Source organism: Verrucomicrobium sp. GAS474 (genome assembly GCF_900105685.1).
Taxonomy (GTDB): Bacteria; Verrucomicrobiota; Verrucomicrobiia; order Methylacidiphilales; family GAS474; genus GAS474.
Genome location: NZ_LT629781.1, coordinates 1,662,048 through 1,719,718, shown reverse-complemented (window position 1 = coordinate 1,719,718; position 57,671 = coordinate 1,662,048). Strand labels below are relative to the sequence as shown.

Here is a 57,671-nt window from a genome sequence, read left to right as displayed (position 1 = left end):
GGCGAGTGGCTCGGCCAGCTGAAGAAGCTCAAGCTCTCGCCCGAGGAGATCGCCGCCACCCTCCCCGAGGTCCGCGTCGAGCCCGTCCTCACCGCCCACCCGACCGAGGCGAAGCGGACCACCGTCCTCGAGCAGCATCGCGAGCTCTACCTCCTCCTCCTCCAGCGCGAGAACCAGATGTGGACGGCGACGGAGCAGGCCGACATCGAGAAGAAGATCGAAGTCGTCCTCGAACGCCTCTGGCGGACCGGCGAGGTCTATATCACGAAGCCCGACGTGGCGACGGAACGGGCCTCGATGATGCACTATCTGAAGGAAGTCTTCCCCGACGTCCTCCCCCAGCTCGACCTCCGCCTCCGCACGGCGTGGGAACACTTCGGATTCGACCCGAAGCTGATCGAGAAGACGACCGCCCTCCCCCAGATCCGCTTCGGCAGCTGGGTCGGCGGCGACCGGGACGGCCACCCCTTCGTCACCTCCTCGGTCACGCAGGAGACCCTCCTCGACATGCGCCTCGGCGCGCTCGTCTCCCTCCGGGGCCAGCTCGAGGAGCTGAACCACTCCCTCTCCCTCTCCCGCCACCACCAGGAGACCCCGGCCGCCCTCGCGCGGCGGATCGAGAAGCTCGCCTCCGACCTCGACGACGAGACCTCCGAGGCGATCCTGAAGAAGAACGCCATCGAGCCGTGGCGGCAGTTCGTCTCCCTCGTCATCGCGAAGCTCCCCCTCGACACGACGGAAGACCACTCCCTCCGCATCAGCGAGGCGAAGGGCCGCTATACCCACGCCTCGCAGCTCCTCGCCGACCTCCGCCTGTTGCGCGAGTCGCTCGTCGAGATCGAGGCCGGGGCCCTCGCCGCCGCCGACGTCGATCCCGTCCTCCGTTCCCTCGAAGTCTTCGGCTTCCACCTCGCCTACCTCGACATCCGGCAGAACAGCCGCTTCCACGAGCTCGCCCTCAGCCAGCTCATGAACGCGGCGGGCCTCGACGGCGACGCCTTCCTGAAGCTCGACGAGGCGGGCCGCCTCGCCTTCCTGAACCAGGAACTCGCCTCCCCCCGGCCCTTCTCCCCCGTCGACGCGCCGACCGGCCCCGAAGCCGAGGCGGTGCTGGCCTGCTACACCGTCCTCACGAAGCACATCGCCCAATACGGCCCCGACGGCATCGGCGCGCTCATCGTCAGCATGACCCGCTCCGTCTCCGACCTCCTCATCGTCTATCTCCTCGCCCGCGAGGTCGGCCTCGCGCGGACCTCGGACGAGGGCCTCGTCTGCCTCCTCCCCGTCGTCCCCCTCTTCGAGACCATCGAGGACCTCAAGGGGAGCCCCCAGATCCTCGGCGACTTCCTCCAGCACCCCGTCACCCGCCGCAGCCTCCGGGCGCAGCAGGACGGCACCGCCTATGCCCTGATCCAGAAGGGGACCAAGACGGAGAAGGAAAAGGACGAAAAGCCCACGAAGGGGAAGAAGGAGAAGGAACCGCTCCTCACCCAGCAGGCGATGATCGGCTACAGCGACAGCAACAAGGACAGCGGCATCCTCTCGAGCCAGTGGAACCTCTACCGGGCGCAGGAAGCCCTCGTCGAGGTCGGCAAGAAGAACAACGCCCACATCCGCTTCTTCCACGGCCGCGGCGGCACCATCAGCCGCGGTGCCGGCCCCACCCACCGCTTCCTCACCGCCCTCCCCGAGGGGACCCTCGAGAACGACCTCCGCCTCACCGAGCAGGGGGAGACCATCGCACAGAAATACGCCAACCGGGGCACCGCGACGTACAACCTCGAGCTCCTCGTCGCGGGCACGGCGGGCGTCACCCTCAGCCAGCGCAAGATGAAGAAGAAGCCGACCCGCCCGGGCGCGCTCCTCGACTCCCTCTCCGAATGGAGCCGCCTGAACTACCAGGCCTTCCTCAAGCTCCCCGACTTCATGACCTTCTACGGGCAGGCGACGCCGATCGACGCCCTCGAGGTCAGCGGCATCGGCTCCCGCCCCTCGCGGCGGACCGGCCAGCGAAGCCTCGCCGACCTCCGCGCGATCCCGTGGGTCTTCAGCTGGACCCAGTCCCGCTTCTACCTGCCGGGCTGGTACGGCGTCGGCAGCGCGCTGGAGCGGCTGAAGAAGGAAGACCCGGCAAGCTTCGCCACCCTCGGCGACCACGCGAAGTCGTGGCCCTTCCTCGCCTACGTCTTCAACAACGTCGAGACCAACCTCGCCAGCGCCGACGAGGACCTCATGAAACGCTACTCGGCCCTGGTGACCGACAAGAAGATCCGCGACAAGTTCGTCGGGATCATCCTGAAGGAGTACACCCGGACGCGGGTCCTCTTCGAGGAGATCTTCCGCGGCTCCTTCGCCGAGCGCCGTCCCCGCATGCTGAAGACTCTTCAGGTCCGCCACGATCCCCTCCTCGTCCTCCACCGCCAGCAGCTCACCCTGCTCGAGGAATGGCGCGCGCTGCGGGCGAAGGGCGACACCGAGGCCGCCGAGGCGCTCCGCCCCTCGCTGCTGCTCTCGATCAACGCCATCGCCTCCGGCCTCCGCACCACCGGTTGAGCCGGAAACGCCGGCACGGGCCAAACAAAAAGCCGCCGCCCGAAAAGGGCGGCGGCTTTTTTGCTGACGTCGCGGAAACCTAGAAGTGGTAGCGGATACCGGCGGTCGCGATGCTCTCGCCCTCGTAGTCGCCACGGTAGTCGAAGCCGCCGAGACCCTGGAACTGAGGATTGATCAGCGCGAGGAATTTATACTCGCCGAAGATCGAGACGCTCTTCGTGATGAAGAAGTCGGTGCCGACCTCGACCTGGGCGACCGGGCAGATCGAGGTCTGGTCGGCCGGGCGGTTGTTCAGGTTGACGTAGGAGCCGGTCTGGGGATAGCTGCTGGCCACCGACGAGTTCTTCAGCTGGACCAGCGCTGCGCCGACGCCCGCGCCGACGTAGGGCCGGAAGCGCCAGACCTGCGCGCGGAGGACGGGATTCACCGTGAGGACATATTCCTCCATGCTGGCGCGGATGTCGGTCTCGTTGACCGCCCGGACGCCCGTGCCGCCGGTGCCGTAGACGGGGCCTTTGCCCTCGTAGGTGTGGCTGCTGTAGAAGAACTCGGCCTCGAAGGAGGGGAGCAGGACGAGCTTCGAGTCCTCGTCGATCTCGGCGGGGCCTTCGCTGCCGAAGCCCGCGCCCTTGCCGAGGCCGGGCCAGGTGTAACCGGCCTTCGCGCCGAAGACGGTCCCCATGTGGGTGCGGGTCGTGTTCCACCACGAGGCGCGGGCGGAGCCGCTCGTGTAGGTTTCCTTGAAATCGCCGGTCTGCATGAAATCGATGCCGCCGAAGACGGCGACTTCGGAGCCGGTCTTCATCGTCCGGGGCTCGGCGCTGGTCTTGAAGGGAGGGGGGGTGAAACCGGGGTAGCTGTTGATCCCTTCGGGGGAGGTCTTCACCGCGCCGAGGGGGTCATTCGCGGGGGGCTGCGTCGAGGTCGTCTGCGCCTGGGCCGGGGCGGCCAGCAACAGCGCGGAAAGGGTGAGCGCCGGAAGGGCGAAGGTGAAGGTGAAGTTTCCCAAAATCGTTTTCATAGCGATTGGAGAAATAACCCTCGGAAAGGGTGATTACAATTAAAAACACGATAAGCAGATAAAATCCCTTACTTGCATTAAGCGTTTATACCTATAAAAAGCCACTTTTCCTGTACCAAGCCCCCTTAAAGAGGGTAGTTCACCAGGGAAATGCGCGGTTTTTACAGCGACGCCGATAAGCCCTTCCATGGTCCCTGCGGGACCGTGAATGACCCGAAGCGAAGGGAATTCGTTCGGCGAAAAGTACGGTGATGACCTGAACGGCCCGCGCTAAAGCGCGACCCACGCGACGAGCAGGAGGACCAGGCCGAAGGCCGAGCCGCCGAGGGAGAGCGCCTTCAGCCGCAGCGGCGTCGCGGTCGCCCACGCGATCGCATCCCGGAGGCGGTAGGGGGAGAAGAAGAGGACGACCCCGACGACCACCCACACATAGGCGACGGTGACGTAGAGGAGCTTCGCCGGTTCGTTGTGAAGGAAGGCGGCGTCGAGGACGACGTCGGCCGCGAGGCACAGCAGGCAGGCGAAGCCGCGGACGGCGAGGTAATCCCGCGCCCAGAGCAGGACGCCGAGGCCGAGGGCGAGGAAGAAGATGAAGATCCCGCTGCGGTAGGAGGAGAACTCCCCGAGGTCGATCGTCGCCACGAGGAAGAGCGTCCAGACATAGGCCGCGCCGAAGAGAAGGAAGCCGAGGGGGACGCTGCGCGGCACCGTCCGCAGCCATTCCGCGGTCGCGACCGGACGGACGATGCCGGGCAGGTGGCCGAGGAGATAGGCGAGGCCGATGACGATGGCGACGGCCTGGAGGCTGAAGGAGTAAATCATGAAAAGGCGACAGTCTGGGCTGAAACCGTGTCGCTTTCAAGCAATGCCGGTTCGGCGTAGGAGGTGTACCCCGTCGTCTCGACGATGCGGACGGGGAGGAGCTGCCCCCGCCACCGCTCGTTCCGCTCGACGATGACGAGGTGGTTTCCCCTCGTCCGGCCCTGGAAGCGGGTCGGGTTGGTCTTGCTCTCCCCCTCGACGAGGATCTCGACGACAGTGCCGATGCGGGCGCGGCTCTTCGCCTTCAGCGGGCCGTCGATCGCCATGAGGAGGTCGTGGTTCCGCGCCGCCTTCACCTCCTCGGAGACCGGGTCGGGGAGCGCCGCGGCGGGGGTATTCGTCCGCGGCGAGTAGCGGAAGACATAGGCGGCGTCGAACCCGGCGGCGAGGGCGACGGCCTTCGTCGCCTCGAAGTCGGCCTCGGTCTCGCCGGGGAAGCCGACGATGATGTCGGTCGAGATCGAGACGTCGGGGATCGCCGCGCGGAGCTTCGCGACGAGGCCGAGGTATTTCTCCGCCGTGTAGCCGCGGTGCATCGCCTTCAGGATCGCGTCGCTCCCCGACTGGAGCGGCATGTGGACCGACTCGCAGATCTGCGGCACGTCGCGGATCGCCTCGATCAGATCGTCGCGGAAGCCGACGGGATGGGGCGAGGTGAAGCGGACCCGGTCGATCCCCGGCACGGCGGCGACGGCGCGGAGGAGCTGGACGAAGGGCGATTGCCCGTCCTTTTTTTCAAATTCGTGCCGCCCGTAGAGATTGACGATCTGGCCGAGGAGGGTCACCTCCCGGACGCCGCCCGCGACGAGGCCCTCGACCTCGCGGACGATCTCGGCGATCGGGCGGCTCCGCTCCGGCCCGCGCGTCGAGGGGACGATGCAGAAGGTGCAGTGCATGTTGCACCCCTGCATGATCGAGACGAAGGCGCTCCGCTGCCCCGGCTCCAGCACGTGATCGCGGATCGCGTTCTGGGAACCGGCCTCGGCCCCGGTGTCGACGACCGGCGACCGCGCCGCCGGGTCGCCGTCGCGCAGCCGGTCGACATGGGCGGCGACCTCGTGGAACTTCTGCGTCCCGACGACGAGGTCGAGGTCGGGGAGGCCGTCGAAGAGCGAGGCGCCCCGGCTCTGCGCCATGCAGCCCATGAGGCCGAGGACGAGGTGGGGCCGCTTCTTCTTGAGGTGGCGGAACTGGCCGATCTTCTCGATCGCCTTCTGCTCCGCCATGTCGCGGACGGAGCAGGTGTTCAGCAGGATGACGTCGGCCTCCTCCTCCGAGGCGGCGACGCTGTATCCCCGGGTGGCGAGGTCGCGGACGACCTGCTCCGAGTCCCGGACGTTCATCTGGCAGCCGTAGGTCTTGACGAAAACGGAAGGCATCGTGGCAGGGCGGGCGAGGCGGTATCCCCCGTTACTCGGGCTCAGATCGCGGCGGGGGCGACGGCCTCGGGCGGGGTCCCGAAGAAGGCGATCGAGGCGCTGTATCCGTGGATGTAGCTGTGGGAGCCGACGGGGCCGATCTCCCCGTTGGCGAAGAACCCGGCGACGGGGAGGCCGGGGAAGGCCCGGTTCAACGCCTTCGCGTCGTGCCCTGGCTGGGCGAAGAGGCTCTGCCCGCGCCCGGTGCAGGTGAAGACGAGGGCGGCAACGGGCGGCTTCCGCTTCACGGCGGGGTCATCGACAGTCCGCTCGAGGGCCTCGTGGAGGTCGTCGGAGGCGGCCTCGGCGTCGCGCAGCTGGTATTGGAGAGTCTGCCCGATCCGGGGATGGGCGGCGATGGCGACGGCCCCGGTGTTCGGGTCGGCCCCGAGGATGCTGCGGACGAGGAAATCGCCCCGCTTGAATTCGTCGACGTACTCGCTCATCGCGAGGCCCGCGAAGAGGTGGCCCCGGGCCTTTTCCTTCTCGTCGTCGGTGAGGGACTGGAAGGCCCCGTCGAGGATCTTGTAGGCGGGCTGGGAGCCGAGGGTGTAGAGGATGTTCTGGTCGGCCCCGGTGATGATCGAGGGCTCCCCGATCGGCTTGCAGCCTTGGGAAACGAGGGTGCGGATCGCGACCTCGCCGCCGAAGCCGACGAGCACCGCGCCGTCGACGACCTTCCCGTCGAGGAAGACCCACGCCTCGTTGGCCGAGCCAAGGCCTGAGCCCGAATCGGAGCCCGAGCCGGGATTGGCGCCCGGCATCTTCGGCCCGCTGGAGAGGCCGCCGAAGACGGGGATGCCGGGGAAGGCCTCGTCCCACTGGGCGAGCCACCGCTCGACGGGGAAATCGAAGGGATCGATGAGGGCCATCCACGCCTTCGCGGCGGCCCCGTCCTTGCCGACGAGGCGCTGCCAGGCGCGGAGGTCGCCCTCGTGGTCCTGCTCCCCGATCTCGGGATCGCGCATCAGCGACGAGGGGAGGTGATAGGCGTGGACCGGGGTCTGCGGCAGGCGGAGGAGGAGGAGGCTGAAGCCAGAGCCCCCCTCCATCTCCTCGCCGACGCCGAGGAGGCTGTGGCCGCTCCCGCCGACGAGGAGGGGGATATGGGCATGGAGGCGGACGACCTCGAGGAAGTCGGCGATGTCGGGAATGTAATCGGGGGTGACGAAGACGATGCCGAGGGTCGGCTCGCCGCCGAGTTCCTCCCGGGCTTCCCGGGCGAGGCGGCGGACGTTGGCTTCGTCATAAGGCCCGGTGCCGAGGCGGGAGGAGGCCGAAGAGACGGAAGAACTCACCCCCCCAGATTGGCGAACGGGGGGCAGCCTTGTCAAACATCGGAGGGGTTGCCGGGTTAGCGGGAGTTTTCAACTCCAGCCACACAGAGAGGAATAATTTCTCCCAAGCGCATCTCTCCCATAGAGCCGTCTCCCAATAGGAGTCTAGGCGTATTGGCCCCGTCTCTCCCTATCGTCCGTACCCTCGGGCGCTCCAGGAACCATCCGATTTTAATCCAGTTCGGAGACAAGGCGCCGCCAAAGTGCGTCCGCCTAGTTCAGGCCCTCAGAACAGGAGGTTCCAGGAGGGGCGAAGCCCCTCTTGGGCTATAAAGCGGGTCGCCTCCAGCTGTACAGGGTCGACCCCGCCAGCCCCGAAGGGCCGCCCCGCTCCGCGGCGCAAAGGACGCGCCCTTCTCTCCAGCGCCCCTACACCAACGGCGGCAATTCCCCCCCCCACAGCGCATCGGCCAGACGGAAGCTCTCCGGCAGAAGGCGATACCCGACATGCCCCTGCGGGAACTCATGATAGTGCGATCCCGCCCACTTCCGATGCAACGCCCGGATCGTCTCGGGCGGGGCGATGCGGTCGTAGCTTCCCGCCAACATCAGCACGTGGCGGGGGTCGAGCCGGGGGGGGACGTGGTAGGGGCAGCAGAGGCGCATGTGGGGGGCGGTACCCGCGCGGGTCACGCCCTGGCGGCCCAGGTGCCAGCGCATCGCGATGCAGGTCGGCGAATCCCAGATGGCGCTTTGGACGTCGAGGATCGGCTCGACCAAAATCAGGCGGCCCATCCGCTCCTCGACGCAGCCGAGGAGGGCCATGATCCACGCGCCGTAGCTCATCCCCCAGCCAACGAAGAACGGCGCGCCCTTCCCCGCCAGCCACTCGACAAGGAGCCGCGTCTCGATGACCGATTGCCGGACCCCCTCGACGGTGCGGACCAGATCGGCGGTGACGGCCAGCTCCCCCGAGGTGATCCAGCCGCGCCGGGGCTTCCGCGCGTAGTGGTAGGGAAGGTGGCAGAAGACGACGTTCCAGCCGAGGGCGTTGAGCCGAGCCGCCTCACGCCGATAGCCGCTATCGCTGACCGACATGAGGCCGTGGCCCATGAGAAGGGTTGGCGCTCCGACCCAACCCGCCGCGCAAGGGAAGAGATCGTAGACGGCGCTATCGTTTTCCTCGTGGAGACCGACGACCGACGCAAGCGGACTTGGAAAGACAAGGCGGGCAGGCCCTGTGCCGAGGGTGATGCGCGAAAGCGCCTCCCGGGAGCGGGCCACTCCCTCCCCCTCAAGCGCGTAGTAAGCATCATGAGAGGCCCCGCTCCAACCGGCGATGTATTCCCCGAGGCGGGCGGCCAGGCCGGGACCGCCATCGTGCCGGAGGTGGAGGGCGTTGATCGCGCCGAAGCTCGCCTCGTCGACCAATCGCGCCCCGGCCCGATGGGCCAAACGCCAGGCCGGGCGGAGGATCGTGCGATGGAGATGGCCGAGCATGGCCCGTTTTTGCTATCGAGAGAGGCAATGTTCAAGCCGAACCGCTCCAACCAGGGGAAGAAAGCCGTCGTGGTCGTCGGCGCGGGCCTCGGCGGGATGGCGGCGGCGCTCCGCCTCGCCTGCGCGGGCCACCGCGTCGAGGTCTGGGAAAAGAACGCCGCGCCGGGCGGGAAACTGCAGGAACGGCGTGAGGCGGGCTTCCGCTGGGACCTCGGCCCCTCGCTCCTGACGATGCCCCACGTCCTCGACGCCCTCTTCGCGACGGCGGGGGAAAAGCGCGAGGATTGGCTGACGCTGGAGCGGCTCCCTTCGGCCTGCCGCTATTTCTGGGGGGACGGGACGACGCTCGACGAGGACGCCCCGTTTTGGGCGCGTCCCGACGTCGCCCGCTTCCTCGCCCATGCGGAGGGGATCGACGCCCTCTCGGGCGAGGCCTTCCTCCACTACCCGCCCGCCGAGTTCTGGCGCGCCTTCACGTGGCGGAACCTCGCCCACCTCCGCCATCTGCCGAAGGTGATGAACTGCCGCACCCTGGAGGAGGAGATCGCCCGCCACATCGCCGACCCGAAGGTCCGCCAGCTCTTCGCCCGCTTCGCGACCTACAACGGCTCCCACCCGGCGCGGACCCCGGCGACGTTCTCGATCATCCCCTACATCGAGGCCCGTTACGGCGCGTGGTATGTGCGCGGCGGCATGGCGGCGATCGGCGCGGCCGTCCACCGGCTCGCCGAGGCCCGGGGCGTCCGCTTCCGCTTCGGCACCGAGGCCCGGTCGTGGAGGAAGGAGGGCGGGGAGCACCTCGTGGAGGACGGCGCGGGGACGGCCTCCCGCTTCGACGCGGTGATCTGCAACCAGGACGTCCTCCAGGCGTCGCAGGGATGGCTCCGCGCGGCGTTCGCCGAAAGGGAGAAGGCGGCGCTCCTCCGGCCCGCCCTCTCCACCTCGGCCCTCGTCGTCACCCTCGGCCTGGCGCGGCGGCTTCCCCACATCGGCCACCACTCGATCTTCTTCTCCTCCGATTACGCCGCCGAGTTCGCCGCGCTCTTCGACCGGAAGACGCTCCCGGAGGAGCCGACGGTCTACCTCGCCTCGACCTGCCGGACCGATCCCGCCGACGCGCCCCCGGGCGGGGAGAACGTCTTCCTCCTCGTCAACGCGCCCGCCGCCTCCGCCCTCTCCCCCGCCGAGACCGAGGCCTATGTCGCGCGGGTCTGCGCCGCCCTGCCGGGACGGTTCCCCCGCCTCGCCCTTCCCGATTTGTGGCGCGAGGCCATCCCCGGAACCCGGCAGATTTTCACCCCCGCCGACTTCGCCCGGCGGGACGGCTCGCGCGGCGGCGCGCTCTACGGATGGGCCTCGCACTCCCTCCGCACGGCCTTCCTCCGGCCCCCGATCTCCCGGCGCGGCGTCGCGAGGCTCCACTTCGTCGGCGGGACGACCCACCCGGGGGGAGGAATCCCGCTTGTGTTACTCTCCGCAAACATGGTAGCGGAGAGGGTCGATTTTTGAGTCGTCCCCCCTCATGAGACCCTGGCATCCCTCCGACCGCTTCTTTTTCCTCCTCTACCTCGCGTGGATCGCCGTCGGCCTCGCCGCCGCCCCGTTCCACGTCACCGAGGCGACGCCGGGGCAATGGCTCTTCCTGCCGGGCTGGGTCCGGGCCTTCGTCGGCTTCTGCATCGCCTGGGGCGACCCCCTCCTCCTCCTGCTGGCGGCGGAGAACACGCGCCGGATCGTGAACAATATCTGGGGCCGCCGGGCCGCGCGGCGCTGGCTCGTCGCCCTCCTCGTCATCCCCTTCGGCCTCGAGGTGATCGGCGTCGTCACCGGCTTCCCCTTCGGCCGCTACGCCTACACGGAGAACCTCGGCCCGCGCCTCGACTTCCTCCCGTTCCTCGGCCTCGTCCCCGTCACGATCCCGCTGGCGTGGTACGTCCTGATCTCGAACGCGCTGATCCTCTGGCGCAGCTTCCTCGCGGGTTTCATCCCCGTGATCGAGGCGGCGATCGTCGCGGGCCTCGTCACCGCGCTCGACTGGTTCATGGAGCCCCTCGCCTCGAAGATCAAGGTCTACTGGATCTGGGGCGGCGACGGCCTCCCCCATTGGCGGAATTACGTCGCGTGGTGGGTGATCAGCTTCATCCTCATCCTCCTCTTCGCGAAGACCCCGGCCCACCAGGACCGCTCCGAACCGCGCCCCTTCCTGATCCTCGGCACGATCGTCCTCTTCTTCGGGGTGACGCGGTGGACCTACGGCATCTGAGGCCGGCGGGAAGGGGGGGGGGGAGGAAAAGTGGGCCGTCTCGGACTCGAACCGAGAACCAAGTGCTTAAAAGGCACCTGCTCTAACCATTGAGCTAACGGCCCAGGACTACGGGAAGAGGGACTCTATAAGAAACTTCGGACCGACTGCCACAAAAAAAAGAGCCCCTCGGATCGAGGGGCCCTTTCTCAAAACGGAAGGAAGCCTAGGCCGTCGCGGCGGCGACTTCGGCCAGGGCGTCGGCGCCGACGACCTTGTCGATGTCGAGAAGGGTCTTCACCTTCCCCTTGATCTTCGCCATGCCGAGGATGTAGTGGGACTGGAGCTTCGCGCCGAAGTTCGGCGTCTCTTCCATGTCGGTGAGGGCGATGTTGATCACTTCCTCGACGGCGTCGACCACCATGCCCATCTGGGTCTTGTCCCCGTTCGGGAGCTCGACCTGGACGACGACGATGCAGGTCCGCTCATTCGTGTCGGCCTTCGCGAGGTGGAAGCGCATGCGGAGGTCGATCACCGGGATGATCTTGCCGCGGAGATTGATGACGCCGCGGATGAAGTCGGGCATCTGGGGGACCGGGGTGATCTCGAGGAGACGGATGATCTCCCGGATCTTCAGGACGGCGATGCCGTAGTATTCCTGCCCGAGGCAGAACGTGAGGTACTTCCCGGCCAGGGAGGCGTTGATTTTGGACGACTTTCCCGTCGCCTCGGCATGTTCTAGAAGGGCTTCGCTCATGGATTGCAATTTCGGTTAGAAACGTTCTGTGAAAGGTTACCCGCCTGTTGGGAGGCTACAATAGACGGTGCGATTCCCACAATAGGAATATTTACTCCCCCCACCGCCGCCAAACCTACCAGCCGCAGGCCGCCAGCGCCGCCACCACCGCCGCCGCGCCAAGGCAGTACCAGCCAAAGTAATGCCACTTCCCCCCCTCCAGCAGGCGGGAGAGGAACTTCAGGGCCAGGAGACCGGCCAGGAAGCTGAAGATCATCCCGGCAAGGCCGGGAAGGAGGAGGTTCGGGAGGTCGGCCAGGCCCGCGCCCGCCTCCCTCTCCGCCTTGAGGAAGCGATGGAGCTCCTTCGCCAGCACCGGCGGCGTCAGCGCCACCGCGAGGGCGAAGCTGAATTCCTCCGCCCGGCGCCGGGTGATCCCGAGGAGGAGGCCGGCCGAGATCGTCGCCCCCGAACGGGAGAAGCCCCGGAACGGGAGGCAGATCCCCTGCATCGCCCCGATCCATCCGGCCGAGGGGAGGGTCACCTCGCCTCCCGCCTCCTCCCCCTGGCCCCGCGTCCGGTAGCCGGAGACAAGGATCACGATCCCCGCCGCCGTCAGCGCCCCGGCGATCAGGGGGAGGCTGGAGAAGAGGTGCTCCAGCTCGCTCTTCGCCCCCCCCGTGGTCGCGACGAGGATCTTTTCGATCACCACCTTCAGGACGCCGCCGACCAGCGCCGTCGCCACCGAGGCGACGACGACGAGGATCACCACCTCCTTGAAGCGGGCCGCGCTGGAGAAGTAGCTCTCCTTCCAGGCCTTCCAGAAATAGAGGATCACCGCCGCCATCGTCCCCGTGTGGAGCATCACCAGGAGGAAGGTCATCGCCGGGGTCGAGGGATCGAGGCCCATCAGCTTCTCGGCCACGATCACGTGGGCGGAGCTGGAGACGGGAAGGAGTTCCGCCGCTCCCTGGATGAGGCCGAGGAACGCGATTTGAAGCCAGGTCGGATACATCGCCCTTGCCTATCAGGGGCGTCGGGAAAAAGCAACCGCCGCCGAGCGATGGTTTCCGTCCCTGTACTTTTTGCTTGGCAAAAGAGAGCCCCCCTCATAGAAACGAACCCCCTATGGCTAAACCCGACCGGAAAAAGCAGGCGCCCAAGAAGGCCGCCAAGCCTGCCCCCGCTCCCAAAGCGAAGAGCACCAAGGCCCCCAAGGGCCCGAAAGCCGCGCCCAAAGCAGCCTCCAAGGTCGCGTCGAAGCCCGGGAAATCGGCCAAGGCCAAGCCTGCCGCCAAGATTTCAGTGAAAAAGGGAGCGGCCAAGGCGGCCAAGCCGACGAAGGCACCCGCCAAGGCACCGAAGCCCGCAAAGAAGATTACGAAGACCGTGCCCAAGCCCACCAAGATTTCCAAGACCCCCGCCAAAGCCCCCGCCGAAAAGGCGAAGGCCCCGGCCAAGCCTGCCGCCAAGCCCGCCAAGAGCGTTCCCGCTCCGGCCCCGGCGGCCCGCACCGCCCCCGCCCCGAAGTTCCCCCCTGCGCCCAGCAGCAACAATTCCCTCCGGCCCGCCCCCGCGAAGCTCCCCGAGGAAACCTCCCGGAAGCACCTCACGGCCGAGTTCCTCGTCCTGCAGAAGCAGCGCCTCGTCGACCTCCGCGACCACCTGCTGAACCAGATGCAGGGCGTGGCCCAGGACACCCTCCGCGTCCGCGCCGAGGGGAGCGAGGCCTCCGCCTTCGGCATGCACCAGGCCGACGCGGGCTCCGACGCCTACGACAAAGATTTCGCGCTCAGCCTCCTTTCCCAGGAGCAGGACGCCCTCTACGAAATTGAGGAGGCCCTGAAGCGGATCGAGGGGACCAACTACGGCATCTGCGAGATGTCGAACAAGGTCATCCCCAAGGTCCGCCTCGAGGCGATCCCCCACGCCCGGTTCACCGTCGAGTGCCAGGCGCAGCTGGAGCGCGAGAACAAGGGCCGTCGCCGTTGGGACACCATCCCTCAGTTCATGGACTCAGCCGAAACGCTGGCCGATGAAGAGGACGACGCCTCCGAAGAGGACGACCGCCGCAAGGAAAAAGATTAAACATCCAGAGAACAGAGACTCCACATGAGCCAGACCAAAGATACCGGTAAAGACGGTAAACGCCGCCGTCGTCCCCCGAAGAAAGTCCACAAGAAGCGGATCGACGTGAACAAGGAAGCCATCGGCTTCACCAACACCGAGACCCTGAAGAAATTCGTCACCGAGAACGGCCGCATCCTCCCGCGCCGCGTCACCGGCATGCCCGCGAAGCTCCACCGGAAACTGACCGGCGAGATCAAGCGCGCCCGGAACGTTCTCCTGGCACGGTAAATCCAACCCCACCACAGGAAAATATTATGTCCCGTCGTTGCTCCATCACCGGAGTGGGCCCCACCAAGGGTCACCACATCCTCCGCAGCGGTAAGGCGAAGAAAAAGGGCGGTATCGGTACCCACGTCACCGCGAATACCCCCCGCATCTTCACGCCGAACCTCCGCGAAAAGCGTGTCTTCGTCCCCGAAATCAACCGCTACGTCTCCGTGAAGCTCTCGGCCCGCGCCCTGAAGACCCTCACGAAGAACGGCCCCTACCAGACCCTCAAGGCGGCCGGCCTGATCTAAGCGGTTCGATAATCCAACTCCACCAAACAAGGAATCCCTATCATGTCCTACAGCGTCAAAAGCAAGAAAAGCGGCAAGACCTTCTTCCTCCACGCCCGCGAGCAGACCCTCCGCGGCGGCACCAAGGTGAAGCTCTATTACTTCGGTTCCGAAGCCAAGGAAGGCGCCATCGACGCCCTCCCCGAAGGCTACATGGTGAGCGAGAACGAGCGCACCGGCCTCCCGATCCTCAAGAAGAAGGCGAAGGCCGCCTAAGCTTCGGCTTTCGCTTCCGAGCCTCTTTCAAAGCCCCGTTCCGGTTCGCCGGAACGGGGTTTTTGTTTTTCGTTTATAGCCCGATGTTTCCTAATTTTACTTAGTCCCCCCTCTCCCGAGGGAATTGGCTTGCAAGGCTTTGGGAAAGATTTAGTCCTCAGTTACCCAGATGAAGGACGCCCCCTTTCAACCCGATCAGGAAGCGACCATGGTCGCCACCCTCCGGCAGGTCTCCTTCTTCAGCCATCTGGAAGACCGCCATATCGTCGAAATCTTCAAGATGAGCCGCCTCCGCCAGTTCGAGCGGGGCGAGGTCGTCATCCCCGAGGGGGTCTACGACAGCTTCGTCTACATCCTCCTCACCGGTGAAGTCGAGGTGCGGAAAAACGGCGCCTCCATCAGCCGCCTCCACACCACCGGCGACATCTTCGGCGAGCTCGCCATCATCAACTACGAGCCCCGCTCCGCCAGCGTCGTCGCCATGACGCTGACCTCGTGCCTCGCCATCGACGCCGCCTTCCTCGACACCCTCCTCCCCCATGACCGGGACACGATCTACGCCGTGGTCTACAAGCTCTTCGCCGAGATCGTCGCCAACCGCCTCCGCGCCACCAGCAACGAGCTGGCCGCCGTCCGCGAGGAGAACTTCGAGCTCCGGCTGAAGCTGGCGAAGTACCAACGCTGAGGGGGGAGCTTCCCTCCCCTACTCCAGGTCCTTCCGGAACCGCGCGGTGAAGGAGAAGAGCGATCCCTTTCCGGGCTCGCTCCTCACCCCGATCTCCCCCTCCATCAGCTCGACGAGGTTCTTCGAGATCGCCAGGCCGAGCCCCGCGCCGCCGTGGGAGCGGGTCGGCGAATCGTCGGCCTGGGAGAACGGCTTGAAGAGCAGCGGGAAGGCCTCCTTCGCGATGCCGGGGCCGGAGTCCTCCACCTCGAAGCGGAGACGGACCCGGTCGGCCTCCTCGTTCTCGACCATGGCGCGGATGATCACGCGGCCCCGGTCGGAGAACTTCAGCCCGTTCCCCGCGAGGTTCAGCAGCACCTGCCGCAGGCGGAGAGCGTCCCCGAGCAGGGGCGACGGCAGCGCGGGGCAGACGAGGAAGAGCGCGATGTTCTTCTTCGCCGCCGTCGGGGAGAGGGTCGAGACGACCTCCTCGAGGGAGGCCCGGACGTCGAACGGTTCCTCGGCCATCGAGATGCGGCCCGCCTGGCTCTTGGCGAAGTCGAGGATGTCGGTCACGAGGCGCTGGAGGGACTCCCCGCAGTTCGTCATGATCCGGACGTAATCGGTCTGCTCCGCGTCGATCTCGGTCGTCTCCAGGAGGTTCGCCGCGCCCAGGATGCCGTTGAGCGGCGTCCGCAGCTCGTGGGTCATGACGGCGAGGAACGACGTCTTCGAGCGGTTCGCCGTCTCGGCCTCGCGCGCCATCCGGTCGGCGGTCTCGATCGCCTCGAGGAGGGTCCGCTCGTCGCGCTTCCGCTCGCTGACGTCGCGGCCGCTGGCGAAGAGGAGTTCCGAGTGGAGGTCGGCGACGACGGTCCACGAGAGGACGCGCTCGATCTCGCCCCCCCCGGGCACGCCGGGAAGCTGCCGCCACCGGATCTCGGCGATGCGGCTGTCGGCGGCCGGATGGAAGTGGCTTCGGCTGAGGGGAAGGTCGGAAGGGTCGGCGAGGTCGTGGATCGAGGAGCGCGTCGCCTCCTCGCCCGTGAGGTTGTTGTAGCGGAGGAACGAGGGATTCGCCCGGACGATCCGCCCGTCGAAGCGGAGGACGCAGAAGAGGTCGGGGACGAGGGTGAAGAACCGGTCGCGCTCGCGCTCGGCCCGCTGCTGCTCGGTGACGTCGATCGACATGCTGCAGACCGCATGGGGGACGCCGTGGGGGTCGAGGAGGGGGAACTTCGTCGTCGAATAGTGGAGGATGCCGGTCCGGGTCGTGAAGGTCTCGGCGACCGTGAGGGGCCGCCGCGTCGAGAGGACGAGGGCGTCGATCCCCGCCACGTCGCCCTCGGCGGCCTCGGGCCGGGGCTCGCCGGAGTGGAAGATCTCCCGGTCGGTCCGTCCGATGAGGCTCTTCACGCGGTGGCCGAAGGAAAGCTCCGCCGCCGGATTGACGAGGAGGTAGCGGCCCTGGAGGTCCTTGATCGTGATCGGGAGCGGGGAATGGCGGAGGAGGGACTGGAGCCGGGCCTCGCTCTCGGTGAGGCGGACGATGAGGTTCCGCCGCTCCTCGAAGATCATCCCGATGCAGAGGGAGATCGCCGTGATGATCGAGACGTAGGCGGTGGTCGAGATCCCCTGGTCGAGGATCTGGCCGTTGAAGAGGAAGTGGCCCTCGCGCGCGGCGACGAGGGTGAAGACAGCCCGGATGAGGCAGAAGAACGAGGCCCCCCGGAAACCGAAGCGGACCGCGCCCCAGACGAGGAAGGCGAAGAGGGTGAAGGTGTAGAAGGAGGCGAGAAGATGGCTCCCCCACGGATTGAAGAGGGTGACGAGGGAGACCATCGGGACCCCCGCGTAGATGGCGATTTCCTCGAGGAGGAGGAAGGGGCGGCGGCGGGCATGGCGGAGGAGGCCGCCGAGGGGCGAGGGATGGGAGAAATGGCGGAGGAGGACGGGGGTGAGCAGGATGACCCCGACCGACTGCTGGCTGAACCAGAGGACGAAGAGACGGACGGTATCGAGGTCGGCCGGGGGCATGTGCCAGCCGCAGCCGAGAAGGAAGAGGAGCCAGAGGAAGGAACCGGCCCCGGCGACGAGGAAGCTGTGGAGGAGGATCGGAACGAGATCGCCGATGCGGGTGAGGAAGAATTGGATCGGATCGAGGCGGCGGCGGAGGGCGACGGCGGAGAGGCCCGGCAGGCCGAGCGTGAGGAGGGCGAGGAAGGCCTGCACCAGGCGCGGATCGACCGGGACGGGGATGGGATGGGGGTTGTTCCACAGCCCGAGGACGACGCCGACGAAGAGGCCCGGCAGGGCGGCCCAGCCGTCGAGCAGGAAGAAGGCGAGCGCGACGCCGTAGGCGGCCCACCCGCACGGGGCGAGGGGGGCCTGGTAGAGGAACTGTTCCGAACCGGCGAAGGCGAGGTAGACGAGGACGGCGGGCAGGAACCGGAAACGGAACAGGAAGGCGAGGCGCGAGGTGGGGGTAGCCTCCCGAGGGGTGCCGAAGAGACGGAGCGTGTCGGAAAAAGAACCCACGATGAAGCGCGCCTGGATCGTTACCGCTGCGACTGTTGCTGTGGCAAAGACGGTGTTGCCGTACTAGCAGCCCAAGCAGGAGACCGTCGAGGAATATACAGGGGGGCGAGCGAAGAGGACGCGCGGCCTCAGAACGCCCGCGCCGCCGCCAGCTTCGCCAGCGCCCCGCCGTCGTCGATCGTCTTCCGCGCGATCGCCTGCCCTTCCCCGGCGTTCTTCGCCCGTCCCGCCACGACGAGGGCGAGGCCCGCGTTGGCGACGATCAGCGAGCGGGCGAGGACGCTTTTCTCGACCTCGGCGGCGGGCCGCTGCGGGATCGGCGTCAGGAGCGCCTCGATCCAGGCGGCGCTCTCCCGCGCGCTGGCGATGAAGAACGGCTTCAGCGCCTCGGCGGTCGGCGCGGAGGCGAACTGGAGGAAGAAATCGCGGACGACGCCGGGGACGACGCCCTCGCTCATCCCGATGAGGTTCTCCCCCGTCGGGCTCGCCTCGCCGATCGGCGTCCCGCCGACGCAGCCGCGGACGACGGCGTACCGGGCGCAGCCGGCGAGACGGAGGGCCTCCGCATAGAGCGGGACGTGTTCCTCGCGGAAGACGCCGACGAGGCGGCAGCCGGGCCGGGCCGGGTTCAGGAGGGGGCCAAGGAGATTGAAGATCGTCCGACGCCCCTCGAGCGCCAGCTCCTTCCGCACCGCGCCGAGGACGGCGAAGGTCGAGTGGTAGCGCGGCGCGTGGAGGTAGGCGAAGCCGAGCCGCTCGAGCGAGGTTCCGACCTCGTCCGGGGAGAGTTCGAGGAGCCGCCCGAGACCGAGGGCGTCGATGACGTCGGAGCTGCCCGACGGCTTCGTCACTCCGCGATTCCCATGCTTCACCACCGGGACCCCGGCGGCGGCGAGGACGAAGAGGGCCGCCGTCGAGACGTTGAAGAGGGGCAACCCGCCCCCGCCGGTGCCGCAGCAATCGAGGAGGGCGGCGGTCTCCCGGAACGCGGGGAGCGGGAGGGCGCGGGGAAGGAGGGCGGCGGCGAAGGCGGCGAGCTCGGCGGGGGTCTCGCCCTTGTCGGTGAGGGCGCGGAGGAAGGCCTTCTTCGCCTCGTCCCCTCCCTCGACGGGCGGGGAGAGGAGGGCCTCGGCGGCGGCGGCGACCTCGGGCCCCGTCAGTTCGCGCCCGGCGCGGAGGGCCGTCGCCAGGTCGGAGAGGAGCGGCTCCCGGGAAAAGCCTGCACTCATCCCCTCACGCCCCCTTGTCGTCGCGGTATTCCTCGAAGCGGCTCTTCTCGATGCCCTTCATGTAGGCCTCCTCGCCGGAGATGAGGCCGTCCTTCATGGCGTTGAAGATCGCGTCGTCCATCAGCTGCATGCCGTCGAGGCCGCCGGTCTTGATGACGTCGGTGAGCTTCACCGTCGCGCCCTCGCGGATGATCGCGCCGACGGCGGGGGTCGCCACCAGGATCTCGTTCAGCGCCAGCCGCCCCTTGCCGTCCTTCCTCTTGAAGAGGAGCTGGGCGCAGACGCCGCGGAGGGAGTTCGAGAGCATCGTCCGGATCTGGGACTGCTGGTCGGAGGGGAAGGCGTCGATGATACGGTCGATCGTCTTGCGGGCGTTGTTCGTGTGGAGCGTGCCGAAGACGAGGAGGCCGGTCTCCGCCGCCGTGAGGGCGAGGGAGATCGTCTCCAGGTCGCGCATTTCGCCGACGAGGATGACGTCGGCGTCCTCGCGGAGGGCGGCCTTCAGGCCGGTGGAGAAGGAGGGAGTCTCCGAGGGGACCTCGCGCTGGGTGATGATGCTCGTCTTGTTCGGGTGGACGAACTCGATCGGCTCCTCGATCGTCACGATGTGCTTCGTGTAGGTCGAGTTGATGTAGTCGATGACGGCGGCGAGGGTCGTCGACTTGCCCGAGCCGGTCGGCCCCGTGACGAGGACGAGGCCGCTCTTGAGGTCGCCGAAGGACTGGATGATCTCGGGGACGCCGAGGTCGGCGATGGTCTTGATCTTCGTCGGGATGATGCGGAAGACCGCGCCGTAGCCGTGGAGCTGCTTGTAGTAGTTGCAGCGGAAGCGGGCGTCGACGCCCATCTCGTAGGCGAAGTCGAGGTCGCCGTGCTTCGTGAACTTCTGCCACGAGGCGGGCTTCGCGATCGGCTGGAGGAGGGAGGTCATCTCCGCGTGGTCGAGGACGCCCTCGCGGATCGCCCGGATCTCGCCGTGGCGGCGGATCTTCGGCGGCTGGCCCTCGAGGAGGTGGAGGTCGGAACCGCCGTCGCGGATCAGTTCCTCGAAAAAGGCGTGGATGGGATGGCTCATCGCAGTGGGTTCGGTCGTCGGTGAATGGGTTCGATCCCGCTTCGCTTCTACTGGCGGCGGGCCAGCTCCTGGGCGAAGGCCTTCTTGTTGTCGGCCCGGTTGTAGGCTTCCTCGGCGGTGATGTCCCCCTTGTCGAGGAGCTTCAGCAGGACGTCGTCCATCAGCTGCATCCCCTGCTTCACCCCGGTCTGGATGACGCCGGGGAGCATGAAGGTCTTCGACTCGCGGATCAGGTTCCCGACGGCGGGATTGTTCAGCATGATCTCGAGGGCGGCGACGCGGCCCGTGCCGTCGGCCTTCGGGATGAGCTGCTGGCAGACGATGCCCCGGATCGACTCGCTGACCATGGTGCGGATCTGGGACTGCTGCTCGATCGGGAAGACGTCGAGGAGGCGGTCGAGGGTGCGGGCGGCGCTCCCGGTATGGAGGGTACCGAGGACGAGGTGGCCCGTCTCCGACGCGGTGATGGCGAGCTGGATCGTCTCCAGGTCGCGCATTTCCCCGATCATGATGACGTCGGGATCCTCGCGGAGGGCGGCGCGGAGGGCGGTGCCGAAGGAATCGGTGTTCGTGTGGACCTCCCGCTGGGAGACCTGGCAGCCCTGGGGCTCGAAGACGTACTCGATCGGGTCCTCGAGGGTGAGGATGTGGTCGTGCCGGGTCCGGTTGATCTCGTCGATCATCGCGGCGAGGGTCGTCGACTTGCCGCTGCCGACGGGGCCGGTGACGAGGATGAGGCCGTTGTGGAACTTCGTGAGGCTGCGGAGCGCCTCGGGCATGCCGAGGGAATCGAGGGTCGGGACCTTCGAGTTGATGAGGCGGAAGATCAGCTCCCAGCCGCGCCGCTGCCGGACGACGCTGGTGCGAAACCGGGAGATCCCCGCCGCCTCGTAGCAGAACTCGACCGAGCCGTGCCCCTCGACCTCGTGGGCCTGCTTCGGCGTGAGGAAGGCGCGGCCCATCGCCTCGGTCTCCCGGGGGGTGAGGGCGGGGGCCCCGGCGCGGAGCGGGACGAGGGCGCCGCGGTACCGCATCGTCGGGGCGAAGTCGGGGCCGAGGTGGATGTCGGAGGCGCCGATGGCCTGGGCCTCGGCGAGGAAGGCGAGGAGCTGTTTTCCCGCTTCGGAATCTACATTGGAAGCCGTAGCCCCGTGGCCCTGGGCCGGATCGTGGCTGAGGGAGGGTTCCGCATCGGCCCCGGCGTGGGAATGGAGGCCGGGGACGGGCTGGTGGAGGACCTCCTGGTAGAACCACTTCCGGTGGGGCTCGTCGATGATCTGCTGCTCGTAGAGCACCTCCACTGCGGAGAGGCCGGGCATCGTGGCCAGCATCGAGGAGACCGACTGCTTCTGCTCCGGGGTGATGACGCCGTAGGTGACGGCGGTATCGAGGACGTATTCGTTATATTCGGCGGCCATGTTAACAAAAAAACGGAAGGGCTATCGTGCCATCGGCCCTTCTGGGGCGCAAGTGTCGATTCTGCTCGCAATGGCACCGTCCCCGCCTTCCTTCACCGCCTGTACCTTTGCCTTTTGAAATTGACAGATTGGTGACGATTTGCCAATTTCATCACCCCGATCATGCCGACCCAGTCCATTCCTCCCCGCCGCTCGACGAAGGAAGAAATGCGCCTTCGCATCATGACCACCGCCGACGCCCTCTGCCGGACCCTGGGCTACGGCAAGATGACCGTCGCCGACATCGCCTCGGAGATCGGCATCTCCCCGGCCTACGTCTATAAATTCTTTTCCTCGAAGCAATCGATCATCGAGGCCTGCGCCGACCAGCGGCTCATCGAGAAAAAGGAACGGATCCTCCACGCCTCCCGCCAGAAGGCACGCTCCATCGACCGCCTGGAGGCCGTTCTGAAAACGACCCATCAGATTCATGTCGAACGGTTTAAGAGCGACAAGAACATGTTCAGCCTCATCATCGCCGCCCACCAGGAGAAATGGGCCTGCATCCGCTATTTCCGCGAGTTCCTCCTGAAGCTGATCACCGATATCGTCGAGGAAGGGGTCCGCAGGAAGGAATTCCGCCCCGCCGACCCCCTCGACACCGCCCGCGTCCTTCTCGACTCCTTCGCCTGGATCACCCACCCCCTCCTCTTCCAGGACCTCGAGGACCGGGGCATCGAAGAGCGGATCCGCGCCCAGCTCCGCCTCCTCGAAAAGGCCCTGACTTAACGCCTTGCCAGCTTTTTACGTATTTGATGAAGTAACGAAACTGAAACCTTTTCACTTTCAAACCGTCTTCCGGAATTGTAGTACGCCGTACATCATACACCTCATTAAGGATTTTTAAGGATTTCATGCGCCCCCTCCCCCTTTCACTTTCCTCGTTGGGCCTGGGCCTCGCCACGGCCCTCCTCCTGGCGGGCTGCGGCCACGACGCGCCGCCGCAGGCCTCCTCTCCCCCTCCGGCCGAGGTCTCCGTCGTCACCCTCGCCACCGTTCCCGTCCCCCTCAGCAGCGACCTCCCCGGCCGCACCTCCCCCTACCGGATCGCCGAGGTCCGCCCGCAGGTCAACGGCGTCATCCAGAAGCGCCTCTTCGAGGAAGGGGCCGAGGTCACCGTCGGCCAGCCCCTCTACCAGATCGATCCCGCCCCCTACGAGGCCGCCCTCGCCAGCGCGGCGGCCGCCCAGGCCCGCGCCGAGGCGACCCTCACCTCCGCCCGCTTCCTCGCCCAGCGCAACGCCCCCCTCGTGAAGGCCGGGGCCGTCAGCCAGCAGGAATACGACGACGCCGTCTCCGCCCAGAAACAGGCCGAGGCCGACATCGCCAGCGCGAAGGCCAACGTCGCGACCGCCCAGATCAACCTCGGCTACACGAAGATCACCTCCCCCATCGCCGGGCGGACGGGCCGCTCCGCCGTCACCGAGGGGGCCCTCGTCACCGCGAACCAGACCACCTCCCTCGTCATCGTCCAGCAGCTCGACCCGATCTATGTCGACATCGTCCAGCCCTCCGCCCAGCTCCTCCGCCTCCGCTACGCCCTCGCCTCCGGGGCGATCAAGAGCGACGACAAGGACAAGATGCAGGCCGAGACGAAGCTCCTCCTCGAGGACGGCAGCGCCTATCCCCTCCCCGGGAAGCTCCAGTTCGCCGAGGTCACCGTCGACGAGGGGACCGGCTCCCTCACCCTCCGCGCCCTCTTCCCGAACCCCCAGCGCCTCCTCCTCCCCGGCATGTACGTCCACGCCCGCGTCCAGGAAGGGGTCGCGCAGAACTCCCTCCTCGTCCCCCAGCGCGCCGTGACCTACAACGCCAAGGGCCAGGCCACCACCCTCGTCGTCGGCCCCGACGACAAGGTCGCCCTCCGCATCCTCAAGCCCGACCGCACCGTCGGCGACGCCTGGCTCGTCCCGAACGGCGTCGACCCCCAGACCGGCCAGGGCCTCCAGGCCCGGGAACGGGTCATCGTCGAAGGGATCCAGAAAGTCGCCCCCGGGGCGGCCGTCCACGCCACCGAGTTCACCCCCGCCCCTCCCGCCGGATCGGCGCCGGCCTCCTCCACCGCCAATCCGGCCGCGCCCCAAGGCTAGGGCCAGGCCGCCTCCTCCCCTTCCCCCATGGTCAATTTCTTCATCGACCGTCCCGTCTTCGCGTGGGTCATCGCCATCCTCATCATGCTGGCGGGCGGCCTCGCCATCAAGGAGCTGCCGATCGCCCAGTACCCGAGCATCGCCCCGCCCTCCATCGCGATCAGCGGCACCTACCCCGGCGCCTCCTCGGAGACCGTGCAGAGCACCGTCGTCCAGGTCATCGAGCAGCAGCTGAGCGGCATCGACAACCTCCTCTACTTCACCTCCGAAAGCGACAAGGACGGGAGTCTCTCGATCAACCTCTACTTCAACCAGGGGACCAACGCCGACATCGCCCAGGTGCAGGTGCAGAACAAGCTCCAGCTCGCCACGCCCTCCCTCCCGCTGGAGGTGCAGCAGCAGGGCCTCCGCGTCGCGAAGTCGACCCGGAACTTCCTCCTCGTCGCCGGCTTCTACTCCCGCGACAAGACCCAGACCACCGCCGACATCTCCGACTTCATCGCCTCGGTCGTCCAGGACCCCGTCAGCCGCACGCCGGGCGTCGGGGACTTCCTCCTCTTCGGCTCCCAGTACGCCATGCGCATCTGGGTCGATCCGGCGAAGCTCCGCAACTTCTCCCTCACCCCCGCCGACCTCAAGACCGCCATCCAGGCCCAGAACGTCCAGATCCCCTCGGGCGAACTCGGCGGCCTCCCCATCGTGAAGGGCCAGCAGCTCAACGCCACCATCGTCGGCCCATCCCGGCTGAAGACCCCGGCCGAGTTCGGCGCGATCCTCGTGAAGACCGCCGCCGACGGCTCCCAGATCCGCCTCCGCGATGTCGCCCGGATCGAGCTCGATGCCGAGAGCTTCACCCGCACCACCCAGTTCAACGGTTACCCCTCCGCCGCCCTCGCCGTGAAGCTCGCCGCCGGGTCGAACGCCCTCGAGACCGCCGACGCCGTCCGCACCGCCATCGCGAAACTGAAGCCCCTCTTCCCGTCCGGCTACGAGGTCGTCTACCCCTACGACACGACGCCCTTCGTGAAGCTCTCCATCCATGAGGTCGTGAAGACTCTCATCGAGGCGATCTTCCTCGTCTTCTGCGTCATGCTCCTCTTCCTGCAGAACTTCCGCGCCACCCTCATCCCGACGATCGCCGTCCCCGTCGTCCTCCTCGGCACCTTCGCCGTCCTCTCCGCCGCCGGATTCTCGATCAACGTCCTCACCCTCTTCGCGATGGTCCTCGCCATCGGCCTCCTCGTCGATGACGCCATCGTCGTCGTCGAGAACGTCGAGCGTGTCATGTCCGAGGAGGGCCTCGACCCGAAGGCCGCCGTGAAGAAGTCGATGACCCAGATCACCGGTGCCCTCGTCGGCATCGCCCTCGTCCTCACCGCCGTCTTCATCCCGATGGCCTTCTTCGGCGGTTCCACCGGCGTCGTCTACCGGCAGTTCTCGATCACCATGGCCTCGGCGATGGTCCTCTCCGTCCTCATCGCCCTCATCTTCACCCCCGTCCTCTGCGCCACCCTCCTCTCCCCCGTCGAGAAGGGGCACAAGGAAAAGGACAAGGGCTTCTTCGGCTACTTCAACAAGGGATTCAACTGGACCCGGAATAGCTACGGCAAGGGGGTCAACTACACCCTCTCCCGCACCTTCCGCTTCGTCATCGTCTACGCCGTCCTCATCGGCGGCCTCATCTTCCTCTTCCCCCGCATCCCCACCTCCTTCCTCCCCGACGAGGATCAGGGCGTCCTCTTCGTCCAGGTCACCACCCCTCCCGGGGCGACCCTCGACCGGACCTCGGCGATCCTCTCCCAGATCCGCGACTACTTCCTGACCGAGGAAAAGGAAGCCGTCTACTCCGTCTACACCGTCGCCGGATTCAGCTTCGGCGGCCGCGGGCAGAGCTCGGGCCTCGGCTTCATTAAGCTCAACCCGTGGGAAGACCGCCCCGGCGCGAAGAACCGCGTCCAGGCCATCGCCGCCCGCGCCTCGAAGCACTTCGCCCAATACAAGGACGCCATGGCCTTCGCCTTCGCGCCCCCCGCCGCCCTCGAGCTCGGCAACGCCACCGGCTTCGACCTCCAGCTCCTCGACCTCGGGGGCGCGGGCCACGAGGCCCTCATGAACGCGCGGAACCAGTTCCTCGGCATGGCCTCGAAGAGCCCCCTCCTCGTCGGCGTCCGCCCGAACGGCCTCAACGACGAGCCCCAATACAAGATCCAGATCGACCGCGACCGCGCCACCGCCCTCGGCCTCTCCCTCGCCGACGTCCACGACACCCTCACCGAGGGCTGGGGCTCCGCCTACGTGAACGACTTCGTCGACCGCGGCCGCATCAAGCGCGTCTTCATCCAGGGCGAGGCCACCTCCCGCATGCAGCCGCAGGACTTCGAGAACTGGTTCGTCCGCAACCAGAGCGGCAGCATGGTCCCCTTCTCCGCCTTTGCCACCGGGAGTTGGGGCATCGGCTCCCCGAAGCTCGAACGCTACAACGGCACCTCGTCCGTCGAGATCCTCGGCATGCCCGTCCCCGGGAAGAGCTCCGGCGACGCGATGACCGAGGTCCAGAACCTCGTCGCCAAGCTCCCCCCCGGGATCGGGTATGACTGGACCGGCCTCTCCTTCGAGGAAAAGCGCGCCGGGAGCCAGACCATCGTCCTCTACAGCATCTCCCTCCTCGTCGTCTTCCTCTGCCTCGCGGCGCTCTACGAGAGCTGGGCCGTCCCCTTCGCCGTCATGCTCACCGTCCCCCTCGGCGTCCTCGGCGCCGTCATGGCGACCTACTTCCGCGGCCTCGCCAACGACGTCTTCTTCCAGGTCGGCCTCCTCACGACGATCGGCCTCTCCGCGAAGAACGCGATCCTGATCATCGAGTTCGCGAAGGAAGGCTACGACCAGGGGACCCCCCTGCTTGAGGCAACCCTCCACGCCGCCCAGCAGCGGCTCCGCCCGATCCTCATGACCTCCCTCGCCTTCATCCTCGGCGTCCTTCCTTTGGCCATCGCCAGCGGCGCGGGCTCCGGCGGCCAGAACGCGATCGGCACCGGCGTCGTCGGCGGCATGCTCACCGCCACCATCCTCGCCATCTTCTTCATCCCCCTCTTCTTCGTCGGCATCCTCCGCCTCTTCAAGGTGAAGCCGACGAAGGGCGAGCCCCATCCCGACGATCACCCCGACCATCAACCCGCCCCGGCGGAACAGGGCCACGGCCACGATCACGGTAAGGGCCACCAGTCCGATCCCTCCACCGGGGAGGCCAAATGAACGTGCCCGCGAATCGCCGCCGCCTCGCCCTCCTCCTCCCCGTCCTCCTGGCCGGGTGCACCATGGCGCCCGATTACCAGCGCCCCGCCGCCGACGGCATCGTCGAACCCGCGTGGCCGAAGTCGGGAACCGTGAAGCCGGTCTCGACCGACACCGCCGGGAAGCCGACCGCCGACCTCATCGGCTGGCGCGATTTCTACACCGATCCCCGCCTCCAGCGCCTGATCGAACGCTCCCTCGCGAACAACGGCGACCTCCGCGTCGCCGTCCTCAACGTCGCCCGCGCCCGCGCCCAATACCAGATCTCCGACAGCCTCCTCTTCCCCACCGTCGACGGCGTCGCCTCCGCCGACATCGAGAAGACGCCGAAGACCCTCTCCCAGACCGGCTCCCCCGTCACCAGCCACGCCTATTCCCTGAGCCTCGGCACCACCTCCTACGAGCTCGACCTCTTCGGCCGCGTCCGCAGCCTCAAGGACCAGGCCCTCCACGCCTACCTCGCCCTCCAGGAGACCCAGACCTCCGTCCAGATCACCCTCGTCTCCGAAGTCGCCGGGGCGTGGTTCACCTGGCTCGCCGACCGCGACCTCCTCCGCTTCAACACGGAGAGCCTCGCCACCCAGCGCCAAAGCGTCGACGCCCTCCGGCAAAGCCGCAAGCAGGGCGTCATCTCCGAGCTCTCCCTCCGCGACGCCGAGGCCCTCCTCCATTCCTCCGAGGCCGACGTCGCCCAGGCCACCCGCCAGGTCGCCCAAAGCCGCAACGCCCTGGAACAGCTCCTCGGCGAGCCCCTCACCCCCGAGGTCGAGGTCTTCCTCACCCAGGGCGGCGGCCTCGCCACCTCCTCCGTCTCCCTTCCCCAGCTCCCGCCCGGACTCCCCTCCGACCTCCTCACCCGCCGCCCCGACCTCCGCGCCGCCGAGCAGACCCTCCAGGCCTACAACGCGAACATCGGCGCCGCCCGCGCCGCCTTCTTCCCCAGCGTCACCCTCACCGCCGCCGTCGGCACCGGGGCCAACGGCATGTCGGGCCTCTTCGCGAAGGGTTCCGGCCTCTGGCAGTTCGCCCCCGAGATCCGCCTCCCCATCTTCGACGGCGGCGTCAACGCGGCCAACCTCAAGGTCTCCAAGATCGACCGGGACATCGCCCTCACCCAATACAAGCAGACCATCCAGACCGCCTTCCGCGAGACCGCCGACGCCCTCGCCGCCCGCGCCACCTACGAAGACCAGCTCCGCGCCACCGAGCAGGAAGCCAAAGACGCCGAGGAATCGTACAACCTCTCCCTGCTCCGCTTCCATAACGGCATCGACACCCTCCTCAACACCCTCACCCGCCAGCGCACCTTCCTCGCAGCGCAGCAAACTGCCATCAACCTCCGCCTCGCCCGCTTGCAGAACCTCGTCACGCTCTACCGCGTCCTCGGCGGCGGCTGGCAGGAAGGCGGGAAGAAGGAAGCCGAGTCCCAGGCCGAGGGAACGCTGCCCTCACAGTAGCTCTTCCGATAGGAGTCTGGGCGTATGGGCCCCGTCTCTCCCTATTGCTCGTACCCTCGGGCGCTCCGGGAAGCAGCCGATTTTAAAACAGTTAGGAGACGAGGCGCAGGGGAAGCGCGTCCGCCTAGTTCAGGCCCTCAGAACAGGAGGTCACGGAGGGGCGAAGCCCCTCTGTGGCGTTAAAGCGGGTCGCCTCCAGCTGTACAGGGTTGACCGCGCAGGTCCCAAAGGGCTGCCCCGCTCGGTGGTGCTACCCAGCGTGGGTCTCCTAGGGCTCCGTATCCCATACGCCTTATCTCCCAAGCGTACCTCTCCCAATAGGAGTCTGGGCGTATTGGCCCCGTCTCTCCCTATGGCTCGTACCCTCGGGCGCTCCAGGAAGCAGCCGATTTTAAAACAGTTAGGAGACGAGGCGCAGGGGGAAACGCGTCCGCCTAGTTGAGGCCCTCAGAACAGGAGGTCACGGAGGGGCGGAGCCCCTCTGTGGCGTTAAAGCGTGTTACATCCAGCTGTACAGGGTTGACCGCGCAGGTCCCGAAGGGCTGCTCCGCTCCGTGGTGCTACCCAGCGTGGGTCTCCTAGGCGCTCGGCCCATACGCTTCATCTTTCAAGCGTTCCTCTCGCATGCGCTCCGTATCCCATACGCCTTATCTCCCAAGCGTCCCTCTCCCATGCGCTTCGTTTCTCATACGCCCTATTTCTCAAGCGTTTCGTCTGCCAAGCGCATGGGAGAAAGACGCTTGGAAGACAAGGCGCACGGGGAAAGGGATCGCGGAACGGGAACCGCCCTTCGGGACTTGCGCGGTCGACCCTGTACAGCTGGAGGCGATCCGCTTTATAGCCCAAGAGGGGCTTCGCCCCTCCTCGAACCTCCCCTTCGGAGAGCCTTAGCTAGGCGGACGCGCTTTGGCGGCGCCTCGTCTCCGAACTGTTTTAAAATCGGCTGCTTCCCGGAGCGCCCGAGGGTACGAGCTATAGGGAGAGACAGGGCCAATACGCCCAGACTCCTATTCCGATGCGGAACTGAAAGACTACTTCTTCCCCTCGCCGCCCTTGGCGCGGGCGAGGTAATCGTCGACGAAGAGGACGCCGCCCTCTCCGGCCCGCTCGACGATCTTCAGGAGCTGGTCGGCGGAGGAGACTTCTTCGACCTGCTCCTCGATGAACCACTGGAGGAAGTTGAGCGTGGTGAAATTCGCCTCCTTCGAGGCGAGGACCGCGATCGAGTTGATCGAGTTCGTCACGACGATCTCGTTGTCGTAGGCGAGCTTCACCGCCGCGCCGGCCCACTTGAAGCGGGACTGCGGCGCCTTGATCGTCGGGATCTCGACGATGGCCCCGGCGTCGATGACGAACTTCATGAACTTGTGGGCGTGCATCCGCTCCTCATTCGCCTGCTGGTAGAAATGCTTCGCCAGGTTCGGGAGCGCCTCGGTGTCGAAGTAGGCCGCGATGGCGTCGTACTGGAGCGACGCGCCGAACTCCATGCCGATCTGCTGGTTGATGGCGTCGGCGATTTTTTTGGAAATGAGGGACATGGGGGCGATTAAAGCCTCTCCCCGCCGAAACGTCGATCCCGCAAACGCGGGCCCCACGTTGACGCCTTACTTCGCGAGGGCGCGGCGGCGGCTGCCCGAACGGGCGAGGGCGCGGGAGGAGGAGGCGGGCTTCGCCTTCGCTTCGGCCGAGGGACGGGAAGCCTTCCCCGCTTCCTTCAACGCCATAAACCGCTCGAACCCTTTGAGATGGAAAGCTGCCATAGTGGAACCACTCTATCGCATCCGCCCCGTTCCCGCTTTCCGGGGGTTGTCCTCGTTTTGCTCCCGCTTGCGATCCCGCGCAATCCCCTGGCTGCCAATCCCTTACCAGAGCCGATCGTTCCAGACGGAACGGTCGCCCCGGGGAATCTGGAAGGCCTCCCGGGTCCAGACGTCCTGATCGAAGCCGAAATTGAACGCGTCGGGATATTTCTTCTTCAGGATCGCCAGCGCGCCGTCGCGGAGGGCGGCATCGCTCCGCCCCGACCACGCGCACCAGATCCAGCTCGGCTTCTTCGAGGGCAGGTTCCGCGACAAGCGGGCCGTGACCTCGCCGAGCTTCGCCGCACTCACCGCATTCAACTGCGGCAGGCTCGCCTCGAACTCGCCGCACACGGCGTGGAGGTTGACGATCGAGAGGGTCTTCACGACATTCGGCTTCGCCTGTCCCTTGAACGCCTGCCGGATCTGGCTGAGAAACGAGGGCATCCGGCGATGGGTCCACTTCGCGGGGCAGAGCTGCCAGCTCCCGCTTCCCTCTTCCCATTGGTCGACGGGGAAGGGCGGCGGATTGAAGCCGACGACGAGGCCGAACGGGAGATCGAGCGAGGGCGGAATCTTGAGCCCGCCCGAGGGAGGCCGGAAATCGAGGCGCTGCTCGTAGACGAAGAGGGAGTCTCGCTCCCTCCATCCGTTGACCCAGACTTCGGTGACGTTGATCGGCTGCTTTTCCATGGGAGTAAGAGGGGTGAAAACAAAAAGGCGGTCCCGAAGGACCGCCTTTGGAGTGCGCGGGGCGGAGGCCTTACCAGGTCGAGTTCAGCGAGCTGCCGTGCTGGTACTCGGTGACGCGGGTCTCGAAGAAGTTCTTCTCCTTGCCAAGGTCCATCGTCTCGCTCATCCAGGGGAACGGGTTCTTCGAGCCGAACTTGGCCTTGAGGCCGATGCGCTCGAAGCGGCGGTCGGCGATATACTGGACGTATTCGCGGAAGAGGCCCGCGTTGAGTCCCAGGATGCCGCGCGGGAGGCAGTCCTGCGCGTAGGCGACCTCGAGCTCGACGGCCTGGTCGATGAGCGATTCGATTTCCTTCTGGAACTCGGGGGTCCACGCCTCGGGGTTCTCTTCCTTGATCCCGTTGATCAGGTCGATGCCGAAGTTGAGGTGGGTCGTCTCGTCGCGGAGGATGTACTCGAACTGCTCCCCGATGCCCGCCATCTTGTTCTGGCGCTTGAAGGAGAGGATCATCACGAAGCCGGAGTAGAAGAAGATCCCCTCCATGATGATGTAGAAGCCGATGAGGTTCTTGAGGAACTGCTGGACCCCGGCGGTGGTCGAGGTGTTGAAGTCCTCGCGCATGATCCCCTTCGTCAGCTCCATCTCGAAGGCGTCCTTGTCGTGGATCGAGTTCACCTCGTGGTACATGTTGAAGATCTCGCGCTCGTCGAGGGCGAGGGACTCCACGATGTAGTGGAAGGTGTGGGTGTGGACGGCTTCCTCGAAGGCCTGGCGGAGGAGGTACTGCCGGGCCTCGGGGTTCGTCACGTGCTTGAAGATCGCGAGGACGATGTTGTTCCCGACGAGGCTCTCGGCGGTGCTGAAGAAGCCGAGGTTGCGGAGGATGACCTGCCGCTCGTCCGGGGTGAGGCGGTTCGACTTCCAGAGCTCGATGTCGCGCTGCATCGGGACCTCGGACGGCATCCAGTTGTTGGAGCAGCCGTTGAGGTAGTGTTCCCACGCCCACTTGTACTTCAAGGGCATGAGCTGGTTCACGTCGACCGTGTTGCAGTTGATGAGGCGCTTGTCCTCGACGTTGACCCGTTTGTTCAGGTCGTGGGGGGCGGGCCGTTCATCACCGACATTGCAGCAAGACATAGATTCGTTTTCTTCTTTTCAGGTTTGGATCAACTGGGGAACGGCGCTTACTGGCACGATTCGCAGTCGGGGTTGTCGAGCGAGCAGGCCTTCGGGGCCTCGACGCCCGGCCCGGCCGTGATGTCGTCCTCGGAAACCTTGGCGACGGCGGGCATCGGCGAGGCTTGGGGAACCGTGGCCGCGGGGACCTCGGCGGCTTCCTCGGCCCGGTCGACCTTGATGTTCGACGAGGCGCTCTTGTTCTTCATCCAGCGGGGCTGGAGGCCGCGCCGGTTGACGTCGAGGGTCGATTTCTCGACCGAGGTCGCCGCGACGGAGCGGAGGTAGTAGGTCGTCTTCAACCCCTTGCGCCACGACAGGAAATACATGTCGTTGAGCTTCTTGCCGCTCGGGGCGGCGATGTAGAGGTTGAGGGACTGGCCCATGTCGATCCACTTCTGGCGGCGGCTGGCCGCCTCGACGATCCAGACGGGGTCGATCTCGAAGGAGGTCCGGTAGACTTCCTTGATCGCGTCGGGCACCCGCTCGATCTCGAGGAGGGAGCCGTCGAAGTACTTCAGGTCGTCGAGCATCTCCGAGTCCCAGATCCCGAGGGCGCGGAGGTCCTCGATGAGGTAGGTGTTCACGGTGGTGAACTCGCCCGAGAGGTTCGACTTCGCGTAGAGGTTCTTGTAGGTCGGCTCGATCGACTGGGAGACGCCGGTGATGTTCGAGATCGTCGCCGTCGGGGCGATCGCCATCGTGTTGCTGTTCCGCATCCCGTGCTTCTTCAGCGACTCGCGGACGACGGCCCAATCCATCGTGGAGGAGCGGTCGACATCGACCTCGCCGCCGCGCTCGCGCTCGAGGAGGTCGATGGTGTCGATGGGGAGGAGGCCGCGATCCCACTTCGAGCCCTTGTAGCTCTCGTAGGTGCCGCGCTCCGCCGCCAGCTCCGAGGAGGCGAGGATGGCGTAGTAGGAGATGACCTCCATGCTCTTGTCGGCGAACTCGACCGCCGCCTGGCTGGCGTAGGAGATCCGCAGCTTGTAGAGCGCGTCCTGGAAGCCCATGAGGCCGAGGCCGACGGGGCGGTGCTTCAGGTTCGAGGCCTTCGCCTCGGGGGTCGGATAGTAATTGATGTCGATGACGTTATCGAGCATCCGCATGCCGGTCTTGATCGTCTTGGCGACGAGCTCCTCGTCGAAGCGCCCGTCGACGATGTGGTTCGGCAGGTTGACCGAGGCGAGGTTGCAGACGGCGGTCTCGGCTTCCGAGGTGTTCAGCAGGATCTCGGTGCAGAGGTTCGAGCTGTGGACGACGCCGGCGTGGTCCTGGGGGGAGCGGACGTTCGAGGGATCCTTGAAGGTGATCCAGGGGTGGCCCGTCTCGAAGAGCATCGTCAGCATCTTGCGCCAGAGCTGCATCGCGTCGATCCGCTTGAAGAGCTTGATCTCGCCGCGGTCGGCACGGCCCTCGTACTCGGTGTAGCGGGCCTCGAAGGCGGCGCCGTAGAGGTCGTGGAGGTCCTTGACGTCGCTCGGGCTGAAGAGGGTCCAGGTGCCGCCGGAGGCGACGCGCTTCATGAAGAGGTCGGGAATCCAGTTCGCCGTGTTCATGTCGTGCGTGCGGCGGCGCTCGTCGCCGGTGTTCTTGCGGAGCTCGAGGAAGTCCTCGACGTCGAGGTGCCACGTCTCGAGGTAGGCGCACATCGCGCCCTTCCGCTTGCCGCCCTGGTTGACGGCGACGGCGGTGTCGTTCGCGACCTTGAGGAACGGGATGACGCCCTGGCTGGTGCCGTTCGTCCCCTTGATGACGGAGCCGGTGGCGCGGATGTTCGACCAGTCGTTGCCGAGGCCGCCCGCCCACTTGGAGAGCTTCGCGTCGTCGGCGACGACCTTGAAGATGTGGTCGAGGTCGTCCATCACCGTCGAGAGGTAGCAGGAGCTGAGCTGGGGATGGAGGGTGCCGGCGTTGAAGAGCGTCGGCGTCGACGAGGTGAGGAGGAACGAGGAGAGGACCTCGTAGAACTCGATCGCCCGCTCGTCCTTCCGGTCGCCCTCGCGCATGGCGAGGCCCATCGAGACGCGCATCCAGAAGTACTGGGGGGACTCGATCCGGCGGCCGTGGTCGTGGAGGAGGTAGCGGTCGTAGACCGTCTGGATCCCCATGTAGGTGAACTTCTCGTCCCGCTCGATGCGGAGCGCGGCGGCGATCCGGGGGAGGTCGAAGCCGAGGAGATCGGCATGGAGGCGGCCGACCTCGACGCCGTGCTTCACGTAGTCGGCGAAGTGGGCCGTGTGGATCGCGGCGATGTCGACGCCGTATTCGCGGAGCGACTCGGCGGGGAGGACCTCGCGGTAGACCTTGTTCAGGAGGAGGCGGGCGGCGACGTAGGTGTAGGCGGGCTCCCGCTCGATGCGGGACTTCGCCGTCATGACCATCGACTGGGCGACCTCGGAGGTGCGGACGCCGTCATAGAGGGTGACGAGGGCCTCGTCGGCCATCTCGCGCCAGGAGCAGCGGTCCTCGAGGCCGCGGCAGGCCTGCATCAGCTCGCGGCGGACGCGCTGCGTGTCGAGGGGTTCCTGCTGGCCGTTGGAACGGGTGACCATGACGCTGGCCTGCGGCTGGCCGGAGAGGTCCTTGTCCCCGCGGAGGGCGCGGGCGAGGCGGCGCTCCTCGCGGTAGATGATGTAGCGGCGGGCGATGCCGAGGTGGCCGCCCTTCATGAGCTGGAGCTCGACGAGGTCCTGGATCCGCTCGATCTCGAGCTGCTCCCCCTGGACGGCGAAGGCGAGGGCCTGCTCGACGACGCGGTCGGTGACCTGGCGGACGGCGAGGTGATCGGCCTCGGTGAGCGGATTCGCCCCGGCGACCTCGCGCTCCGCCTTGAAGGCGGCTTCGACGGCGAGGAAGATCCGCTCCTCGTTGAACGTCTCCACGCGGCCGCTCCGCTTGCGGATCGTAAATTCCCGCTCCTGGAGGGGATCGATCCCCGTCAAATTCATCTGACCTTTAGGCGCATCACTCATCGACATAAACGAACTCCGTTCCTCGTTGACTATTCTTTGTTCCGACTTCGCCTCCGGAGGCCGCCCGCACTGCGGACGCCCCTTCCCGGGAGCACCAACCCCGTCCGACCCGAATCCCGTTCGAGCCGGACACCGTTACTTCCTTTGCAGCCCTCGCCGCCTTTTCCTTCACCGCGCGAGGTCCCGCGCCCTTCTTCCCGTATCGAAGACGAAGGCGCGATGGACGCTCTTGTTTTTGAATATTTCCTTAAAAAGAACTTTGAGAAACCCCGTCGGACCTTGATCCGCTCCCCCCCGTCTTTCGTCAAAGCGACGATCCCCGAGAAATTGAAATGACCCCTAGTCTTCTCTTTTTAAGGCGTTGTAAATATGGACTGCGTTGATTCTGCTACTATTCCGCTACTACTCACTACGACTGCCACTGCTGATTCGACTCCTGCTCTCTGCCTTCAATCCCTTCCTCGCCTGGGCTGTGCCTGGCTTGACGAGAGGAGTTTTTCCGCTTTTTTAAGAAAAACAACCCTCTAGGTGGTGCATCGAAAACAAAGAGCGCACTACTAATAGTAGGTATATTTGCACAGAGAAAGGAGGGCTAGCAAGATTTTTTTAGAAAAAAACGCCCTCTCAGAGGCCCACTTTTTTTGTCAAACCACATGCTGTGGTGGGGGAGGAGAACCGTCCTGGCCTACTAATAGACGGTATTTTAGTGAGCTTGCTTTTTAAGATTAATTGATAATTAATCCAGAAACTCGCTCTCTATCAAGGAATCGAAGGAAGCATTTTTAAAGCCAGCCCGAAGAGGGAGAGGAAAATCGTTGGAGAAAGGGTTCCCGAAGGAGGTGGCGGGAGCCTTTCAGCAATAGATAAGGGCCCCGACAGGAGCATTTCGTTATAGACTATAACTTTGACATTTAAGCAAATAAGTGCGACCCTTCGGGCCATTCCTCTCTGAAAGGAAGACCCCGGCGGCAGCTCCTACCCCTCATCCCCTCCCCCATGGCGCAACCTCGTTCGCTCTTTCCTCTTACTTTTCGGACCGCCCACACCGTCCACTCCCCCTCAACGTCTTCCCCCGTGCCGGCATCGGACTCTCCCCTCTCCCTCATCCTCACGGCGCTCGGCCTGACCCAGGAAGCCTATCTGATCATCACCCCCGATACCGGGGACGATCACGATCCCGAATCGGGCCGCGTCACCTTCATCAATCCCGCCTTCACCCGCCTCACCGGCTACACGGCGGACGAGCTTCAGGGCCGCTCCACCACGCTCCTCTTCCAGCCGGAGATCGCCGCCCTCCAGCGCCAGAGCATCCGCGAGACCCTCCGCCGCCGGGAAGCCTATGTCCGGGACATCCTCCTGCCGCGCAAGGACGGCCGCCCGGTCTGGATCGAGCTCCAGATCGTCCCCGTCGACGCCGGGACCTCGCCCCATTGGGTCTTCGTCGTCCGGGACATCTCGGAGCGGAAGCTGACCGAGCAATCGCTCCTCGAAAGCCAGATGCGGCTCAACGGCATCCTGAATTCGCTGAGCGACGTCGTCTGGTCGACCTCCCTCGACTTCGACCGCTTCATCTACCTGAGCCCCTCGACCGAGAAGGTCTTCGGCCGCCCCGTCGAGGACTTCTACCACGACGCCTCCCTCTGGTTCTCCTCGATCCACCCCGAGGACCGCGACCGGGTCCGGGACCTCCTCACCGGGGTCGTCGCCCGGAACGAGGACGCCTTCGAGATCGACTACCGGATCGTCCGCCCCGAGGGCGACATCCGCTGGCTCCGCAACCGGGGCCGGACGATCCGCAACCGGACCGGGAAGCCCGCCCACCTCGACGGCATCGCCGACGACATCACCGCCGACAAGAACACCGAGATCGAGCTGGAGCGGATGGCGAACTTCTCCCGCTTCAATCCGAACCCCGTCTACGAGCTCACCCCCGGCGGCCACGCCACCTACTCGAACAGCGCCGCGCTGAAGCTCGCCCAATCCCTCGGCCACGAGGCCGCCTCGGAGATCCTCCCGCCGGAGACCGACGAGCTCGTCGCCCGCTGCCTCGAAAAGCGCGAGCCGATCCTCCGCCACGAAACGACCCACGGGGAGCGGACCGTCAGCTGGTCCTTCTTCCCCGTCCCGGGGGAGCGCGCCGTCCATTGCTACGCCGGGGAGATCACCGACAAGCTCCGCCTCGAGCGGCAGCTCCACCAGTCGGAGAAGCTGAAGTCGATCGGCCAGCTCGCGGGCGGCATCGCCCACGACTTCAACAACATCCTCACCGTCATCCAGGGCTTCACCGAGCTCCTCCTCGCCCGCGAGGAGCAGGACGCCGCCGTCGTCGACCAGCTCACCCAGATCTCGGTCTCGGCCGAGCGGGCGCAGGACCTCACCCGGCAGCTCCTCATGTTCAGCCGCCGCCAGGTGATGAAGCCGACGATCCTCGACGTCTCCCTCATCGTCCGCGACATGGCGAAGATGCTCTCCCGCCTCGTCGGCGAGCAGATCGAGCTGAAGATCCTCCCCGCCACCGGCGCGATCCCCGTCGAGGCCGACCGGAGCATGGTGGAGCAGATCGTCCTGAACCTCGTCGCCAACGCGCGGGACGCCATGCCCGTCGGCGGCACCATCTGGCTCTCCTCGGAAATCGTCACCCTCGCCCCCGAGGACGTCGCCGGGCGGCCCGAGGCCCGGCCCGGCCGCTTCGCCCTCCTGACGGCGAAGGACACCGGCACCGGCATGGACGAGCGGACCCTCACCCGGATCTTCGAGCCCTTCTTCACCACGAAGGAAATGGGGAAGGGGACCGGCCTCGGCCTCGCCACGGTCTACGGCGTCGTGAAGCAGCACGAGGGCTGGATCGAGGTCGACAGCGTCCTCGGCAGCGGCACCACCTTCCACATCTACCTCCCCCTCTCCGGCAAGGTCAGCGACGTCGTCCCCGGCGCGAAGGCCGTGAAGCCGCTGGGCGGGAGCGAGACGATCCTCGTCGTCGAGGACGAGACCCACGTCCGCCAGCTCGTCGTCGCCATCCTGAAGACCGCCGGCTACGGCATCCTCGAGGCGAAGAGCGGCCTCGACGCCATCGGCGTCTGGGAGAAGAACATCGAGAAGATCGACCTCGTCCTCTCCGACGTCATCATGCCCGGCCTCATCACCGGGATCGACCTGGGGGAAAAACTCGCCTCGGAAAAGCCGGGCCTCCCGGTGATCCTCACCAGCGGCTACAGCGCCGAGGTGATCGGGGAGAACCTCGCCCTCGATTCAAGCATCAACTTCCTCCCGAAGCCCTATCCGCCCCACAGCCTGCTGAGGATGGTGCGCGACTGCCTGGACAAGAAGCCGAGCGTGGCGGCGGCGTAGGGGAAAGGGGGCGCGAAGGGAGCGGTGGATGCCCTTCGGGACTGGGTACAGATCCCGTACAGGTGGATGTAACCCGCACGTGTTAGACGACGCAAGAGGGGCTTGCCTCCCGGCCATGCCAGTTAGTCTCCCCTGAGAAACGAGTGTCGCTAACGCGACGGCATTCTGCCCCTCCTGGACCTCCCCGTCTGATAGGCCTGAACTGTTCTAGCCGCACCGCATTAGGCCATCCACTTAGGGTAGAAAGAGTCCGCTAGTTCCCCTGTCCGCTTGGGAGGAACGACGCGTCCGTAGGCTGGGGAAGCGGGCGGCCCTACGTGAACGTGATCGAAATAATCTCAGGCGGAGCCCCGACCCGCATGTTGACGAACTTGCAGCCGATGCCGCGGCCCACGATCAGGTGGTTGTTGTTCGCCCGCTTGTAGTAGCCCTTCACGTAGACCTTGCCGTCGGTCGGGAGCATGATCGGCTCGCCGAAGAAGAGGATCTGGCCGCCGTGGGTGTGGCCGGCGAGGTGGAGGAGATCGGGGGCGGTGTAGCGGCTCCAGTAATCGGGCTCGTGGCCGAGGACGATCTTGTATTTCGGCGTCTTGATCAGGTCGTAATCGATCGGCCCCATGAGGCCCGACTGCATCCCGATGATGGCGTAGTCGTCGAACTCGACCTTGTCGTTGCAGAGGGCGATCCAGCCCGCGTCCTTCACCTGGCGCTCGATCCGGTCGTCGTCGGCCTTCACCTTGTCGTGGTTGCCGGGGGAGAAATAGGTCTTCCACTTCGGCTCGCCGTAGAGGAAGAGGAAATCGCTCATGTCGTACTCGGCCTTGTCGGTGAGGTCGCCCGGGAGCATCACGATGTCGGGATTCAGCTCGGCGACGCGGTCGAGGACGACCCGCGTCTCGCGCTCCCCGAAGTAGAAGCCGTAGTGGAGGTCGGAGATCATCACGATCTTCTTCCCGATGAGGGAGGCCGGTCCGGGGAAGGTGTATTCGGTGACTTCCAGCGCCCCGTGGATCGGGGAGATGAAACGCTGCTCGGCGTAGAAGCCGCCGACGGCGGCTGCGCCGAGGCCGACAGTCGAAAGGAATTTGCGCCGGTTCATGGAGCCCGAAGCTATCGCTCCCAGAACGTCTTTGCAATCCCCGGCCCGATCGGTTAAGGATACCCCGCCGATGAAGGAGACCCCCTCCAGCACTTCCCTGAACGAGATCGGAAACGATACCGCCTGGCGGACGCTCCTCGGCCGCCGTTACATCGCCGGGCGGCGCTTCACCCTCCTCCACGCCGCCGTCTACCGGACGATCGACGCCGTCGCCGAACTCCTGTGGCCCCATCGGCGGGCCCACGATCCCGCCCGCCCCCTGCCGCTCGACCGGATCACGGTGGCGAAGGTCGACCACATCGGCGACCTCCTCATGGCGACGCCGTTCCTGGCGGGGCTGAAGCGGGGCCATCCCGGCGTCTCGATCCTCCTGATCGTCGGCCGCTGGAACCGGGGCTGCGCCGAGCTCCTGAAGCGGATCGGCCTCTGCGACGAGGTCGAATACCTCGACCTCCCCCTCCTCAACGGCGGCGGCGGCCTCGCCCGGCTCCGCACCTGCCTGGCCGACGTCCGGCGGCTCCGCCCCCTCCTGCGGAAGCGGGAGCCGTCGACCTTCGTCGAGCTCCGTCCCTATACGCCGAACGCCATCTTCCTCGGCGGCCTCGCGAAGGCGGCCTACCGGGTCGGCTTCGGCACGCGGGGATTGGCGAAGCTCCTCGACCGGGAGATCCCCTACGACGGCGTCGTCCCGATGGGGCAGCTCCTGCTGAACGCGCTTCCCCTCTTCGGCGTCCCGCCCGAACCGGGGGCCGAGATCTATCGCGGGCCGGTACTCCCCGGCTTCCCGAAGGCCGAATCGGCGGGGGTCGCCGCCCGCTTCGGCCTGGCGCCGGGAGGCTACTTCGTCCTCCACATGGAGAGCCGGGAGGCGTCGCGGGAAGTCTCCGCCGCGGTCTGGACCGAGATCCTCACCCGCGTCGCCCCGCAGGGCGGCGGGCGGCGCTTCGTCCTCGTCGGGAAGACGGCGGGGCCGACCGGCGAGGCGGTCCTCGCCGCCCTCGCCGCCGCCGGAATTCCCGCCCTCTCCGTCGCCGGGCAGACGAGCTTCGACGACCTCTTCCATCTGGCCCAGGCGGCGGCGGGGACGATCTGCATCGATTCCCTCGGCGCCCATCTCTCCCTCTCCTTCCGCCGCCCGACGCTCGTCCTGATGCGGGCCGGATTCAGCCACTACGGATCGTTCCCCGTCCAGGGAGCCGATCTCCCCCTCTTCTTCGCGCCGGTCGAAGAGGGGGAGGAAGAGGAACGGGCCGCCGCGGCCTTGCGCTTCACGCGCGCCGTCGTTTAGGACGACGCCATTCGCTCCTACCGCCGCTGGAGCGCGCCGGGCCGGACATGCTTCGGGCGGGGCGGGGCCGGAAGGACGACGAAGACCCAGATCATGAAGACCAAGCCGATAAGGCTCCACGAATAGAAGGCGTCGGCGCTGTTCGAGAGCGGCTTGATGATCTGGACGGAGAGGAGGAGGAGGACGTTCCGCCACAGGCACGGCTGCTCGGCATCGGCGGCGAGGTGGGTGAGGCGGAGGATGAAGGCGAAGAGGAGGCCGAGGAGGATGGCGAGGGTGAAGACCCCCGCGATGCCGAAGTTCAGGAACGATTCCCCGAAGAAGGAGATGCGGAGGCCGAAGTGGTTCTCGATCTCGGCCTCGGACCAGCCGACGATGCGGAGCGCGATGAGGCCGATGTGCCACTCCTTCTTCATCGGGAAGATGCCGCTCGGCATCATCGAGACCATGCCGCCCATGTAGCTCGTCCCCATGAGGGGCTCGAAATTCCAATGGCTCAGGACCCACGCGCCGTCGTGGAGGTCGATGACGTTGTCGCCGTAGAAGGTCTCCTCGATGCTGCTCGTCAGGGCGCCCGCGCCCGCGAGCTTGGCCGGATCGGTCCGGAGGAGGGAGCTGAACCCGGCGAGGAAGGTGAAGACGCTGAGGTAGCCGACGAAGGCCGACACCAGGAGCCAGCGCGGCCACCGCCGCTCCATCGAGAGGAGGACGACGGCCGCCATCATGCCGAAGAGGAGCGAGGAGCGGTCGGTCGTCAGGATCTGGAGGATGATGAGGGAGCCGAAGACGAGGCCGTCGAGGCCGAAGAGGCGGCGCGGCTTCCGGTAGATCAGGACGAAGAAGCTCCCCATCAGGATCGGGAAGAAGGTCTCGGCGAAGTTGTAGGTCGCCCGCAGGGGATCGGAGACGAGGAGGCCCATGCGGCTTTCCTTGCCCGCGAAGAGGGGGATCACCCCGGTGTAGACGATCGGGGCGAAGATGAAGAGGGCGCAAAAGCAGGCGGCCACCCGCATGAACTTCCGCATCCGCTCGTCGAGGAGCTCCTGCGGGCGGGGGAGGACGGCGAGGCGGCCCTTGAAGAGGACCATCATCCGGTAGAAGACGAAGAGGGAGATGAGGAGGACGCAGAAGCCGAGCGCGTTGAGCATCAGCAGCAGCCCCGCCATCTGGAGGATGCCGATGGCCTCCTTCGGGATCTTGTTCGCGGTCGTGCTGATGGCGAAGTAGGCGAAGAGGTTCAGGGCCTCCAGCGGGAGGACCAGCGCGAGGAAGTCGATCGACCCGTTCCAGAAGATCCAGATCAGGGGGCCGAGGACGAGGGCCGAGCCGACGGTGATGCAGAGCGCCTCCATCTGCGGATCGGGCCACGGCACGGTGAAACGCCGGAAGAGCCCCGGATCGTACCAGCCCGACCAGTAGCCGATGGCGACGGCGATCGCCGTGACGATCGCGGCGATGATCGCGGCGTGGCGGAAGCGGAGGACGAAGCCCGACCGGGGGCGCTCCGGATGGGGGCTGCCGGGGAAACGGGAGGAACCGGCGTTGGAAGTGCGTTTCGAGGCCACGTGCCCGAAGAATGGCTAAAAAATCGTGAAACTCAAATGTTTGCTTGCCTATTCGACAAAGCGCAAGAAGCTGATGCCGTTCATTCCGGGGGGAGAGGAAAACACCGGATGGGGGTGGAATGAGACTAGCTGTCTTATCATTGGATTTTAGGATCCGCACCGTCAGAACCAAATGTACTTCGGCAAAAAGAATAAGTTCGACTGGGCCTTCGGGCTCGGCTGCTGCGACGCCTTCTCCCTGATCGTCTCCCTGGGGCTGGTCCATGTCCTCCAGCGGGAACAGCTCCTTTCGGGAGAGCCCCTCAGCTTCCGCGCCTCGATCCTCTTCGGCATCGTCTCGGCCTGGATGCTGCGGAGCACCCCCCTCTATACCTGGGACGCCTTCACGGGGCGGAAGGGGGCCCTCTTCGGCCTCGGCCGCGCCTTCATCCTCGCCGCCGCCACCGTCGCGGGCATCCGCCTCTTCTTCTTCCGGGGCGCCGACCGGGAGGTCGCCCTCACGCTCGAATGGCTGATCCTCTTCTCCAGCGCGGTCCTCGGCATCCTCCGGCAGGTCTTCCGCTGGGTCGTCATGGACGTGATGAAGCTCATCGTGGTGGAGCGGATCGCCTTCGCCGGCTGGAGCCCCTCGCTGAAGAAGGTCGTCGAGGCCTACCGGGACGAGATGGGGACCTTCCACATCCTCGTCGGCTTCTTCGCCGGGAAGGACCCGGCGATCCAGGCGGAGGCCGCCGCGGCCGGCTACCGCTGCCTCGGCACCATCGAGATGGTCGAGACGATGATCGAGAAGGAGGAGATCACCCTCATCATCATCGACGAGCGGGGCCTCGAGGCGGGCGACGCCGGGCGGATCGTCGAGATCTGCTCCCGCCACCTCGTCAACTTCAAGATCATCCCCTCCGGCTTCGACGTCCTCAGCACGAAGGCGACGGTCCGCGTCGTCGCCGGGGTCCCCGTCGTCGGCATCCACGGGCTGAACTTCGACCACTACCACAACCGCATCTTCAAGCGGGCCGTCGACATCGTCGGCGCCCTCGTCGGCCTCATCCTCTTCGCCCCGGTCATCGCCGTCGCCGGCTTCCTGATCTACCGGGAATCGCCCGGCCCGATCTTCTACCGGCAGGTCCGCCTCGGCCTGAAGGAAAAGCCGTTCCGCATCATCAAGCTCCGCAGCATGCGCCTCGACGCCGAGTCGGCCTCCGGCGCGAAGTGGGCCGTCGAGAACGACCCGCGCCGCCTGAAGATCGGGACCTTCCTGCGGAAATCGAACCTCGACGAGGTCCCCCAGTTCTGGAACGTCCTGAAGGGGGAGATGAGCCTCGTCGGCCCCCGCCCGGAGCGGCCCGAGTTCACCGCCAACTTCCGGGAAACCATCCCCCACTACAATCTCCGCCACACCTGCCGCCCCGGCCTCACCGGCTGGGCCGCCGTCAACGGCCTCCGGGGGAACACCTCCCTGGAAGACCGGTTGACCTACGACATTTATTACCTCGAAAACTGGAGCCTCATGCGGGATTTCAAGATCATCCTGATGACCCTTTTCCCCCCGAAAAACGCCTATTAGGGAGCGGTCCCGGCGGAGACCGGTTGAGCGGTAAATTGCGACGGAAAATCTTCCTTATTGTTGCCGTCCCGCCAAGCTGGTACTCCACTACGAACGTTTTATGAAACTTCTTGTTGTCGATGATCTGGAGGCCGTGGGGATGATTATTGCGCAGATCGTGGCGCAAGGCGGCTGGCAGTCCCTTTATCGTCCTGACTCCCAAGGCATTGTCGAACTCGTCCGGGACGAGAAAGTCGACGTCCTCCTCATCGATTACTTCATGCCGGACCGCCTCGGCCTCGACGCCGTCGAGGAACTGCGAAACGCGGGCTACGATAAACTCCCGATCATCCTCTTCTCCGGCGACACCGGCGCGATCGACATGCCCCGCGCCGAGCGTCTCAACATCCTCAAGATCCTGGGCAAGCCGCTGAGCATCTCCGAGCTGCGGAGCACCATCAGCCTCGCGAAGAAGACGATCCTCCAGCAGCAGCAGCCGGGCCTGGGAGGCGGCGGCGCGTGAGGATCGGGACTGCCAAGGCAACCCGCCATGCGGGCGCGGCCTTGCTCCTCCTCTTCACTTCCGCCCGCGCCCTGACGCCGGGGACCGAGGAGATCTCGCCCCAGCCCCAGACCGCCGACGCCGTCATCCCCGGCCTCTCCCGCACCCGCGCCGTCCCGCCCGAGCCCGAGATCGACTTCGCCGCCCCCGAGGTCGTCCAGCAGGGCCTCTTCACCGACCGCCCCCTCTACAATCCCGGCGTCCTCCGCCCGGAGCGTCACATCAACCTCGAGGGGCTCCCCCTCGCCTACGATCCCGGCTACTATCCCTACCTCTACCGGGACGTCATCAGCTCCGTCCCCGCCTTCGGCCTCCAGCCGACCCCGGCGAAGCAGGGCCTCTTCACCATCACCCCCTACGCGGGCGTGACCCACACCTACGAGTCGAACATCAACCTCTCGCCCGACAACCACATCGGCGACTACTTCACCACCCTCTCCGCCGGGGCCGACTTCCAGGTCGGCACCCCGGACTCCGTCTACACCGAGCGGTACGACACCATCCTCGGCCTCCACGGCCACTACCTCTTCACCGCCGACGTCTTCGATACCCAGGACCGCTTCAACGCGCTGAACAACCAGCTGAACCTCGACGGCCGCATCGGGCGCGGCTCGGCGATCTGGCGGCCCTACCTCACGATGGAGGACTTCACCAGCACCGGCTTCGAGGACCGGGACAACGAGCGCATCGGCCGCGTGAAGCGCCAGATCCTCGCGCCCGGCATCCACGGGGACTACCAGGTCACCTCCCAGAGCTTCGTCAGCCAGGACTTCTCCTGGACCCACATGAAGCATCCCCAGAACGGCGTCCTCAACGAGCTCACCGGGGACTTCACCCCCTACATCGACGCCGACACCTGGAACTACATGACCCAGGCCGGGACCCGCGTCCTGCCGAACGTCGACGTCTTCGTCTGGAACAATCTCCGCCAGACCGAGGTTTCCCGCGGCTCCGCCTACAATGAGCTGATCAACGGCTTCGGCTGGCGCGGCAAGCCCGATCCCCGGCTCTTCACCGAAGTCCTCTTCGGCTGGGACGCGATGAGCTTCACCGCCAGCGACGGCAATCCCAATCGCCACGCCCTCTCCGGCTGGCGGATGAGCGGCCACACCAGCTTCGACTGGAGCCCCCGCCTCCGCCTCACCCTGAAGTACGACCGCCTCTTCCAGGCGAACGAGCTCGACAAGGACAACAACTACACCTCCAGCGCCGTCCAGTTCATCCCCGAGGTCTTCCTCGGCGGGAACTGGTACCTCATCCCCCAGGTCGCCCTCACCGACTACACCTTCGAGCGGACCCTCTTCGAGACCATCGAGCTCCGCCCCGAGGTCGAGCTCGCCTACCGCCTCCCCGACAAGATCGGGAGCGATTCCCGCATCTACGTGAAGGGGACCTACCTCCGCACCGAGACCGTCGTCGGCGACGGCCACCAGACCGAGGACTTCCGCCTCTCCACCGGCATCGCCATGAAATTCTAGGAACCCCTTTCCCCCTTTCCCACCCAACGCCCCACCCCCCTCATGAAAAAGAACCTCGCGCTCCTCCTCGCCACGCTCACCACGCTCACGGCCCTCCTCGGCCTGACGACCGGCCATGCCGCCGAAGCCGCCCTCCCCGCCGGGGTCGTCCTCCTCCGGCACTCCGTCCAGCCCTACACCATCGCCCTCCTCGACAAGATCACCCTGAAGAAGGCCGACGGCACCGTCTCCGTCGTCGCCGTCTCCCAGGAAGGGAAACTCGACCTCGACGGCAACGCCGACGCCGGGACCGCCAACGAGATCACCGTCGTCGGCCTCTCGCCCGACGCCCTCGCCGCCGCCGTCGCCAAGGCCTCCAAGGGGACGAAGGTCGTCCACGTCGAGGAATTCCACACCCCCCGCATCACCGTCCTCGGCGAGGTCTTCCACCAGATCCACATCGAGATGACCGAAGGGCCGATGCGCGCCCTCGACGCCATCGCCGCCGCCAACGGCTTCACCTCGATCGCCAACACCCGCCGCGTGAAGCTCCTCCGCCAGAACGCGGGCGTCACCGACATCTACGAACTCGACCTGAAGTCGGTCCTCCGCGGCCTCAGCGCCGAGCAGAACGTCCTCCTCCAGCCCGGCGACGTCCTGACCGTTCCGAAGAACTTCCTCTAATATTTCCCTTATTTCCTGCAATATCTGTAAAATCCCCTAGAGTCATCTTAGGAGATTCTTGATAGAATCCCCCTCCAATCGCACCATGACCCCCTCCGCTCCCATGCAGCCTTCCCGCCCCGGCGAGGAAATCCCCGAAGCCGTCATGCAGCAGGCGGCGGCCATCGCGCGGGAGCAGATGCGGATCCTCCTCCTCGGCCTCGGCGCGCCGGGCGGCGGCGGCTACCCCCCCCCCGGCGAGGGCTATCCCCTCTATCCCGCCTCCTCCGCCCCCGTGCCGGTCGAGCACGTCGCCGAGGAAGGCCAGGAGCCGACGTTCGAGAACTTCATGTCCCTCGTCCGGGAGCAGCTCCACATCTGGATCATCGGCCTCTCCATCGGCCTCCTCCTCGGCTTCGCGATGTACCTCATCACCCCGCGCACCTACCAGGCGAAGGGGACCTTCCTCGTCGACCAGCTCCCCTTCCAGACCGCCGCCGAGAACGCGAACGACGCCGAGACTTCGCGCGAGATGGTCCAGAGCCTCATCCTCAGCATCCCGGGCCGCGAGATCAAGCGGGCCCTCGCCCAGCAGCTCCACATCCTCCCCGGCGCCCTCTCCTTTAACGACAAGGAGCCGAAGATCTCCCTCAGCGGCTTCGACTCGAACCGGGCCAACATCAAGGTCTCCGCCACCCGGAACAGCCGCCTCGGCACCATCACCGTCGAGTCGTGCAACCCCGAGTTCGCCACCAAGGTCGTCAACCTCCTCTTCGACCACATCATGACGATGAACACCCTCGCCGGCCGTCTCGGCGAAGTGCAGTCCCAGCTCATCCTCGCGCGGAACACCTCGGCCAAGGTCATCGACAACCTCGCCACCGTCACCAGCGAGCGGGTGAAGCTGGAGGAACAGGTCCGCGAGCTCGACGCCTACGTCGCGAAGAACCTCCCCCTCGAGGAATTCCCCACCTTCAGCACCGACGCCACGATCAACAACCTCAAGACCCAGCTGATCCTCGTCGAGTCGGAATACCTCTCCCTCTCCGCCTACAGCACCCGGGGCCTCCGCCTCGACGGCAAGCGGGCCGAGGCCGTTAGCCTCCGCCGCCAGCTCGTCCGGCAGGCCTACCACCTCGCCCAGGGCCTCCGCTCCTCCCTCGACATCAGCCGGACCGAGGAGGAAGTCCTCACCCGGCAGGCGACCGAGAACGAGAAGAAGATCAGCCAGCTCCAGACGAAGAAGGGCGAGCTCTCCCGCGCCTTCAGCGACTTCAACCTCCGCAAGCGCCTCCTCACCGAGACCAAGCCCGAGGACGGCATCGAGAGCCAGGCCAGCGTCATCGCCGTCGTCGATCCCGGCCTCGCCGACCAGAAGCCGGTCCGCCCCAGCCTCATCCTGAACCTCTTCCTCGGCGCCTTCTTCGGCATCGCGGGCGGCGCCGGGGCGGCCTTCCTCATCCACCTCCTCGATTCCCGCCTCCGCACCCCCGTCCAGATCGAGATGGCGACCGGCCTCCCCTGCCTCGCCACCCTCCCCCTCGGCGCCACCGCCAGCACGCGGAGCGGGAAGGGCAAGACCGCCCACTTCACCGACTCCCCCTCCGACCTCGGCTACCTCCGCGGCCAGCTCCTGCGGAACTCCTTCACCGGCGGCCACCCCCAGATCTTCGCCTTCTCGAGCGTCGGCGAGGGCGGCGACTCCCGCGAGGCCCTGGCCCAGCTCGCCATCCTCCTGGCGAAGTCGGAAAAGAAGACCCTCGTCATCAACCTCAACTTCTCCGACAACCGCCTGGCGAAGCGCCTCGGCATCAGCCCCGTCTCCGGCCTCGCCGACTGGCTCTTCGCCGACGACGCGCTGGAGGAACACATCGCCTACTCGGCCGTCCAGGAACTCGCGATGATCGACGCGGGCGACTTCGAGGGCGACGTCGACAGCCTCATCTCCCGCCGCCCCCTCGCCCCCGAGCTGACCCGCCTGACGAAGGACTGGGACTTCATCTTCATCGACGGCCCGCCCCTCCTCGAGCAGTGGCACCTCCTCCTCGCCGCCCCGCCCCGGACCCAGATCATCGTCGTCTCCGACTACCAGGGCGCGACGACCTCCGACCTCATGCGCCTCGCCGCCCGCGCCGCCACCGCCCGGATGGAAATCTACGGCGTCGTCCTCCAGGGCTGCCCCGACCTCGAGCCCGTCGAGGAGTGGCTCGTCCGCGCCAAGAAATTCGCCCACGAGATCGACGAAAAACCGTTCGTCCAGCAAGCCAAACAGAAGCTCGGATTTGCAAAGAAGTAGGGCGCTCCGGCCCTATCGCCCCTCTCCCATAGAGTCGTCTCCCAATAGGAGTCTAGGCGTATTGGTACCGCTACCCCTTCAGTACGTACCCTCGGGCGCTCCGGGAAGCAGCGGATTTTAAAACAGTTAGGAGATGAGGCGCAGGGGGAAACGCGTCCGCCTAGTTCAGGCCCTCAGAACAGGAGGTCACGGAGGGGCGGAGCCCCTCTGTGGCGTTAAAGCGGATCGCCTCCAGCTGTACAGGGTTGACCGCGCAGGTCCCGAAGGGCTGCCCCGCTCCGTGGCGCTTCCCAGCGTGGGTCTCCCAGGCTTTCCGTGCCCATACGCCTCATCTTTCAAGCGCTCCTCTCGCATGCGCTCCGTATCCCATACGCCTCATCTCCCAAGCGTCCCTCTCCCATGCGCTCCGTGTCCCATACGCCTTTCTCCCAAGCGCCCCTATCCCATACGCTTGGCAAACGGAACGCTTGGGAGATAAGGGCGCACGGGGAAAGGGATCGCGGAACGGGGACCGCCCTTCGGGGCTTGCGCGGTCAACCCTGTACAGCTGGAGGCGACCCGCTTTATAGCCCAAGAGGGGCTTCGCCCCTCCTCGAACCTCCCCTTCGGAGGGCCTGAACTAGGCGGACGCGCTTGGGCGGCGCCTCGTCTCCGAACTGGATTAAAATCCGCTGCTTCCCTGAGCGCCCGAGGGTACGGACTATAGGGAGAGATGGGACCAATACGCCTAGACTCCTATTGGGAGAAAAACGCTTGGGAGAGGGAGGGTTGGGAATCCCTACCGATGGAGCCGCTTGATCTCGACCACCACGCAGCCCCCCGTCACCGCCACGGCGACGGCGAGGGCGGGGAGGGTATCCCAGCGTGCGGCGAAGAAGAGGACCACTCCGTTCACCACCAGAAGCGGGAGGAGCCGTCCCAGCGGGGCCACCCACGTCCCGAAGAACCCGGCGGGTGATCCTTTCCCGAAATTCGCGCAGAGGGCCCATGCCGTCGGCACCATGCAGAGCGCCGCGAGGCTTCCCCCGGCGAAGAGGCCGGGAAGGCCCCAGCGCGGCTGGAGCAGGACCCCGGCCAGCGTCACCCCGACGGCCTCGGCGATGGTCCCGATGGCCGCCATGCGGATCAATCCCGTCCCCATCGCCGCGTTCACCGTGATCCGCCCGAAGGCCCCGGCGAGGCCGTAGGCCGCCATCGCCCAGCCGATCGCGGCGACGACGTGGAAATCGGGGAGCCACCGCTCCAGCACCGCCCCCGTGAGGAAGCCGACGCCGAGCGCGCCGTGGAGGCAGAAGACGGCGGCGTAGAGGAGCGTATGCCGGAACGACTCGGCCCGCTTCTCCGGCTGCGGCTCCCGCGCCAGGGCGGAGAGGGCCGTCTCCCCCGAGGTCGAGCCGAGGTTCCCGACGATCTCGGTGATCCGCAGCAGGATGTAGAACGCCCCCGCCGCCGCGGGACCGCCGATGGCGGAGACGACGAAGGTCAGCGCGTGGGTCTTCACGATCCAGGCGATCGTCGTCATGTAGAACCAGCCCCCGGCCCGGAACGTCGCTGCGACGTCGCCCCACCGGATCGTCCCCCAGTCCCGCCACAGCCGCTCCCCGAAGAGCCCCGAGCGGACGATGAGGACGAAGTTCGGGACGATGAGGCAGACCAGATAGGCGAAGACCGCCGCCGAGACGGTGAGGTGGACCGGGAGGACGAGGAGGAGCGCCACGACGGGAATCCCCGCGCAGGCGCCGACGGTGTTCGCCGCCTTCAGCGCGGAAAGCTTCCCCCGCGCCGCCAGCGGCTCCATCGCCAGCATGCTGAGCATGAAGAGGCCGACGAGGCCGACCGTCGCCGGGATCAGAAAATCGCCCTCGGGCGGGAGGTTCAGCGCCCGGCTCCAGATCCCCGCGAACCCTCCCGCCATCGCGACGAGGAAGGCCGTCAGCGCCACGAGGCCGAAGGAGGCGAGGCCCCGGCCGATGTGGAGGCCGAAGGCGCGGTCGTCCCCGGCGACGATCGCCTCGCAGAGCTTCAGCCGGGTCATGCTCCGGACGCCGCCGTCGAGGACGGCCATCGAGACGAGGAGGGAGCTGGAGAGGGCGAACATGCCGTAGCCTCCTCCCCCCCACGTCTTCAGCATCAGCGGCGTGAGGAGGGCGAGGAATCCCGCCTTCGAGGCGAAGTTCAGCCCCTGCCAGAGCTGGTTGAAGAACAGCTCCCGACGATGGGTCCCGACGGCGTTCGGTTCGCTCACAGCACTTCCTCCATGTCGGGATGTTGGGTCACGTAATCGTAGAGGTGGAAGAGCTTCCCCATCTGCGTCGCGATGTCGAAGCGGACCCGCGCCCGGACGGACTGGTCGGGAACGGGCGGGACGGGATCGCGGAGCCATTCCCGGATCGCCGCCGCGATCCGCTCCTCAAAGAGCGGGCCGAAGGGATCGTCGACCGTGGCGAAGGTTCCCGCGGGCTCGATCCAGACGATCTCGGAAAAGCCGAGCTTCCCGAGGCAGATGTTCCCCGGCACCGCGCTGAGGAAGATCTTCGGCCCGCTGCAGAGGCAGGCGAGGACGCTGAGGGAGAGCCCCTCGTAGCGGCTCGCCAGGATGAAGCCGTCGGCGGCCCAGAACAGCCGCTCGACCGCCGAGGTGAACTCGACCCCCTTCCAATTCTGCCGCGCCGCGGGGGAGAGCCATTGGTCGGCCAGCGCCGCCCCGCCCGCCCCGGCATGGAAGAAGAGGAGGTTCCAGGCCCGATCGGCGAGCACCGGATCGAGGCCCCGGTAGAGCGCCGGATAATTCTTCTGCACCGATTCCCGCCCCACCGTGACGAGGACCGTCTTCCCCTCGGGGAAGCCGAACTCGGCCCGCGCCGCCCGGCGCTCCTCGGCAGTCGGCGGGCGGAACCGCCCCGTGTCGATCCCCTGCTGGATCGAGATGACCTTCCGGGGCGGGATGCCGAGGGTGCGGATCGCGAAATCGCGCTCGTCCGGGGAAATGGCGACCGAGATGCCGCGCTGCCCCAGCACCCGCTCGATGAAGCCGAAGATCCGGGCGAGGACCGTCCGCCTCCCGTCGAGGCCGTAGTAGGCGTGCGGGCTGTAGATCACGGGAGGGAAGCCGGGGACGATCCGCCGGACGAGGCGCGCGAGGCCGCCCGCCTTCGAGCTCTGCGCGTGGACCAGCTGGGTCTTCCGCCGCCGCACCAGCGCCGCCAGCTGCCAGCAGGCGACGAGGTCCCGGGGCTTCGGCATGTTCCCGACGTGGAGGTCGATCGCCTCGCCCCCGTGGGCGCGGACCTGCTCCACGAGGCCCATGAGGCCCTTCCCGCTCCGGTTGGAGGAGTAGGCCAGGTCGACGGTGATCTCCGGGCGGCGGCGATGGAGGAAGCCGATCAGCTCCGTGATGTAATCGAAGACGCCGTCCTTACCCGGCTCCGAGACGATGAGGAGGCGGCGGAGCGGCGGCTGCTTCGGATAGGTCGCGGCGAAGTGGCGGTAGAGCCGGAAGACCTTCCGCATCTGGATCCGCGCGTCGAAGGAAGAACGGGCCAGCGCCGCCTGGGCGGGCGAGGCCGGGACGGGATGCTTCAGCCACTCCCGCACCGCCGCCCCGATCCGCTCCTCGAAGGGGACGCCGAACGGATCGGCGGCCCCCGCCTCGGGCTCCAGCCAGGAGACCTCGCCGAAGCCGATCCGGGCCAGGCACTTGTTCCCCGGCACCCGGCTCAGGAACATCTTCGGCCCGCAGCAGAGCGTCGAGACGACGGCGAGGGAGAGCCCCTCGTAGCGGCTCGCCAGGATGAAGCCGTCGGCGGCCCACAGGAGCCGCTCGAAGGCCGAGATGAAGTCGACCGCGCGGTGCTTTTTCCGCGCCTCGGGGGAGAGCCACCGCGCCGCCAGCGCCGCGCCGCCCGCCCCCGCATGGAAGAAGAGGAGATTCGTCCTCGGGTTGGAGAGGATCGGATCGAGGCCCCGGTAGAGCGCCGGATAATTCTTCTGCGCCGATTCCCGTCCCACCGTGACGAGGACCGGCGTCCCGTCGGAGAAGCCGAACTCGGCCCGCGCCGCCCGCCGCTCCTCGTCCGTCGGCGGGCGGAACCGCTCCGTGTCGACCCCGAGGTAGATCGGCGCGACCCGCCGGGGAGGGAGACCGAGCCGCCGGAGGGCGAATTCCCGCTCGTCGGGCGAATCGGCGATCGCGATATCCTGCCGTCCCAGCACCCACTCGATGAAGTTGAAGAAGCGGGCCTTCGCGTCGTTCCGCCCGTCGAGGCCGTAGTAGGCGTGCGGAGTGTAGACCACCGGCGGGAAGCCGGGAACGAGGCGGCGCAGGACCCGGCAAAGTCCCCCCGCCTTCGAGCTCTGCGCGTGAATGAGCTGCGTCCGGCGGCGGCGGACGAGGGAGACGATCCCGAGCGAGGCCCGGAGGTCACCGAACTCGGGGAAATTGCCGACCTTCATGTTGAAGGTCACCCCGCCGTGGGCCTCGACCCGGGCAACCAACCCGGAGAGGGAATCGCCGCAGCGGCGGCTCGAATAGGCGAGATCGACGGTGATCTCGGGATGTTCCCGGTGGAGGCTGTCGACGAGGGAGCAGACGTAGTCAAAGACCCCGTCTTTACCTGGTTCGGCAACGATCAACAGCCGCTTGAGATTCATTAGGGTATAACAGGAAAACCGACCCCGTGCGAGCGTACCGACCCGGTAAAAAGAGGCAAGGGGACTTTTCCCCTTTCCTCTTTTGGCAGAGATGGTATTTCGCAGGGATGTCCTCTCCCGAATATCTCGTCTTCGGCCAGCCCCTCATCGCCCGCGACGAAATCGACGAAGTCGTCGATTCGATGCAGAAAGCCTGGCTCGGCACCGGACCGAAGGCCGCCGCCTTCGAGAAATCGATCGCCGCCTACAAGACGAACCCCGGCGAAGCCGCCCCCTTCGCCGTCGGCCTCAATTCGTGCACCGCCGGCCTCCACCTCAGCTGCCTGGCGCTCGACCTCCAGCCCGGCGACGAGGTCATCACCACCGCGATGACCTTCTGCGCCACCGTCAACGCGATCATCCACGCCGGGGCGACCCCCGTCCTCGCCGACGTCGACCCCTCCACCTTCAACATCGATCCCGCCGACGTCCGCCGGAAGATCACCCCGAAGACCAAGGCCCTCCTCCCCGTCCACTTCGCCGGACGCCCGTGCGACATGGACGCCCTCATGGCGATCGCGAAGGAGCACAACCTCCACGTCATCGAGGACTGCGCCCACGCCATCGAGACGCTCTACAAGGGACGGGCCGCCGGGACCTTCGGCGATTGCGGCGCTCTGAGCTTCTACTCGACGAAGAACATCGTCACCGGCGAGGGCGGCATGGTGATCACGAAGGACGAGGCGATCGCCGCCCGCATCAAGATGCTGGCCCTCCACGGCATGAGCCTCGACGCCTGGAAACGCTTCTCCGACGACGGCTACAAGCACTACGACGTCGCCGAGGTCGGCTTCAAATACAACATGATGGACCTCCAGGCCGCGATCGGCCTCCGGCAGATGGAGAAGATCGGCGCCTACCTCGAACGCCGCCTCGTCGTCTGGAACCGCTACCAGGAAGCCTTCGCCGACCTTCCCATCGGCCTCCCCGCCCCGCTGGAGGACACCCTCTCCACCGGCAGCCGCCACGCCCTCCACCTCTACACCGTCCTCATCGACCCCGCGCGGACCGGCGGCATCACCCGCGACGCCCTCCTCCTCCACCTCCACCGCCTCGGCATCGGCACCGGCGTCCACTACCGGGCGATCCCGACCCATTCCGCCTACAAGAAGCGGTTCGGCTGGGACGCGGCGGCCTGGCCCGTCGCCCACCGCATCGGGGAACAGACCGTCTCCCTCCCCCTCTCCGCCAAGCTGACCGACGCCGACATCGATCGCGTCATCAGCGGGGTGAAGGGCTTGATCAAGTAGGGAGGAAGGGGCGGCCTTCGGGCTCCCTAGAGATGCTTCTCGATCACCGCCCGCAGGGTCTGCGCGGTGAACGGCTTCCGCAGCACGTCGACGAAGCCCTCGAAGAGGAGTTCCTTGTGCATCTGGTCGTCGATCGAGCCGCTGCAGGCGATCACCTTCATCGGGGAGCCGCTCTGTTTGACGAGCTTGAAGGCCTCGCGGCCCGACATGCCCCCGTGGATCGTGAGGTCGAAGAGGGCGATGGGGTAGGGCGTCCCGGCGGCCAGGGCGGCGTTGTAGGCCTCCAAGGCCTCCTCTCCGGCGGGGGCCAGCGTCCCCTCGTGGCCGAGGCGCTGCAACATCTGCAACATGATCGGCCCGATCGAGGCGTCGTCCTCGAGGACGAGGATGTGGTGGCGCGGCGACGGGGTGACGAGGTCGGGAACGGCCGCCCCCGGAGCCGCGGCCGTCGGCGCGGAGAGCGGGGCGGGAGCGGGAACGTAGGGCTGCGGCGCGGGGGCGAGGGACTGGAGGTCCATCCGCATCGCCCGGATTTCGGAGAGGAGCGACTTGAAGATCGGGGTGAAGTTCGTCCGCGTGAAGGCGACTTCGGACCCGGCCTGCCGGATCCAGCCCCGGATGACCAGGGGAAAGACGAAAATCCAGAGGCCGATGAAAATCGGGGTCAGAATCGCGTTGAAGATCAGCAGCCAGATGAACTCAGGGAAATAGGTTCCCAGCATCTCCTTCAATAACGTGACGACATTCATGACTGGAGGGGCTGTTGGGGAAAGGAAGTTGCATTCATCGGGGGCGATTTATATCCCGCCCATTGAATCAATCAACCTCAGAATTTAATGTACATAAAATTGTCTTTATGATGATGAAAATCAAAGAGTTGCATCTATCAAAAAATCTACATTATTTCAATTATATCAGAGCGGTTTTACGATAACATAAACAGGAGAAATCCCTACCTTTTGCCGACCTCGGGGATGATGCCGTTCCGGACGTATTGGCGGGCCGATTCCTCGAGTTCGGGGCCGGTGAGGAGGCCGAGCTTGTCCTTCAGCCGCTCGCGGTAGGTGCCGATCGTCTTCACGCCGAGGTTCAGGAGACCGGCGATTTCGGACGTGGTCTTTCCGCCGCCGAGATGGCTGAAGACCTGGAGCTCCCGCTGGGAGAGGCCGTGGAGCGGCGTCGAGGAGGGGGAGACCCCGCCCTCGCCGAGGGCGCGGGCGAGGGCGGCCTGCTGGAGCGATTCACTCGCCGCCTTGTTGCCGCGCAGGATGGTGCGGAGGGCGGCGATCACCTCCTCGGGGCCGGAGGTCTTCATGAGGTAGCCCGAGGCTCCGGCGCGGAAGGCCCAGCGCGCGTAGAGGTTCTCGTCGCACGCGGTGAGGACGAGGATCTTCCCCGCGGGATGGAGGCGGTGCAGCTCTTCGAGGAACTCGACGCCGTCCCGTCCGCCAAGGGAGAGGTCGAGGATGGTGACGTCGGGGCGGGCCTGCTCGATCAGCTCCCGGGCGTCGGGGATCGTCGTCGCCTGGCCGCAGAGGGTGAAGTTCCCGGTCTCCTCCAGGGAGACGGTGAGGCCGAGGATGACGAGGGGCTGGTCGTCGAGAATCGCGATGCGGACAGGAGCGCCCTGCGCCTTGTTCTGGAACGGGGCGATCGGCCTTCCCTTCTTCGGGGCGGGGGGGCGCTGCGGTTTCGGCTTGGCCTCCGCTTTCGATTTCGCATTCGATCGGTTCCGGGGCTTCGACTCAGTCGGGGGAACGAGCCGGGCCAGCAGGGTCGGAGGGCGCTTTGCCATGGGCTGAGTATCTCTCCCCTTTTTCCAAATGAAAAGCACGTAGGTTACGAACCTACAAAAAGAAAGGGCAACCTACCTGACACTCTTTTCCGGCGGCCGTGATAGAACTAACACAGGACCGATCGAGGGATCGTTCCGAATCGTGTTTCAAGGGCCTGCCGGTCGGATGACGGCAGATCGTTTCAGGGGTCAAGGGACAGGGGATAGGGAGGGTAAAAGGGGCGGGGTACCGGGATAGGGAGACGGGAGAAACGATCTGCCGCACTCTGGCGGGCAGGCCCCCACGATACGACGACCGAGGCATCGCCTCTCCGCACCACGCAAAAAAGCTCCCCAAGGGGAGCTTTTTGCGTTTCAGTACCCAGCCCCCAGAACCTAGAGCCCCAGCTTCGCCACGCTCTCCGCGATCCGCCCCACGCTGGCGTGGAGGGCCTTCAGCTCCTCGGCGGTCAGGTCGAGCGTCACGATCTTCTCGACGCCCTCCTTCCCCAGCACGATGGGGACGCCGACGTAGTGGTTCTCGATCCCGTACTGTCCCGTGCACCAGGCCGAGGCGGGGAGGAGCCGTTTCTCGTCCCTCAGGATCGCCTGCGCCATCGCGACGGCGGCGGCGGAGGGGGCGTAGTAGGCGCTCCCCTTTTGGAGGAGCTTCACGATCTCGGCGCCGCCGTTGCGGGTCCTCTCGGCGAGGGCGGCGATCTTTTCCGGCGGCAGCAGGGCCTCGATCCCGATGCCGCTGACCGTGGTGTAGCGGGAGAGCGGGACCATGTCGTCCCCGTGGCCGCCGAGGACCATGGCGTCGACGTCCTGGTGCGCGACGCCGAGTTCCATCGCGATGAAGGCGCGGAACCGGGCCGAGTCGAGGACCCCCGCCATCCCCATCACCCGCTCCTTGGGGAAGCCGGTCTTCGCCGCGACGAGGGCCGTCATGACGTCGAGGGGATTGCTGACGACGATGACGATGGCGTCCGGCGCGTATTTCCTGATGTTCTCCGCGACCGATCCGACGATCTCGGCATTCTTCAAAAGGAGGTCGTCGCGGCTCATCCCCGGCTGGCGGGCGAGGCCGCTCGTGACGATGACGATGTCGGAACCGGCGTAGTCGGCGGGATCGTTCGTCCCGGTCACGGTCGATTCATAGCCCTCGATGCAGGCCGACTGCATGAGATCGAGTGCCTTCCCCTGGGGCATGCCGGGGA

General features: G+C 66.5%; 43 protein-coding genes and 1 tRNA gene (2 of these 44 cut by a window edge). 20 read left to right on the top strand and 24 right to left on the bottom strand.

The window, feature by feature from the left end:
- Positions 1-2,553: the 3' portion of a phosphoenolpyruvate carboxylase gene (locus BLU04_RS07125; RefSeq protein WP_197673057.1), read on the top strand. Its footprint begins 288 nt before the window's first position; 2,553 of the gene's 2,841 nt are visible here — the last part of the coding sequence; its start codon lies off the left edge, out of view; it ends in the stop codon at positions 2,551-2,553.
- 79 nt (positions 2,554-2,632) lie between these two features.
- Here the strand turns inward: BLU04_RS07125 and BLU04_RS07120 are convergent, their stop codons facing one another.
- From BLU04_RS07120 to BLU04_RS16370, 5 genes are all read right to left on the bottom strand, one after another.
- Positions 2,633-3,574 (bottom strand): hypothetical protein, encoded by a 942-nt coding sequence (locus BLU04_RS07120; RefSeq protein ID WP_093283996.1) that lies wholly within the window; start codon positions 3,572-3,574, stop codon positions 2,633-2,635.
- Positions 3,575-3,844: 270 nt separating this feature from the next.
- Complete coding sequence (locus BLU04_RS07115) at positions 3,845-4,396, bottom strand: hypothetical protein (protein ID WP_093283993.1); 552 nt, start codon at positions 4,394-4,396, stop codon at positions 3,845-3,847.
- Positions 4,393-5,775: a tRNA (N6-isopentenyl adenosine(37)-C2)-methylthiotransferase MiaB gene (gene miaB / locus BLU04_RS07110; RefSeq protein ID WP_093283991.1), complete on the bottom strand. Its 1,383-nt coding sequence runs from the start codon at positions 5,773-5,775 to the stop codon at positions 4,393-4,395. Before miaB ends, BLU04_RS07115 begins: the two co-directional genes overlap by 4 nt.
- A 41-nt stretch (positions 5,776-5,816) precedes the next feature.
- Complete coding sequence (locus tag BLU04_RS07105) at positions 5,817-7,112, bottom strand: FIST N-terminal domain-containing protein (RefSeq protein ID WP_162274652.1); 1,296 nt, start codon at positions 7,110-7,112, stop codon at positions 5,817-5,819.
- Between the two features lie 408 nt (positions 7,113-7,520).
- On the bottom strand, positions 7,521-8,591 hold the full coding sequence (locus BLU04_RS16370) for a hypothetical protein (protein WP_157895183.1): 1,071 nt from the start codon (positions 8,589-8,591) through the stop codon (positions 7,521-7,523).
- 27 nt (positions 8,592-8,618) lie between these two features.
- Here BLU04_RS16370 and crtI point away from each other — a divergent pair, with 27 nt between their 5' ends.
- Positions 8,619-10,100: a phytoene desaturase family protein gene (crtI, locus tag BLU04_RS16365; protein ID WP_157895182.1), complete on the top strand. Its 1,482-nt coding sequence runs from the start codon at positions 8,619-8,621 to the stop codon at positions 10,098-10,100.
- A gap of 13 nt (positions 10,101-10,113) precedes the next feature.
- Positions 10,114-10,854, top strand: a complete 741-nt coding sequence (locus BLU04_RS07095; protein WP_093283983.1) for a carotenoid biosynthesis protein — start codon at positions 10,114-10,116, stop codon at positions 10,852-10,854.
- Positions 10,855-10,885: 31 nt separating this feature from the next.
- Here the strand turns inward: BLU04_RS07095 and BLU04_RS07090 are convergent.
- The 3 genes from BLU04_RS07090 to BLU04_RS07080 all read right to left on the bottom strand — a co-directional run bounded on the left by BLU04_RS07090 (position 10,886) and on the right by BLU04_RS07080 (position 12,584).
- A tRNA-Lys gene (locus tag BLU04_RS07090) sits at positions 10,886-10,958 on the bottom strand.
- Positions 10,959-11,059: 101 nt separating this feature from the next.
- Positions 11,060-11,590: a chemotaxis protein CheW gene (locus tag BLU04_RS07085; protein ID WP_093283981.1), complete on the bottom strand. Its 531-nt coding sequence runs from the start codon at positions 11,588-11,590 to the stop codon at positions 11,060-11,062.
- A 115-nt stretch (positions 11,591-11,705) separates the two neighbouring features.
- Positions 11,706-12,584: an undecaprenyl-diphosphate phosphatase gene (locus tag BLU04_RS07080; RefSeq protein ID WP_093283978.1), complete on the bottom strand. Its 879-nt coding sequence runs from the start codon at positions 12,582-12,584 to the stop codon at positions 11,706-11,708.
- 113 nt (positions 12,585-12,697) lie between these two features.
- On the opposite strand from BLU04_RS07080, the gene BLU04_RS07075 reads away from it, so the two are divergent.
- The 5 genes from BLU04_RS07075 to BLU04_RS07055 all read left to right on the top strand — a co-directional run bounded on the left by BLU04_RS07075 (position 12,698) and on the right by BLU04_RS07055 (position 15,157).
- A complete protein-coding gene (locus BLU04_RS07075) occupies positions 12,698-13,657 on the top strand; it encodes a TraR/DksA C4-type zinc finger protein (RefSeq protein ID WP_197673055.1) in 960 nt (319 codons plus the stop codon).
- Between the two features lie 24 nt (positions 13,658-13,681).
- A complete protein-coding gene (gene rpsR, locus BLU04_RS07070; protein ID WP_093283976.1) occupies positions 13,682-13,927 on the top strand; it encodes a 30S ribosomal protein S18 in 246 nt (81 codons plus the stop codon).
- Positions 13,928-13,953: 26 nt separating this feature from the next.
- The gene (gene rpmB / locus BLU04_RS07065) at positions 13,954-14,217 is read left to right on the top strand and encodes a 50S ribosomal protein L28 (protein WP_093283973.1); all 264 of its coding nucleotides are present in this window, start codon (positions 13,954-13,956) and stop codon (positions 14,215-14,217) included.
- A gap of 42 nt (positions 14,218-14,259) precedes the next feature.
- Positions 14,260-14,472, top strand: coding sequence for a hypothetical protein (locus BLU04_RS07060; RefSeq protein ID WP_093283971.1), 213 nt, complete (start codon positions 14,260-14,262; stop codon positions 14,470-14,472).
- A 208-nt stretch (positions 14,473-14,680) separates the two neighbouring features.
- On the top strand, positions 14,681-15,157 hold the full coding sequence (locus BLU04_RS07055) for a cyclic nucleotide-binding domain-containing protein (protein WP_157895181.1): 477 nt from the start codon (positions 14,681-14,683) through the stop codon (positions 15,155-15,157).
- Positions 15,158-15,175: 18 nt separating this feature from the next.
- Here the strand turns inward: BLU04_RS07055 and BLU04_RS07050 are convergent, their stop codons facing one another.
- The 4 genes from BLU04_RS07050 to BLU04_RS07035 all read right to left on the bottom strand — a co-directional run bounded on the left by BLU04_RS07050 (position 15,176) and on the right by BLU04_RS07035 (position 21,396).
- Positions 15,176-17,674 carry an ATP-binding protein gene (locus tag BLU04_RS07050; protein WP_093283966.1) on the bottom strand — a complete coding sequence of 833 codons (2,499 nt, stop codon included), beginning with the start codon at positions 17,672-17,674 and terminating at the stop codon, positions 15,176-15,178.
- Between the two features lie 128 nt (positions 17,675-17,802).
- Positions 17,803-18,903 carry an anthranilate phosphoribosyltransferase gene (gene trpD / locus BLU04_RS07045; RefSeq protein ID WP_093283963.1) on the bottom strand — a complete coding sequence of 367 codons (1,101 nt, stop codon included), beginning with the start codon at positions 18,901-18,903 and terminating at the stop codon, positions 17,803-17,805.
- A 4-nt stretch (positions 18,904-18,907) separates the two neighbouring features.
- Positions 18,908-19,978 (bottom strand): type IV pilus twitching motility protein PilT, encoded by a 1,071-nt coding sequence (locus BLU04_RS07040; RefSeq protein ID WP_093283961.1) that lies wholly within the window; start codon positions 19,976-19,978, stop codon positions 18,908-18,910.
- A gap of 47 nt (positions 19,979-20,025) precedes the next feature.
- Positions 20,026-21,396 (bottom strand): type IV pilus twitching motility protein PilT, encoded by a 1,371-nt coding sequence (locus tag BLU04_RS07035; protein ID WP_231964908.1) that lies wholly within the window; start codon positions 21,394-21,396, stop codon positions 20,026-20,028.
- Between the two features lie 162 nt (positions 21,397-21,558).
- Here BLU04_RS07035 and BLU04_RS07030 point away from each other — a divergent pair, with 162 nt between their 5' ends.
- The 4 genes from BLU04_RS07030 to BLU04_RS07015 all read left to right on the top strand — a co-directional run bounded on the left by BLU04_RS07030 (position 21,559) and on the right by BLU04_RS07015 (position 28,273).
- Positions 21,559-22,164 carry a TetR/AcrR family transcriptional regulator gene (locus BLU04_RS07030; RefSeq protein WP_093283958.1) on the top strand — a complete coding sequence of 202 codons (606 nt, stop codon included), beginning with the start codon at positions 21,559-21,561 and terminating at the stop codon, positions 22,162-22,164.
- A gap of 125 nt (positions 22,165-22,289) precedes the next feature.
- Positions 22,290-23,525, top strand: coding sequence for an efflux RND transporter periplasmic adaptor subunit (locus BLU04_RS07025; protein ID WP_093283956.1), 1,236 nt, complete (start codon positions 22,290-22,292; stop codon positions 23,523-23,525).
- A 27-nt stretch (positions 23,526-23,552) separates the two neighbouring features.
- Complete coding sequence (locus BLU04_RS07020; RefSeq protein WP_093283953.1) at positions 23,553-26,777, top strand: efflux RND transporter permease subunit; 3,225 nt, start codon at positions 23,553-23,555, stop codon at positions 26,775-26,777.
- A complete protein-coding gene (locus BLU04_RS07015; protein WP_093283951.1) occupies positions 26,774-28,273 on the top strand; it encodes an efflux transporter outer membrane subunit in 1,500 nt (499 codons plus the stop codon). The genes BLU04_RS07020 and BLU04_RS07015 overlap by 4 nt, the downstream gene beginning before the upstream one ends.
- A gap of 1,031 nt (positions 28,274-29,304) precedes the next feature.
- Here BLU04_RS07015 and BLU04_RS07010 read toward each other — a convergent pair.
- From BLU04_RS07010 to BLU04_RS06995, 5 genes are all read right to left on the bottom strand, one after another.
- Positions 29,305-29,811, bottom strand: a complete 507-nt coding sequence (locus tag BLU04_RS07010) for a ferritin (RefSeq protein ID WP_093283948.1) — start codon at positions 29,809-29,811, stop codon at positions 29,305-29,307.
- A gap of 66 nt (positions 29,812-29,877) precedes the next feature.
- Positions 29,878-30,033, bottom strand: a complete 156-nt coding sequence (locus BLU04_RS16360; RefSeq protein ID WP_157895180.1) for a hypothetical protein — start codon at positions 30,031-30,033, stop codon at positions 29,878-29,880.
- A 102-nt stretch (positions 30,034-30,135) separates the two neighbouring features.
- Entirely contained in the window at positions 30,136-30,765 is a 630-nt protein-coding gene (locus BLU04_RS07005) for a hypothetical protein (protein ID WP_093283946.1), read from the bottom strand.
- 70 nt (positions 30,766-30,835) lie between these two features.
- Positions 30,836-31,903 (bottom strand): ribonucleotide-diphosphate reductase subunit beta, encoded by a 1,068-nt coding sequence (locus tag BLU04_RS07000; RefSeq protein ID WP_093283943.1) that lies wholly within the window; start codon positions 31,901-31,903, stop codon positions 30,836-30,838.
- 47 nt (positions 31,904-31,950) lie between these two features.
- On the bottom strand, positions 31,951-34,917 hold the full coding sequence (locus BLU04_RS06995) for a ribonucleoside-diphosphate reductase subunit alpha (RefSeq protein ID WP_093288510.1): 2,967 nt from the start codon (positions 34,915-34,917) through the stop codon (positions 31,951-31,953).
- Positions 34,918-35,991: 1,074 nt separating this feature from the next.
- On the opposite strand from BLU04_RS06995, the gene BLU04_RS06990 reads away from it, so the two are divergent.
- Entirely contained in the window at positions 35,992-38,265 is a 2,274-nt protein-coding gene (locus tag BLU04_RS06990) for a hybrid sensor histidine kinase/response regulator (protein ID WP_162274651.1), read from the top strand.
- A gap of 313 nt (positions 38,266-38,578) precedes the next feature.
- Here the strand turns inward: BLU04_RS06990 and BLU04_RS06985 are convergent, their stop codons facing one another.
- A complete protein-coding gene (locus BLU04_RS06985; RefSeq protein WP_093283938.1) occupies positions 38,579-39,364 on the bottom strand; it encodes a metallophosphoesterase in 786 nt (261 codons plus the stop codon).
- A 70-nt stretch (positions 39,365-39,434) separates the two neighbouring features.
- Here BLU04_RS06985 and BLU04_RS06980 point away from each other — a divergent pair, with 70 nt between their 5' ends.
- Complete coding sequence (locus BLU04_RS06980) at positions 39,435-40,652, top strand: hypothetical protein (protein ID WP_093283935.1); 1,218 nt, start codon at positions 39,435-39,437, stop codon at positions 40,650-40,652.
- Positions 40,653-40,669: 17 nt separating this feature from the next.
- Here BLU04_RS06980 and BLU04_RS06975 read toward each other — a convergent pair whose 3' ends face one another.
- Entirely contained in the window at positions 40,670-42,217 is a 1,548-nt protein-coding gene (locus BLU04_RS06975; RefSeq protein ID WP_093283932.1) for an O-antigen polymerase, read from the bottom strand.
- Between the two features lie 172 nt (positions 42,218-42,389).
- Here BLU04_RS06975 and BLU04_RS06970 point away from each other — a divergent pair, with 172 nt between their 5' ends.
- The 5 genes from BLU04_RS06970 to BLU04_RS06950 all read left to right on the top strand — a co-directional run bounded on the left by BLU04_RS06970 (position 42,390) and on the right by BLU04_RS06950 (position 48,738).
- The gene (locus BLU04_RS06970; RefSeq protein ID WP_093283930.1) at positions 42,390-43,781 is read left to right on the top strand and encodes an exopolysaccharide biosynthesis polyprenyl glycosylphosphotransferase; all 1,392 of its coding nucleotides are present in this window, start codon (positions 42,390-42,392) and stop codon (positions 43,779-43,781) included.
- Between the two features lie 100 nt (positions 43,782-43,881).
- Entirely contained in the window at positions 43,882-44,283 is a 402-nt protein-coding gene (locus tag BLU04_RS06965; RefSeq protein ID WP_093283927.1) for a response regulator, read from the top strand.
- Positions 44,280-45,800: a hypothetical protein gene (locus BLU04_RS06960; RefSeq protein ID WP_157895179.1), complete on the top strand. Its 1,521-nt coding sequence runs from the start codon at positions 44,280-44,282 to the stop codon at positions 45,798-45,800. Before BLU04_RS06965 ends, BLU04_RS06960 begins: the two co-directional genes overlap by 4 nt.
- 42 nt (positions 45,801-45,842) lie before the next feature.
- On the top strand, positions 45,843-46,463 hold the full coding sequence (locus BLU04_RS06955) for a hypothetical protein (protein ID WP_093283922.1): 621 nt from the start codon (positions 45,843-45,845) through the stop codon (positions 46,461-46,463).
- Between the two features lie 85 nt (positions 46,464-46,548).
- Complete coding sequence (locus BLU04_RS06950) at positions 46,549-48,738, top strand: hypothetical protein (RefSeq protein ID WP_157895178.1); 2,190 nt, start codon at positions 46,549-46,551, stop codon at positions 48,736-48,738.
- A gap of 778 nt (positions 48,739-49,516) precedes the next feature.
- Here the strand turns inward: BLU04_RS06950 and BLU04_RS06945 are convergent.
- Together BLU04_RS06945 and BLU04_RS06940 are read right to left on the bottom strand one after the other, a co-directional pair.
- Positions 49,517-50,983, bottom strand: a complete 1,467-nt coding sequence (locus tag BLU04_RS06945; RefSeq protein WP_093283917.1) for a hypothetical protein — start codon at positions 50,981-50,983, stop codon at positions 49,517-49,519.
- The gene (locus BLU04_RS06940; RefSeq protein ID WP_093283914.1) at positions 50,980-53,388 is read right to left on the bottom strand and encodes a glycosyltransferase; all 2,409 of its coding nucleotides are present in this window, start codon (positions 53,386-53,388) and stop codon (positions 50,980-50,982) included. The genes BLU04_RS06945 and BLU04_RS06940 overlap by 4 nt, the downstream gene beginning before the upstream one ends.
- Positions 53,389-53,495: 107 nt before the next feature.
- On the opposite strand from BLU04_RS06940, the gene BLU04_RS06935 reads away from it, so the two are divergent.
- Positions 53,496-54,677 (top strand): DegT/DnrJ/EryC1/StrS family aminotransferase, encoded by a 1,182-nt coding sequence (locus BLU04_RS06935; protein ID WP_093283911.1) that lies wholly within the window; start codon positions 53,496-53,498, stop codon positions 54,675-54,677.
- Positions 54,678-54,703: 26 nt separating this feature from the next.
- On the opposite strand, the gene BLU04_RS06930 is transcribed toward BLU04_RS06935, so the two are convergent.
- From BLU04_RS06930 to mdh, 3 genes are all read right to left on the bottom strand, one after another.
- Entirely contained in the window at positions 54,704-55,426 is a 723-nt protein-coding gene (locus tag BLU04_RS06930; RefSeq protein WP_093283909.1) for a response regulator, read from the bottom strand.
- 203 nt (positions 55,427-55,629) lie between these two features.
- The gene (locus BLU04_RS06925) at positions 55,630-56,472 is read right to left on the bottom strand and encodes a response regulator transcription factor (protein WP_093283906.1); all 843 of its coding nucleotides are present in this window, start codon (positions 56,470-56,472) and stop codon (positions 55,630-55,632) included.
- A gap of 375 nt (positions 56,473-56,847) precedes the next feature.
- A protein-coding gene (mdh, locus tag BLU04_RS06920; RefSeq protein ID WP_093283904.1) for a malate dehydrogenase crosses the window boundary here: on the bottom strand, positions 56,848-57,671 show its 3' portion. Its footprint extends 106 nt past the window's final position; 824 of the gene's 930 nt are visible here — the last part of the coding sequence; the start codon falls outside the window, past its right edge; it ends in the stop codon at positions 56,848-56,850.

Bases quoted from the DNA above. Each gene is read 5' to 3' on its own strand.
- BLU04_RS07010 (WP_093283948.1), bottom strand. From the start codon at position 29,811: ATGTCCCTCATTTCCAAAAAAATCGCCGACGCCATCAACCAGCAGATC.
- BLU04_RS06930 (WP_093283909.1), bottom strand. From the start codon at position 55,426: ATGAATGTCGTCACGTTATTGAAGGAGATGCTGGGAACCTATTTCCCT.
- BLU04_RS07115 (WP_093283993.1), bottom strand. From the start codon at position 4,396: ATGATTTACTCCTTCAGCCTCCAGGCCGTCGCCATCGTCATCGGCCTC.
- BLU04_RS06995 (WP_093288510.1), bottom strand. From the start codon at position 34,917: ATGAGTGATGCGCCTAAAGGTCAGATGAATTTGACGGGGATCGATCCC.
- miaB (WP_093283991.1), bottom strand. From the start codon at position 5,775: ATGCCTTCCGTTTTCGTCAAGACCTACGGCTGCCAGATGAACGTCCGG.
- BLU04_RS07030 (WP_093283958.1), top strand. From the start codon at position 21,559: ATGCCGACCCAGTCCATTCCTCCCCGCCGCTCGACGAAGGAAGAAATG.
- BLU04_RS16360 (WP_157895180.1), bottom strand. From the start codon at position 30,033: ATGGCAGCTTTCCATCTCAAAGGGTTCGAGCGGTTTATGGCGTTGAAG.
- BLU04_RS06980 (WP_093283935.1), top strand. From the start codon at position 39,435: ATGAAGGAGACCCCCTCCAGCACTTCCCTGAACGAGATCGGAAACGAT.
- BLU04_RS07120 (WP_093283996.1), bottom strand. From the start codon at position 3,574: ATGAAAACGATTTTGGGAAACTTCACCTTCACCTTCGCCCTTCCGGCG.
- crtI (WP_157895182.1), top strand. From the start codon at position 8,619: ATGTTCAAGCCGAACCGCTCCAACCAGGGGAAGAAAGCCGTCGTGGTC.
- BLU04_RS07025 (WP_093283956.1), top strand. From the start codon at position 22,290: ATGCGCCCCCTCCCCCTTTCACTTTCCTCGTTGGGCCTGGGCCTCGCC.
- BLU04_RS07085 (WP_093283981.1), bottom strand. From the start codon at position 11,590: ATGAGCGAAGCCCTTCTAGAACATGCCGAGGCGACGGGAAAGTCGTCC.
- BLU04_RS06950 (WP_157895178.1), top strand. From the start codon at position 46,549: ATGACCCCCTCCGCTCCCATGCAGCCTTCCCGCCCCGGCGAGGAAATC.
- BLU04_RS07075 (WP_197673055.1), top strand. From the start codon at position 12,698: ATGGCTAAACCCGACCGGAAAAAGCAGGCGCCCAAGAAGGCCGCCAAG.
- BLU04_RS06925 (WP_093283906.1), bottom strand. From the start codon at position 56,472: ATGGCAAAGCGCCCTCCGACCCTGCTGGCCCGGCTCGTTCCCCCGACT.
- BLU04_RS07005 (WP_093283946.1), bottom strand. From the start codon at position 30,765: ATGGAAAAGCAGCCGATCAACGTCACCGAAGTCTGGGTCAACGGATGG.
- BLU04_RS06970 (WP_093283930.1), top strand. From the start codon at position 42,390: ATGTACTTCGGCAAAAAGAATAAGTTCGACTGGGCCTTCGGGCTCGGC.
- BLU04_RS06955 (WP_093283922.1), top strand. From the start codon at position 45,843: ATGAAAAAGAACCTCGCGCTCCTCCTCGCCACGCTCACCACGCTCACG.
- BLU04_RS07035 (WP_231964908.1), bottom strand. From the start codon at position 21,396: ATGGCCGCCGAATATAACGAATACGTCCTCGATACCGCCGTCACCTAC.
- BLU04_RS07080 (WP_093283978.1), bottom strand. From the start codon at position 12,584: ATGTATCCGACCTGGCTTCAAATCGCGTTCCTCGGCCTCATCCAGGGA.
- BLU04_RS07000 (WP_093283943.1), bottom strand. From the start codon at position 31,903: ATGTCTTGCTGCAATGTCGGTGATGAACGGCCCGCCCCCCACGACCTG.
- BLU04_RS07055 (WP_157895181.1), top strand. From the start codon at position 14,681: ATGGTCGCCACCCTCCGGCAGGTCTCCTTCTTCAGCCATCTGGAAGAC.
- BLU04_RS06935 (WP_093283911.1), top strand. From the start codon at position 53,496: ATGTCCTCTCCCGAATATCTCGTCTTCGGCCAGCCCCTCATCGCCCGC.
- BLU04_RS06965 (WP_093283927.1), top strand. From the start codon at position 43,882: ATGAAACTTCTTGTTGTCGATGATCTGGAGGCCGTGGGGATGATTATT.
- trpD (WP_093283963.1), bottom strand. From the start codon at position 18,903: ATGAGTGCAGGCTTTTCCCGGGAGCCGCTCCTCTCCGACCTGGCGACG.
- rpsR (WP_093283976.1), top strand. From the start codon at position 13,682: ATGAGCCAGACCAAAGATACCGGTAAAGACGGTAAACGCCGCCGTCGT.
- BLU04_RS07015 (WP_093283951.1), top strand. From the start codon at position 26,774: ATGAACGTGCCCGCGAATCGCCGCCGCCTCGCCCTCCTCCTCCCCGTC.
- BLU04_RS06985 (WP_093283938.1), bottom strand. From the start codon at position 39,364: ATGAACCGGCGCAAATTCCTTTCGACTGTCGGCCTCGGCGCAGCCGCC.
- BLU04_RS06940 (WP_093283914.1), bottom strand. From the start codon at position 53,388: ATGAATCTCAAGCGGCTGTTGATCGTTGCCGAACCAGGTAAAGACGGG.
- rpmB (WP_093283973.1), top strand. From the start codon at position 13,954: ATGTCCCGTCGTTGCTCCATCACCGGAGTGGGCCCCACCAAGGGTCAC.
- BLU04_RS07060 (WP_093283971.1), top strand. From the start codon at position 14,260: ATGTCCTACAGCGTCAAAAGCAAGAAAAGCGGCAAGACCTTCTTCCTC.
- BLU04_RS16370 (WP_157895183.1), bottom strand. From the start codon at position 8,591: ATGCTCGGCCATCTCCATCGCACGATCCTCCGCCCGGCCTGGCGTTTG.
- BLU04_RS07040 (WP_093283961.1), bottom strand. From the start codon at position 19,978: ATGAGCCATCCCATCCACGCCTTTTTCGAGGAACTGATCCGCGACGGC.
- BLU04_RS07095 (WP_093283983.1), top strand. From the start codon at position 10,114: ATGAGACCCTGGCATCCCTCCGACCGCTTCTTTTTCCTCCTCTACCTC.
- BLU04_RS07020 (WP_093283953.1), top strand. From the start codon at position 23,553: ATGGTCAATTTCTTCATCGACCGTCCCGTCTTCGCGTGGGTCATCGCC.